49 protein-coding genes, 3 tRNA genes, 1 other RNA gene and 2 pseudogenes are annotated in these 57,671 nt (G+C 60.3%); 19 read left to right on the forward strand and 36 right to left on the reverse strand.

Annotated features, from left to right (window positions below; all coding sequences use genetic code 11):
* Positions 1-180 precede the first annotated feature (180 nt).
* Together cra and AD664_RS07330 are read left to right on the forward strand one after the other, a co-directional pair.
* A complete protein-coding gene (gene cra / locus AD664_RS07325; protein ID WP_053145609.1) occupies positions 181-1,176 on the forward strand; it encodes a catabolite repressor/activator in 996 nt (331 codons plus the stop codon).
* Positions 1,177-1,179: 3 nt separating this feature from the next.
* Entirely contained in the window at positions 1,180-1,956 is a 777-nt protein-coding gene (locus AD664_RS07330; RefSeq protein WP_053145610.1) for a TatD family hydrolase, read from the forward strand.
* 485 nt (positions 1,957-2,441) lie between these two features.
* Here AD664_RS07330 and AD664_RS28145 read toward each other — a convergent pair whose 3' ends face one another.
* The 5 genes and pseudogenes from AD664_RS28145 to AD664_RS07350 all read right to left on the reverse strand — a co-directional run bounded on the left by AD664_RS28145 (position 2,442) and on the right by AD664_RS07350 (position 8,409).
* A complete protein-coding gene (locus AD664_RS28145; protein ID WP_371260951.1) occupies positions 2,442-3,371 on the reverse strand; it encodes a methyl-accepting chemotaxis protein in 930 nt (309 codons plus the stop codon).
* Positions 3,348-4,538 (reverse strand): annotated as a pseudogene (locus AD664_RS28150) (methyl-accepting chemotaxis protein); the annotation flags it as partial. The pseudogene AD664_RS28150 and the gene AD664_RS28145, both read right to left, overlap by 24 nt.
* Before the next feature lie 205 nt (positions 4,539-4,743).
* A complete protein-coding gene (gene ampE / locus AD664_RS07340; RefSeq protein WP_053145615.1) occupies positions 4,744-5,580 on the reverse strand; it encodes a regulatory signaling modulator protein AmpE in 837 nt (278 codons plus the stop codon).
* Complete coding sequence (ampD, locus tag AD664_RS07345; RefSeq protein WP_042728713.1) at positions 5,577-6,137, reverse strand: 1,6-anhydro-N-acetylmuramyl-L-alanine amidase AmpD; 561 nt, start codon at positions 6,135-6,137, stop codon at positions 5,577-5,579. Before ampD ends, ampE begins: the two co-directional genes overlap by 4 nt.
* A gap of 64 nt (positions 6,138-6,201) precedes the next feature.
* On the reverse strand, positions 6,202-8,409 hold the full coding sequence (locus AD664_RS07350; RefSeq protein ID WP_042728712.1) for a DUF1631 domain-containing protein: 2,208 nt from the start codon (positions 8,407-8,409) through the stop codon (positions 6,202-6,204).
* Between the two features lie 269 nt (positions 8,410-8,678).
* On the opposite strand from AD664_RS07350, the gene nadC reads away from it, so the two are divergent.
* Positions 8,679-9,527: a carboxylating nicotinate-nucleotide diphosphorylase gene (gene nadC, locus AD664_RS07355; RefSeq protein ID WP_053145617.1), complete on the forward strand. Its 849-nt coding sequence runs from the start codon at positions 8,679-8,681 to the stop codon at positions 9,525-9,527.
* 68 nt (positions 9,528-9,595) lie between these two features.
* On the opposite strand, the gene AD664_RS07360 is transcribed toward nadC, so the two are convergent.
* Positions 9,596-9,901: a DUF6388 family protein gene (locus tag AD664_RS07360; RefSeq protein WP_042728710.1), complete on the reverse strand. Its 306-nt coding sequence runs from the start codon at positions 9,899-9,901 to the stop codon at positions 9,596-9,598.
* A 299-nt stretch (positions 9,902-10,200) separates the two neighbouring features.
* Between AD664_RS07360 and AD664_RS07365 the strand changes: the two genes are divergently transcribed.
* Positions 10,201-10,746: a hypothetical protein gene (locus AD664_RS07365; RefSeq protein ID WP_042728709.1), complete on the forward strand. Its 546-nt coding sequence runs from the start codon at positions 10,201-10,203 to the stop codon at positions 10,744-10,746.
* 12 nt (positions 10,747-10,758) lie between these two features.
* Here AD664_RS07365 and AD664_RS07370 read toward each other — a convergent pair.
* The 16 genes from AD664_RS07370 to rlmE all read right to left on the reverse strand — a co-directional run bounded on the left by AD664_RS07370 (position 10,759) and on the right by rlmE (position 26,277).
* A tRNA-Thr gene (locus AD664_RS07370) sits at positions 10,759-10,831 on the reverse strand.
* Positions 10,832-10,956: 125 nt separating this feature from the next.
* Positions 10,957-13,062 (reverse strand): polyribonucleotide nucleotidyltransferase, encoded by a 2,106-nt coding sequence (gene pnp / locus AD664_RS07375; RefSeq protein WP_042728708.1) that lies wholly within the window; start codon positions 13,060-13,062, stop codon positions 10,957-10,959.
* A 175-nt stretch (positions 13,063-13,237) separates the two neighbouring features.
* Entirely contained in the window at positions 13,238-13,507 is a 270-nt protein-coding gene (rpsO, locus tag AD664_RS07380) for a 30S ribosomal protein S15 (RefSeq protein ID WP_039592311.1), read from the reverse strand.
* A 142-nt stretch (positions 13,508-13,649) separates the two neighbouring features.
* Positions 13,650-14,567: a tRNA pseudouridine(55) synthase TruB gene (gene truB / locus AD664_RS07385; protein WP_024779941.1), complete on the reverse strand. Its 918-nt coding sequence runs from the start codon at positions 14,565-14,567 to the stop codon at positions 13,650-13,652.
* A 3-nt stretch (positions 14,568-14,570) separates the two neighbouring features.
* Entirely contained in the window at positions 14,571-14,966 is a 396-nt protein-coding gene (gene rbfA / locus AD664_RS07390; RefSeq protein WP_042728707.1) for a 30S ribosome-binding factor RbfA, read from the reverse strand.
* A 158-nt stretch (positions 14,967-15,124) separates the two neighbouring features.
* The gene (gene infB / locus AD664_RS07395) at positions 15,125-17,653 is read right to left on the reverse strand and encodes a translation initiation factor IF-2 (protein WP_053145619.1); all 2,529 of its coding nucleotides are present in this window, start codon (positions 17,651-17,653) and stop codon (positions 15,125-15,127) included.
* A gap of 26 nt (positions 17,654-17,679) precedes the next feature.
* Entirely contained in the window at positions 17,680-19,161 is a 1,482-nt protein-coding gene (nusA, locus tag AD664_RS07400) for a transcription termination factor NusA (protein ID WP_042728705.1), read from the reverse strand.
* A 59-nt stretch (positions 19,162-19,220) separates the two neighbouring features.
* Complete coding sequence (gene rimP, locus AD664_RS07405) at positions 19,221-19,679, reverse strand: ribosome maturation factor RimP (RefSeq protein WP_042728716.1); 459 nt, start codon at positions 19,677-19,679, stop codon at positions 19,221-19,223.
* A 140-nt stretch (positions 19,680-19,819) separates the two neighbouring features.
* Positions 19,820-19,896: transfer RNA gene (locus AD664_RS07410), tRNA-Met, on the reverse strand.
* A 97-nt stretch (positions 19,897-19,993) separates the two neighbouring features.
* Positions 19,994-20,079, reverse strand: a tRNA-Leu gene (locus tag AD664_RS07415).
* Positions 20,080-20,100: 21 nt separating this feature from the next.
* Positions 20,101-20,484: a preprotein translocase subunit SecG gene (gene secG, locus AD664_RS26910; protein ID WP_080964337.1), complete on the reverse strand. Its 384-nt coding sequence runs from the start codon at positions 20,482-20,484 to the stop codon at positions 20,101-20,103.
* A 4-nt stretch (positions 20,485-20,488) separates the two neighbouring features.
* Complete coding sequence (gene tpiA, locus AD664_RS07425; RefSeq protein WP_053145621.1) at positions 20,489-21,244, reverse strand: triose-phosphate isomerase; 756 nt, start codon at positions 21,242-21,244, stop codon at positions 20,489-20,491.
* A gap of 66 nt (positions 21,245-21,310) precedes the next feature.
* Entirely contained in the window at positions 21,311-22,648 is a 1,338-nt protein-coding gene (gene glmM, locus AD664_RS07430) for a phosphoglucosamine mutase (RefSeq protein WP_053145623.1), read from the reverse strand.
* Positions 22,649-22,664: 16 nt separating this feature from the next.
* The gene (gene folP / locus AD664_RS07435; RefSeq protein ID WP_053145625.1) at positions 22,665-23,516 is read right to left on the reverse strand and encodes a dihydropteroate synthase; all 852 of its coding nucleotides are present in this window, start codon (positions 23,514-23,516) and stop codon (positions 22,665-22,667) included.
* An 8-nt stretch (positions 23,517-23,524) separates the two neighbouring features.
* Positions 23,525-25,435 carry an ATP-dependent zinc metalloprotease FtsH gene (gene ftsH, locus AD664_RS07440; RefSeq protein ID WP_047738366.1) on the reverse strand — a complete coding sequence of 637 codons (1,911 nt, stop codon included), beginning with the start codon at positions 25,433-25,435 and terminating at the stop codon, positions 23,525-23,527.
* Between the two features lie 191 nt (positions 25,436-25,626).
* Positions 25,627-26,277 carry a 23S rRNA (uridine(2552)-2'-O)-methyltransferase RlmE gene (gene rlmE / locus AD664_RS07445; RefSeq protein WP_039592319.1) on the reverse strand — a complete coding sequence of 217 codons (651 nt, stop codon included), beginning with the start codon at positions 26,275-26,277 and terminating at the stop codon, positions 25,627-25,629.
* A gap of 107 nt (positions 26,278-26,384) precedes the next feature.
* On the opposite strand from rlmE, the gene AD664_RS07450 reads away from it, so the two are divergent.
* Entirely contained in the window at positions 26,385-26,693 is a 309-nt protein-coding gene (locus tag AD664_RS07450) for a YhbY family RNA-binding protein (RefSeq protein ID WP_003177852.1), read from the forward strand.
* 9 nt (positions 26,694-26,702) lie between these two features.
* Here the strand turns inward: AD664_RS07450 and AD664_RS07455 are convergent, their stop codons facing one another.
* The 8 genes from AD664_RS07455 to grpE all read right to left on the reverse strand — a co-directional run bounded on the left by AD664_RS07455 (position 26,703) and on the right by grpE (position 37,227).
* A complete protein-coding gene (locus AD664_RS07455) occupies positions 26,703-27,107 on the reverse strand; it encodes a hypothetical protein (protein WP_042728699.1) in 405 nt (134 codons plus the stop codon).
* 28 nt (positions 27,108-27,135) lie between these two features.
* A complete protein-coding gene (gene greA, locus AD664_RS07460) occupies positions 27,136-27,612 on the reverse strand; it encodes a transcription elongation factor GreA (RefSeq protein WP_042728715.1) in 477 nt (158 codons plus the stop codon).
* Positions 27,613-27,614: 2 nt separating this feature from the next.
* Positions 27,615-30,836 carry a carbamoyl-phosphate synthase large subunit gene (gene carB, locus AD664_RS07465; protein ID WP_042728698.1) on the reverse strand — a complete coding sequence of 1,074 codons (3,222 nt, stop codon included), beginning with the start codon at positions 30,834-30,836 and terminating at the stop codon, positions 27,615-27,617.
* Positions 30,837-30,941: 105 nt separating this feature from the next.
* On the reverse strand, positions 30,942-32,078 hold the full coding sequence (gene carA, locus AD664_RS07470) for a glutamine-hydrolyzing carbamoyl-phosphate synthase small subunit (protein WP_053145627.1): 1,137 nt from the start codon (positions 32,076-32,078) through the stop codon (positions 30,942-30,944).
* Between the two features lie 255 nt (positions 32,079-32,333).
* Positions 32,334-33,140 (reverse strand): 4-hydroxy-tetrahydrodipicolinate reductase, encoded by an 807-nt coding sequence (gene dapB / locus AD664_RS07475; protein WP_042728696.1) that lies wholly within the window; start codon positions 33,138-33,140, stop codon positions 32,334-32,336.
* 9 nt (positions 33,141-33,149) lie between these two features.
* Positions 33,150-34,274, reverse strand: a complete 1,125-nt coding sequence (dnaJ, locus tag AD664_RS07480; RefSeq protein WP_053145629.1) for a molecular chaperone DnaJ — start codon at positions 34,272-34,274, stop codon at positions 33,150-33,152.
* 368 nt (positions 34,275-34,642) lie between these two features.
* On the reverse strand, positions 34,643-36,595 hold the full coding sequence (gene dnaK, locus AD664_RS07485) for a molecular chaperone DnaK (protein WP_256207084.1): 1,953 nt from the start codon (positions 36,593-36,595) through the stop codon (positions 34,643-34,645).
* Positions 36,596-36,660: 65 nt separating this feature from the next.
* The gene (grpE, locus tag AD664_RS07490) at positions 36,661-37,227 is read right to left on the reverse strand and encodes a nucleotide exchange factor GrpE (RefSeq protein WP_042730874.1); all 567 of its coding nucleotides are present in this window, start codon (positions 37,225-37,227) and stop codon (positions 36,661-36,663) included.
* Between the two features lie 241 nt (positions 37,228-37,468).
* Between grpE and recN the strand changes: the two genes are divergently transcribed.
* The gene (gene recN / locus AD664_RS07495) at positions 37,469-39,142 is read left to right on the forward strand and encodes a DNA repair protein RecN (protein WP_042730875.1); all 1,674 of its coding nucleotides are present in this window, start codon (positions 37,469-37,471) and stop codon (positions 39,140-39,142) included.
* Between the two features lie 86 nt (positions 39,143-39,228).
* Here recN and fur read toward each other — a convergent pair whose 3' ends face one another.
* Positions 39,229-39,633, reverse strand: coding sequence for a ferric iron uptake transcriptional regulator (gene fur, locus AD664_RS07500; RefSeq protein WP_042730876.1), 405 nt, complete (start codon positions 39,631-39,633; stop codon positions 39,229-39,231).
* Positions 39,634-39,730: 97 nt separating this feature from the next.
* On the opposite strand from fur, the gene AD664_RS07505 reads away from it, so the two are divergent.
* Positions 39,731-40,258 carry an outer membrane protein assembly factor BamE gene (locus tag AD664_RS07505; RefSeq protein WP_042730877.1) on the forward strand — a complete coding sequence of 176 codons (528 nt, stop codon included), beginning with the start codon at positions 39,731-39,733 and terminating at the stop codon, positions 40,256-40,258.
* A 56-nt stretch (positions 40,259-40,314) separates the two neighbouring features.
* On the opposite strand, the gene AD664_RS07510 is transcribed toward AD664_RS07505, so the two are convergent.
* The 3 genes from AD664_RS07510 to AD664_RS07520 are packed head-to-tail and all read right to left on the reverse strand — an operon-like array spanning position 40,315 to position 42,468.
* The gene (locus AD664_RS07510; RefSeq protein WP_053145631.1) at positions 40,315-40,617 is read right to left on the reverse strand and encodes an RnfH family protein; all 303 of its coding nucleotides are present in this window, start codon (positions 40,615-40,617) and stop codon (positions 40,315-40,317) included.
* The gene (locus tag AD664_RS07515; protein ID WP_042730879.1) at positions 40,614-41,057 is read right to left on the reverse strand and encodes a type II toxin-antitoxin system RatA family toxin; all 444 of its coding nucleotides are present in this window, start codon (positions 41,055-41,057) and stop codon (positions 40,614-40,616) included. Before AD664_RS07515 ends, AD664_RS07510 begins: the two co-directional genes overlap by 4 nt.
* Positions 41,058-41,064: 7 nt before the next feature.
* Positions 41,065-42,468 carry a sodium-dependent transporter gene (locus AD664_RS07520; protein ID WP_053145731.1) on the reverse strand — a complete coding sequence of 468 codons (1,404 nt, stop codon included), beginning with the start codon at positions 42,466-42,468 and terminating at the stop codon, positions 41,065-41,067.
* A gap of 118 nt (positions 42,469-42,586) precedes the next feature.
* Here AD664_RS07520 and smpB point away from each other — a divergent pair, with 118 nt between their 5' ends.
* A complete protein-coding gene (gene smpB, locus AD664_RS07525) occupies positions 42,587-43,069 on the forward strand; it encodes an SsrA-binding protein SmpB (protein ID WP_042730880.1) in 483 nt (160 codons plus the stop codon).
* A 111-nt stretch (positions 43,070-43,180) separates the two neighbouring features.
* On the opposite strand, the gene AD664_RS07530 is transcribed toward smpB, so the two are convergent.
* A complete protein-coding gene (locus tag AD664_RS07530) occupies positions 43,181-43,948 on the reverse strand; it encodes an FCD domain-containing protein (protein ID WP_042730881.1) in 768 nt (255 codons plus the stop codon).
* Between the two features lie 263 nt (positions 43,949-44,211).
* Between AD664_RS07530 and AD664_RS07535 the strand changes: the two genes are divergently transcribed.
* The 11 genes and pseudogenes from AD664_RS07535 to AD664_RS26920 form a co-directional block, all read left to right on the forward strand.
* The gene (locus AD664_RS07535; RefSeq protein ID WP_047738373.1) at positions 44,212-45,906 is read left to right on the forward strand and encodes a lactate permease LctP family transporter; all 1,695 of its coding nucleotides are present in this window, start codon (positions 44,212-44,214) and stop codon (positions 45,904-45,906) included.
* Positions 45,907-46,056: 150 nt separating this feature from the next.
* Positions 46,057-46,881: a (Fe-S)-binding protein gene (locus AD664_RS07540; protein WP_053145633.1), complete on the forward strand. Its 825-nt coding sequence runs from the start codon at positions 46,057-46,059 to the stop codon at positions 46,879-46,881.
* On the forward strand, positions 46,878-48,335 hold the full coding sequence (locus AD664_RS07545; protein WP_042730884.1) for a LutB/LldF family L-lactate oxidation iron-sulfur protein: 1,458 nt from the start codon (positions 46,878-46,880) through the stop codon (positions 48,333-48,335). Before AD664_RS07540 ends, AD664_RS07545 begins: the two co-directional genes overlap by 4 nt.
* Positions 48,332-49,003, forward strand: coding sequence for a lactate utilization protein C (locus tag AD664_RS07550; protein ID WP_053145635.1), 672 nt, complete (start codon positions 48,332-48,334; stop codon positions 49,001-49,003). Before AD664_RS07545 ends, AD664_RS07550 begins: the two co-directional genes overlap by 4 nt.
* Positions 49,000-51,810 (forward strand): FAD-binding and (Fe-S)-binding domain-containing protein, encoded by a 2,811-nt coding sequence (locus AD664_RS07555; protein ID WP_053145637.1) that lies wholly within the window; start codon positions 49,000-49,002, stop codon positions 51,808-51,810. Before AD664_RS07550 ends, AD664_RS07555 begins: the two co-directional genes overlap by 4 nt.
* Before the next feature lie 127 nt (positions 51,811-51,937).
* Positions 51,938-52,219 (forward strand): hypothetical protein, encoded by a 282-nt coding sequence (locus tag AD664_RS07560; protein WP_042729997.1) that lies wholly within the window; start codon positions 51,938-51,940, stop codon positions 52,217-52,219.
* 97 nt (positions 52,220-52,316) lie between these two features.
* Positions 52,317-52,713: a transfer-messenger RNA gene (ssrA, locus tag AD664_RS26915) on the forward strand.
* Positions 52,714-52,900: 187 nt separating this feature from the next.
* Positions 52,901-54,157 carry an integrase domain-containing protein gene (locus AD664_RS07565; RefSeq protein WP_053145639.1) on the forward strand — a complete coding sequence of 419 codons (1,257 nt, stop codon included), beginning with the start codon at positions 52,901-52,903 and terminating at the stop codon, positions 54,155-54,157.
* A gap of 316 nt (positions 54,158-54,473) precedes the next feature.
* Complete coding sequence (locus tag AD664_RS07570) at positions 54,474-55,220, forward strand: hypothetical protein (protein WP_053145641.1); 747 nt, start codon at positions 54,474-54,476, stop codon at positions 55,218-55,220.
* A 12-nt stretch (positions 55,221-55,232) separates the two neighbouring features.
* Entirely contained in the window at positions 55,233-56,363 is a 1,131-nt protein-coding gene (locus AD664_RS07575; RefSeq protein ID WP_157061551.1) for a hypothetical protein, read from the forward strand.
* Positions 56,364-56,381: 18 nt separating this feature from the next.
* A pseudogene (locus tag AD664_RS26920) lies at positions 56,382-56,609 on the forward strand (integrase); the annotation flags it as partial.
* Positions 56,610-56,725: 116 nt separating this feature from the next.
* On the opposite strand, the gene AD664_RS07580 reads toward AD664_RS26920, so the two are convergent.
* Complete coding sequence (locus tag AD664_RS07580; protein ID WP_053145645.1) at positions 56,726-57,118, reverse strand: hypothetical protein; 393 nt, start codon at positions 57,116-57,118, stop codon at positions 56,726-56,728.
* Positions 57,119-57,671: the final 553 nt, after the last annotated feature.

The raw sequence follows: 57,671 nt of genomic DNA on the forward strand, positions 1-57,671 counted from the left end.
CTGCTAGCCTTGAAAATACGCTTGCTGAAACGTTTAATCTAGAAAGATTGGCACGTTACTCGATAATCTCTCATCCTTGAAGTGCAACTTGTCGTCAGCCATCGGCAGTGACCTTCGGCACGAATCGGGTAGGATGGCCCTCATTGTCGGGTCAAACCCGGAAAAACAAGGAAAAACCGGTTGAAACTCAGTGATATCGCCCAGTTGGCCGGTGTGTCCGTGACCACCGCCAGCTATGTCATCAACGGCAAGGCCGAGCAGCAACGCATCAGCAACGCGACCGTCGAGCGGGTGCGTGCAGTGGTCGAAGAACACGGCTTCACGCCAAACCCCCAGGCCGCCGGGCTGCGCAGCCGGCATACCCGCACGCTGGGCTTCATCCTGCCCGATCTGGAAAACCCCAGCTACGCACGCATCGCCAAGTTGCTGGAACAAGGCGCCCGGGCACGGGGCTACCAGTTGCTGATCGCCAGTTCCGACGACGCACCCGACAGTGAACGGCAATTGTTGCAGCTGTTCCGCGCCCGGCGCTGCGATGCGCTGATCGTCGCCAGTTGCCTGCCGGCCGGCGACGACAGCTACCAGCAGTTGCAGGCCAAGGGCATCCCGATCATCGCCATCGACCGGGTGATGGAGCCGACGCAGTTCTGCTCGGTCATCAGCGACGACCGCCAGGCCAGCCTGCACCTGACCCGCAGTTTGCTGGAAACGAACCCTCGGCAGATCGCCCTGATCAGCGCTCGCCCCGAACTGAGCATCAGCCAGGAACGGACCGCGGGTTTTCGCGATGCACTGGCCGGCTTCGAGGGCCAGGTGCTGATCGAACATGGCGAGTCTTTCAGCCGTGAATGCGGGCGCCAGTTGATGGATGAAATGCTCGCCCGCCTGGGCCACTTGCCCGACGCGCTGATCACCACGTCCTACGTGCTGCTGCAAGGGGTGTTCGACGCCCTGCATGATTTCCCGTTGAAGTCGCGTCCGCTGCGCCTGGGCACGTTCGGCGATACGCAGTTGCTGGATTTCCTGCCGCTGCCGGTCAACGCCATGTCCCAGCAGCACCCGTTGATCGCCGAAAAAGCCCTGGAGCTGGCACTGGCGGCCATCGAGAACAACGACTACCAACCTGGCGTGCAGGCCATTGCACGGACGTTCAAGCAGCGCATTCATCAGGGCTGAGGCATGCAGCTGATCGACACCCACACCCACCTCGACTTCCCCGACTTCGACGCCGACCGCCCGGCACTGCTCGCCGAAAGCCGCGCCCTGGGCGTGCGGCAAATGGTGGTGCTGGGGGTGTATCGGGACAACTGGCAGCGGGTCTGGGACCTGGTGCAGAGCGACCCCGACCTGCACGCCGCACTGGGCCTGCACCCGGTGTACCTCGAACAGCACGGCGCCGAGGATGTCCTGCACTTGCGCGACTGGCTGGCCCGCCTCGCCGGGCATCGACAATTGTGTGCGGTGGGCGAAATCGGCCTGGACTACTACCTTCAGGACCTGGACCGAGAGCGCCAGCAGGCGCTGTTCGAAGCGCAACTGAACCTGGCGGCAACCTTCGAACTGCCGGCGCTGATCCACGTACGCCGCAGCCACGCCGCCGTGATCGCCACGCTCAAGCGCCTGGCCAACCCACGGGCGGGGATCATCCACGCCTTCGCCGGCAGCCTCGAAGAGGCCCGCGAATACATCAAGCTCGGCTTCAAGCTCGGCCTGGGCGGCGCCGCAACCTGGCCCCAGGCCCTACGCATGCATCGGGTACTGGCCCAACTGCCGCTGGAAGCGGTCGTACTGGAAACCGACTCCCCCGACATGGCCCCGGCCATGTACCCCGGCCAACGCAACACCCCGGCACACCTGCCGGCCATCTGCCAAGCCCTGGCCGAAATCATGGCAGTGCCCCCTGAACAACTGGCCAAGGCCAGCACGACCAACGCCCGACAATTGTTCGGCTGGTGAACTGAGCGGCTCGTTGCCACAGGGGAATTGGGTGCTGCTGGGAGAGATTGGTCGGTTGCCAGGCCGCTTTCGCGGGCAAGCCCGCTCCCACAGGGGATTGAGGTATAGCCGCGAGAGTTAGGCCGCCTCGCGCAGGCTTTTGATCCTGCTTTTGATCTTGGGCCCCATTAACCACAAGGGCCGAACGCAGGCATTGCGTAGTGGGCATCCCGGCATGGAGGCCGGGATAGCCGCGCTGGGCCATGGAGGGCCCTTCGCGGCGGGCCCACGGAGCAATGCCGGAGCGAGGGGACACCGAGCCTTGGCGAGGTGCCCAGTGGTGGGGCCAAGCCTTTTTTGCTTACTTTTTTTGGCGTCTGAAAAAAAGTAAGCCGCCGTAAGGGCGGAACCCTAAGCAGCCGTTACCGCAGCAACGGATATGCACTCAATCAACAAAACCCACATCACAAGACCGTCATCGCGAGCAGGCTCACTCCCACAACCACCTACACCCGAAACGCATTGATCAACTGCTTGAGCTGCACCACCTGCGCAGACAACTCACGACTGGCATCTTCCGTCTGGTGCGCCCCTTCAGCGGTACGTTCACCCGCGCGGTTGATCTCGACAATGTTCTGGTCAATGTCATGGGCCACCGCCGTCTGTTGCTCCACGGCCGCGGCGATCTGTTGGTTCTGGTCGACGATCATGCCAACCGCTCCGAGGATATTCTCCAAGGCCTGCTGGACCTTTTCCGACTGACCGACCGTGCCGTTGGCCATCTCATGGCTGGTGCCCATCGCCTTCACCGCCGCCCCCACGCCACCATGCAGGCGGGTGATCATCGCTTCGATTTCCTCGGTCGATTGCTGGGTCCGCTTGGCCAGGGTCCGCACCTCGTCGGCCACCACCGCAAAGCCCCGGCCCTGTTCACCGGCCCGGGCCGCTTCGATGGCGGCGTTGAGCGCCAGCAGGTTGGTCTGCTCGGCAATGCTCTTGATCACATCCAACACCCGGCTGATGGCCTGGCTGTCGGTCGCCAGTTGGTTGATCACCTGCACCGACAGATCGATCTCGCTGGCCAACCGGGCAATGCTGCCCTGCTGGGATTCCACCAGGCCACGACCACTGAGGGTTTCATCGTTGACGCTGTGGGCGCTGCTGACCGCCGCCGCGGCACTGCGGGCCACTTCCTGGGCCGTGGCCGACATCTGGTTCATCGCCGTCGCGACCAGTTCGATCTGGCTGCGCTGTCCGGCAACGGCCTGGTTGCTCTGGGCCGAAACCGTTTCCACCTGTCCGGCCTGGCGCTCGACTTCGGCGACGGTGCGCCCGACCTGTTCGATCAAGTCATGGATTTTCGCCACGGTGCCGTTGAACACCTCGCCCAACTCGCCCAGCTCGTCCTTGCTGCGGGCGACGAAATTGACCGTCATGTCCCCGGCAGCCACCTTGTCCATCATCAGGCCCAGGTGCTGAAGGGTGGTGCGGGTCGAGGCGTAGAAACCGGCGTACAGGTAGAAGATCAGCAGGAACACCGCGGCCAATGCCACGGCTTGCAACACCATGTGGCTGCGGTTCTGCTCCAGGCGATGCTGCAACTGGACCCCGAGAAAGTCCTGGGTCGCCTCATTCAACCGGTACGTCTGCGCCATCAGGCCGCTGACTTGCTCGTAGAAGGCCGGCCACGGCGCATCGAGGGTATCGGCCATGACCACCTGTTCTTCGATCAGCTCACTGGCCTTCTTGAGGCTGGCCTTGCTGCCGTTGGCCTGTTCGGCCAAGGCTTGCCCGGCCGCCTGGCTGGCGCCCAGGGTGTCCTGCAGTTTCACCTCGTATTCACCCTGGAGCTTTTCGATCTGCGCCAGCAATTCATCGAAGCGGGTACTGGACGCCGAATTGAGAAACCCCAACCCCAGCGACGAAGCCCCCAGCGCCCGGCCTTCGCCGAGGATCTGGGTGACTTTCGGGGTCATGCCGACGATCAATTCGCTGAGCTGGCGAATGTCGCTCTGGTTGTCGCGGCTCAACCCCGCCTGGCTGGCAATGATCTGGCTGAACGTCTGCGCACTGTTGAGCAGCTTGCCGATCAGCGCACTCTTGCTCTGCAAGGAGCTTTCCGCCTGCTGGGCCTTGAATGCGGCAATCATTTCGTCGCGCTTGGCATCGAAGGCGTTGACCTGCTCGGGCTCGACCGCCATCGCAGTCATGCCTTGCAGCCGCGCGAGGACCTGTTGTTCGAGGGTGCCGATCTTCGCCTCCACGTCGCCGGCCTTGCCGGACTGCCCGAGGCTGGCGTTGATCTGCACCAGGTTGTTCAGGGTTTCCAGGTCTCGGCGCAGGGCCAGGCTGCTGGCCAACAGGTCGAGGCTTTGCAGCTCCACCTGGGTGCCCTGGAACTCCCGATAGGAATCGCGTACCAGAAAAAAGTTGGTCACCAGCATCGGCACCAGGAACAACACACTGATCAGGCTGAACTTCATGCCGAAGCTCAGGCGGTTCATCAGCGCGACAGCAGGCCAGAGCAAACTCTTCACAAGGAAGCCTCCCGGGAGTGTTCTTATTGTTATGGCTGGCGCACAGAGACAGCAGAAAGCCACCATTCGGGGCGCTGTCCCTATATAGCCTAAATCGGCGGGGAGATTTGTAACTTAAGGTTAACGAGTCACGGGTGACGCCGAGCACTGTGACGAGGGCGCTTGTTCCCGCTCGGACGCCAGGCGGACGTCTTGGGGGAGGTGCTTTGCACCTCAGCGGGAGCGAGCTCCCTCGCCACGAAAATCATGCACGCCGAATCATCTACTCAGGTCAGGCCAGCACCGTCCACAATGCGAACCCGGCATACCAGAGCAACGCCGCGCGCAGCAGCAATTCCCAGAGCCGATCCAGGCTGTTGATGCCGTCCGGCCCGGCCATGGGCTTGGGGATCTCGCCGGCCACCAGGCCGACCTTGTCGATCAGGTCGGCGGCGCTGATGTTCCAGTTCAACAGTTCGTGCAACATCACCCGGCTGACCGCGACGAAGTTGCCCACCAGGGCGAAACTCGCCGCGAGCAGGCGCACCGGCACCCAATCGAAGGCGTGGCGCAGTTGCCCGGCACGCTCGGCGACGCCGGCGTTGTGACTGTGTTCGGCGGCCAGTGCCAGCAGGCGGTAGCTGAGGGCCGCGACCGGACCCAGCAAGAAGTACCAGAAGATCACCGCGAAAAAGCTCTGGTAGGCCTGCCACAGCAGATGCCCCTGGACCCGCTCCAGCAGTTGATCACCGTCGTCGGCTTCAATGTCCAGGTCGCGCTTGGCCACATGGGTGGCCGCTTGCAGATCCTCGCGACGCCAGGCATCGCGAAACGGCCCGAGGTCGGCCAGCAGATCGCCGCGCCCCAGGCTGTAGATCACCACCAGCAAGTGCACCGGCAGCGCCAGCAAGCCATAGGCCACCGGCTCCAGCACCCACAGCAGCAATGCCAGCAACGCCACCGGCAGCAGCACCATCACGACCAACACCAACCACGGCCGATTGACCCAGCGCGGCCTTGCCTCAAGCTTGTTCAGCTCTTGCAGCCAACCGCCATCGCGCTGGACCCGCTGGCGCAGGGCCGAGAACTTCTCGATCCACACCGCCAGCAGCAACACCAGAAAACTCATTGTCCTTCCCCTTCTGTCAGGGCCGCACGATAGCGCGCCCAGTCGAATGCCGGTCCCGGATCGGTCTTGCGTCCCGGGGCAATGTCGCTATGTCCGCAGATGCGTTGCACCGTGATCGCACTGAAAGCCGCTTGCAACTGCCGGGTCAACGCCACCAGGGCCGCGTACTGCGCGTCGGTAAAGGGCAGATCATCGGTGCCCTCCAACTCGATGCCCAGGGAAAAATCATTACAGGTCTCTCGCCCCTCGAAGCACGAGACGCCCGCATGCCACGCCCGGTCCAGGCAAGAGACAAACTGGGTGACGGCGCCGTCACGTTCGATCAAAAAATGTGCAGAGACCCGCAGGTCGGCGATACCGGCAAAGTAAGGGTGCTCCGTGACATCCAGGCGATTCTGGAAGAATTGCTGCACCTTGCCCGTCGCGAATTGGGCCGGTGGCAAGCTGATGTTGTGGATCACCAGCAGGGAGATCTCGCCCTCGGGGCGCGCATTGAAGTTGGGCGAAGGGCAATGACGCACGCCCTCGCACCAACCGCTCGCGGAGTCCAACTGCATACAGGTTCCTTCGAAGACGACGGTGGATGCCGTCAGTATGCCGTGATCGGCCCGCGCTGCGCGATCACTTGCCGCGATTGAGCTGGCGCAGGTTGCCTAGCACCGATTCCAGCGCCCGGTCGAACAACAACGTGTCGTCCAACAGGCGCGCCGCCCCCCGACGAAACTCCAGGGCCAGGCTGGTGCGGCTGTGCTCCAGCACCTTGAGGCCGGTGCGGTTGACGAAGATGTACTGGCCGGTGGCCTCGATGATCGCCGCCAGCTTGCAGCGCAGGGTATTGTCATCCTCTTCCTGGAACTCGACCCAGCTGCCCAGGCGCAGTTGATCGACCTGGATCAGCCCCACGTCATCGGCTGGCAGGCGCACCGCCGCGCTGTCTACCGTGCCTTTATGGGCGGTGCGCAAGACGATTTTCTCCACCACCTCGACCATGACCGGCGAATCCGCCGACGAAGCCTGCGTCTGCGCTTGCCCCATCCGCTCAAGGGCCTGGACGTGCAAGACCTCCAGTTCGCTGAAAAACTCACTGGTGGCAAACGGGTCGAACGCCGAGCGGCTCAGCCCCTCGCGCAAGGCCTTGAGCAACTCCGGTACCATCGCCAGCAAACGCAGGCCGGCATCGGGTTCGTCGTGGGGTTGGACACTCCAGATCAACCGCTCCAGGGTCAGGACGTCGGCCTGCCACTCGGCCGAATACTTGCCATGCTTGAAACAAGTCAGCAGGAGCACCTGGCTCCAGGCCTGCAGAACGAACTCCACCACGGCCTGGGGCAAGACTTTGCCCAGCATCACCTGATTCAGCGCGCCCTCGACCCGCAAGCGTGCCAGCTCGGCCTTGGCGCGTCCTTCCTCGGCATCGCGGATGCGCTGTTCGAGCAGCTCGCTGCGGCGGCGCTCGTCACTGGTGAAAGCGAGGAAATCGGCAAGCAGTTCAGAAAAGATCGCCGGGTCGTCGACGTAATCGTTCAACAGGCGTTGCACCACCTGCTCGATACGCAGGTAGAGCGCGTCGCGCTGATGGTCGTCGCAATCGCCCCAACCCATGGCGGCGGCGGCAATTTCGTTGAGCAACCGCCGGGCAGGATGGTTGCCGCGGCTGAAGAAACTCTTGTCCTGCACCGCGACCTTGAGCATCGGGATCTGCAGGCGGCCGATCAAGGCCTTGAAGGAATCCGGCAGGTTGTGGTCGTCGAGGATGAACTCGAACATCATCGAGATCAGGTTGATGACGTCTTCATCCGCGTCTTCGACCACCCGGGACTTGCCGCTGCGGACACTGACCCGCGTCAGCAACTGCTCCAGCTGGCTGCGCAGGTCGAATTCGTCCTGGACGGTGGGCGCGTACTGCTGCAAATGGGACAGCAGTCGCAGCAGGTCGCGAGTGGAGATCGGCTGGGCCGGCGCGCTGGCTTCCAGGGTCGGCGCCACGCTGCCGCGCACCTGCATCAACAGCTTCTGCAACGCCGCGAACACCTCCTGCACACTGTCATCGACCTCGGCCGACCTGGGCTTGGCCATCGTATCGGCCTTGGGCCGTGGGGCCTCGTCGAGACGATCCGAAGCGCGCCGTGACGGCGCGGCCTTGAGCTCCGGCAGGATACCGGTGGCCGCCAGCAACTGGTTGGCTTCGGCGTAGAGCGGGTCGCACTCGCTGAGCACATAGCGTTCGAAAAGCTTGAGCAGGATCAGCTTGACCTTGATCCCCACGCCCAGGTTGCGCCCGGCTTGCAGGAAGTTCTCGCACAGCAGCGCGGGGCTCAGGGGGTTTTGCGGGTTGCCCAGCGGCCGGGCCAGCAACGCACTGAGCCGGGCGGTCAATTGTTCGAGCGCCAGGCCATCACGCTTGAGCACCCGGGTGACCATGGCCTCGACGGCCAGGTGTCGCTCCAATTCGTCTTGAGAAAGCTGGGGCGAGGCGCTGCAAGCCTGGATGGGCGCGAGGGTGGCCTGGGTGACGTCGTATTGGGCAAGGCTGACGAAGGCCTCGAAGAACTGCTCGATGAATTCACGTTCGATGCTTTTGCGCTTCAGGCGCAGGTCGCGCATGGCTTCGAAGAACAGGTTCTGCTCGATGTCGTCGCGTGCCCGGTCGGCCATTTCAAACAGGGTGTCGTCGGCGTTATCGAACAGCCCTTGCAGGCCCACGCGCAACTGCTGCGCGGCCTTGTCGCGAACCTGAAGCAGAATCACCGGCAGGCGCGGGAGCGGCGAACGATTCGCCTGATCGGCAGATACCTTGTGTAAAGGCACTACATTCCCGTCATTGTGCATCCTGGCCTCCTGGAACGGTGGTCTTCGGCTGGCGACGTCAAAGACATGACGTCAATCGAAAGGCGGATTATCGACCAAAAGAACGGTGTCGCACCAGAGGGTGCTGTGATCCCGCTCGAAATACCGCGCATCAAGTGACCCGAGAAATGCGTAAACGTTGCGAAGACGCGACCAAATGCAGGTTTGATTAGGCGCAGTCGCCTGCCAGCGCCTTGGGTTCGTTCATGGCCTGGCCCTATAATCGGACCACTTTGTTTGTGGAGCCTGTTATGCCGAATCTACGTCTCGCCGATCTGACCGTTGAAATCGAAGCCAATGTGCGCCGTGCGTTGCTCGAAGACATCGGCAGCGGCGACATCACCGCGCAACTGATCCCCGCCGAACGCCTGGCCAAGGCCACCATCATCACCCGCGACGCCGCCGTCATCAGCGGCACGGCCTGGGTCGATGCCGTGTTCCGGCAACTGGACCCGCGCGTCGCGGTGCATTGGCAGGTGCGCGACGGCGACCGGGTGAGCCCCGACCAGGCGCTGTTCCACCTCGAAGGCCCGGCGCGCTCGCTGCTGACCGGCGAGCGCAGCGCGCTGAACTTCCTGCAGATGCTCTCGGGCGTCGCCACGCGGGCCCGCTACCTGGCCGATTTTGTCGCCGACACCCAGGTCAAGCTGCTGGACACCCGCAAAACCCTGCCCGGGCTGCGCCTGGCGCAGAAGTACGCAGTCACCTGCGGCGGCTGCCACAACCACCGCATCGGCTTGTACGACGCCTTCCTGATCAAGGAAAACCACATCGCCGCCTGCGGCGGGATCGCACAGGCCATTGCGGCCGCCCACAAGATCGCCCCGGGCAAACCGGTGGAGGTCGAAGTGGAAAGCCTGGCGGAATTGAAGGAAGCGCTGGCGGCCAATGCCGACATCATCATGCTCGACGAACTGAGCCTGGACGACATGCGTGAAGCCGTGCGCCTGAACAGCGGCAAGGCGAAGCTGGAGGCCAGCGGCGGGATCAGCGAAAGCACATTGCGCCCGATTGCCGAGACCGGGGTGGACTACATCTCGATCGGAGCGATGACCAAGGATGTGAAGGCTGTGGACCTGTCGATGCGGCTCAGTCTCTGAGCAGCTTCAAGCCGCAAGCTACAAGCTGCAAGCTGTTCCGTGCTTGGCTTGTAGCTTGTTGCTTGTTGCTAAACGACTAGATTATTCATCTCGCAGTACTCATCCCACTCCACTCCCAACACCTCGGCCGCCTCCTTGTGCAATGCAAGGCGCTGCGCCTCGAATTCTTCAGGTGTGCTGGTGTACTTGAGCGTCAACTCCCAAGGTTGCAGCCCCTGGGCTTCGGCCTCGTCCTCGAACGCCCATTGGAGCTGGTCTTTCTGCTCGTCAGCGCTCAGGTTCTTGATTTCTTCCAGTAACTGAGGCGTGTCCAGGGCGTATTTGCGCAGTGCTTCTTCGTGTCTGGCTTCTTGCGTCAGTTCTTTAGCGGTCATGTCGTTCTCGTTGATCGGAGGAATGGAGGATGGATCTGGATCATCAAGGATCTCTCTGCCGCAGAAAACCGTTAGAAGCCCGGTTTACCTGGCCTTCAGAACCATTCGGGGATCATCTGAAAACTGCTGGGCGATCTTCGTGCCGGGACGAATATAGGACGTTTTGCCGACGATTTACACGGCTCTTTACATCTGCCCTACAAAACATAGGCCATAAACGCGGAGATAAGCTGGGAACAACCATCAGAATTTCCAGTCATAGCGATGTGCCATGTCGGCACCTCACAAGGAACCCAGTGATGCGCAGCTTTTGCATTTTGCCTTCATTTCACGTCGGCGTTGCCACCCTGTTGCTCGGCAATATGATCCTGGCAGGCACAGCCCAAGCAGCTGTCGAAACCGACTCTGGTTACACATTGCCCTCCGATACCATTCCAGCCCTGCGCAGCTCATTCAACAAGGACTTGCTCTTCAAGACCAATATCAGCGTCGGCGTTCTGGAAGAACTGCCAAAAAATGTAAAGGCCAACACCACTGAACTGGAGGAGCAGAAACGCACCCTCACCGAGCAAGCCCGCCAGATTGAAGAACTCAAGCGCAGCGGTGGCTCGAGCTCCAGTTCGAGCAACAAGGAAATCGAAGAACTCAAGCGTACCGTCAAGGAACAGGAGCAAGACCTGCGCGACCTTGGCAAGCAGGTGGAAGACCTCAAGCGCAACAGCGGTTCCAGTTCGAACTCGAACAGCAGTGAAATCTCGACGCTTAAACGGGAGTTGAGTGATCAGGATCGGGAAATGGACCAGCTCAAACGCACGGTCGAGGAACTGAGCAGGAAGGTGAAGTAGCGAGGGTAATCGTGCCCGAGACAGGAATCGAACCTGCGACCTTCGCGTTACGAGTGCGCTGCTCTACCGACTGAGCTACACGGGCGGTGGCTAAACCTAGCATCGTCCCCTGTAGCCAGGCAACCGGCGCCGGAAGATTTTTCGACCCACAGCAAAACGCCCCGAACCAGTCGGGGCGTTTGCTTGTTCAGCGGTCAGGCGTGGGGGTGATTAAACGCCCGATGCCTTGGCTGCTGCGACGTCCTTGATGGACAGCTTGATACGGCCGCGGTTGTCCACGTCCAGCACCAGCACTTCCACTTCCTGGCCTTCCTTGAGGATGTCGGTCACTTTCTCGACGCGAGCATCGCTCAGCATGGAGATGTGAACCAGACCGTCCTTGCCCGGCAGGATGTTGACGAAGGCGCCGAAGTCGACGATGCGCTCGACCTTGCCGACGTAGATCTTGCCGATCTCGGCTTCTGCGGTAATGCCCAGGACGCGCTGGCGAGCTGCTTCTGCCGCTTCCTTGGTTTCGCCGAAGATCTTGATCGAACCGTCGTCTTCGATGTCGATCGAAGCCTTGGTTTCTTCGCAGATCGCACGAATGGTCGCGCCGCCTTTACCGATAACATCACGGATTTTGTCGGTGTCGATCTTCATCGCGATCATGGTCGGAGCGTTTTCCGACAGCTCGGTACGGGACTGACCGATGATCTGGTTCATCTGACCGAGGATGTTCAGGCGAGCTTCCAGGGCCTGGCCCAGGGCGATCTCCATGATTTCTTCGGTGATGCCCTTGATCTTGATGTCCATCTGCAGTGCGGTGACGCCTTTGGCGGTACCGGCCACTTTGAAGTCCATGTCGCCCAGGTGGTCTTCGTCACCCAGGATGTCGGTCAGGACGGCAAACTTCTCGCCTTCTTTAACCAGACCCATGGCGATACCGGCAACCGGTGCCTTCATCGGCACACCGGCGTCCATCAGGGCCAGGGAAGCGCCGCAGACCGAAGCCATCGAGCTCGAACCGTTGGACTCGGTGATTTCCGATACCACGCGAATGGTGTACGGGAACACGTCGGCAGCCGGCAGCATGGCCTGGACCGAACGACGCGCCAGGCGACCGTGACCGATTTCGCGGCGACCGGCGCCACCCATGCGACCACACTCGCCGACCGAGAACGGTGGGAAGTTGTAGTGCAGCATGAACGGGTCTTTCTTTTCGCCTTCCAGGGTGTCCAGCAGTTGCGCGTCACGGGCGGTACCCAGTGTTGCAACGACCAGGGCCTGGGTTTCGCCACGGGTGAACAGCGCCGAACCGTGGGTCTTTGGCAGCACGCCGACTTCGATATTCAGCGGACGTACGGTGCGGGTGTCGCGACCGTCGATACGCGGCTTGCCGTTGACGATGTTTTCGCGAACGGTGCGGTACTCGATTTCACCGAAAGCGGCTTTGACTTCAGCGGCGGACGGCTGGCCTTCTTCACCGGACAGCTTGGCGACGACCTGGTCCTTCAGCTCGCCCAGGCGCGCGTAGCGGTCAGCCTTGACGGTGATGGTGTAGGCCTGGGAGATCGCGTCGCCGAACTCGGCACGGATCGCGCCCAGCAGCTCGGTGGCTTCGGCTTGCGGAGCCCAGCTCCAGGTTGGCTTGGCGGCTTCGGCGGCCAGTTCCTTGACGGCGTTGATCACCACCTGGAACTCGTCGTGGGCGAACAGGACAGCGCCCAGCATCTGGTCTTCGGTCAGTTCCTTGGCTTCGGATTCAACCATCAGCACGGCTTCGGAAGTACCGGCAACGACCATGTCCAGGCTCGAGGCCTGCAGTTGCTCGTAGGTTGGGTTCAGCAGGTAGCCGGTGCTTTCGTGGAACGCCACGCGGGCAGCGCCGATCGGGCCATCGAAAGGAATGCCGGAGATGGCCAGGGCAGCCGAGGTACCGATCATCGCAGCGATGTCCGGATCGGTCTTCTTGCTGGTGGACACGACGGTGCAGACAACCTGCACTTCGTTCATGAAGCCTTCTGGGAACAGCGGACGGATCGGGCGGTCGATCAGTCGGGAAGTCAGGGTTTCTTTCTCGGAAGGACGGCCTTCGCGCTTGAAGAAACCGCCAGGGATCTTACCGGCAGCGTAAGTCTTTTCCTGGTAGTGGACAGACAGAGGGAAGAAGCCCTTGCCTGGATCGGCTTGCTTGGCACCGACAACGGTCACCAATACGCTGACGTCGTCGTCAACGGTGACCAGCACTGCGCCGGAGGCCTGACGGGCGATACGGCCAGTCTCGAGGGTAACGGTCGACTGACCGAACTGGAATTTCTTGATTACCGGGTTCACGGTGTCCTACCTTCTTTGTGGCTCTTGGGGAACTTGTCTTCTTGCGAAATTCTTGGGCAGCGCGGGGAATCGGCCCAACCACTGTCCAGATAAAACTTGAGGCTGGAAGCCTGCCCATTGCCGACGCAAGGCGCGGGCAACCGACAGACAACCAACCTCATAGCGCAATCGCTGATTAGCGACGCAGGCCCAGGCGGCCGATCAAGGTGCTGTAACGATTAACGTCTTTGCCCTTGAGGTAGTCCAGCAGCTTACGACGCTGGTTTACCATGCGGATCAGACCACGACGGGAGTGGTGGTCTTTACCGTTGGCCTTGAAGTGACCTTGCAGTTTGTTGATGTTGGCGGTCAGCAGTGCAACTTGCACTTCTGGCGAACCAGTATCACCAACAGCCTGCTGGTAGTCGGTCACGATCTGAGCTTTTTCTTCAACGCTGAGTGCCATGTGGCTTTCCTCTTGTGAGGTACCGTTTCCAGGGAAACCGTACCAACAGGCCAGGGACAAATCCCTGTATCTATAAATGAGTCGTGACCGTGCCTGTTAACAGCCACACTCGCCCGCCTGCTGTTACCCAGGCGGGTTCCGGTCATTCCGACCGAATCAATCGACGCGGCGCAATGCGCCCGTCTTCGCTCACTTCACCGATACCGATGAAGCGACCGTTGTGATCCTGTACCCGGACCATGCCGAACTTCGGCGCATCCGGGGCACGTACTGGCTGGCCGTTGAGCCAGTAGAACGCACTGTGTTCCGAGAACTGCAGCAGCGGCCAATCCAGCAGACCGCTGTCCGATGGCATCAGGAAGCGGTCGACCGCTTCGTTGCCGCCTTCGGCATGCACGGCCTCTAGCTCTTCCAGCGTGACCGTCTGGGCCAGCGTGAAAGGACCGGCCTGGGTCCGTCGCAGCTCTGCCACGTACGCACCACAGCCCAACTGCTCGCCAATATCCTCGACCAGCGTGCGGATATAGGTGCCTTTGCTGCAATCCACGGCCAGCCGCGCAGTATTACCGTCGAAGGCCAGCAATTCCAAGCGCGCAATAGTAACAGAACGCGGTTCGCGCTCCACTACTTCGCCTGCACGGGCCAGTTTGTACAACGGCTGCCCATCACGCTTCAAGGCGGAGTACATCGGCGGTATCTGACTGATTTGCCCACGAAAACCTGGCAGCACAGCTTCGATATCAGCCTGACCAACGGTCACCGGACGCTCACGCAGAACCTCACCTTCGGCATCCGCCGTGGTGGTGGTCTTGCCCAACTGCGCCAGGGTTTCATAACCCTTGTCGGAATCGAGCAGGTACTGGGAGAACTTGGTCGCCTCGCCAAAGCACAGCGGCAGCACGCCGGTGGCCAGTGGGTCGAGGCTGCCGGTGTGCCCGGCCTTCTCGGCGTTGAGCAACCAGCGAACCTTCTGCAGTGCCGCATTGGAGGTAAACCCCAGCGGCTTGTCGAGCAGGATGATGCCGCTGACGTTGCGGCGGATACGTTTGACCTGGGCCACCGATTACTCCTTGGAGTCTTCGGGTTCAGCCGCGTGCTGGCTGTCTTCGGCCACCGCGCGTTCGATCAGCGCCGACAGGTGCGCGCCCCGCACGACGCTTTCGTCGTAGTGGAAGTGCAACTGTGGAACGCTGCGCAGCTTCATTTCACGGGCCAACTGCATGCGCAGGAAACCGGCGGCCGAGTTGAGCACCTTGATGCTCTGGGCGATTTCCTCGGCGCCGTCCTGGCCCATCACGGTAATGAAAATCTTCGCATGACCGACGTCACGGCTGACTTCCACAGCGGTAATGGTGACCAGGCCGACACGCGGGTCCTTGACTTCGCGGCGGATCAACTGGGCCAGCTCGCGCTGCATCTGATCGCCGATTCGTTGGGTACGGCTGTATTCTTTTGCCATGTCTTGTTACCTGTTACTGCCCTACGGGAAACCCGCAAGGTCTGAAAGCGGCAAACGCCCGGCCTGGCGAAAGCCGGACCGGGCGTTGCGTTTAGAGTCCGCCAGCGCGGCAGCGCATGTTCATGCGGCTGCCCGTTGCGGCTCTTGAAGTACGCGAGTCAGAGGCTGCGAGCAACCTGGACCTTCTCGAAGACTTCGATCTTGTCGCCGACCTTGACGTCGTTGTAGCTCTTGACGCCAATACCGCATTCCATGCCGGCACGGACTTCGGAAGCGTCATCCTTGAAGCGACGCAGCGATTCCAGCTCGCCTTCGAAGATCACGATGTCTTCACGCAGTACACGGATCGGACGGTTACGGTGAACGACACCCTCGATCACCATGCAACCGGCGATGGCACCAAACTTCGGCGAACGGAACACATCGCGAACTTCGGCCACGCCCAGGATGTTCTCCCGCACGTCGCTGCCCAGCATACCGGTCAGGGCTTTCTTGACGTCTTCGATGATGTCGTAGATCACGTTGTAGTAACGCATATCCAGACCTTCCTGCTCGACGATCTTGCGCGCGCCGGCATCGGCACGCACGTTGAAGCCGAACAGTACCGCGTTGGAAGCCAGGGCCAGGTTGGCATCGGACTCGGTGATACCACCGACACCGCCGCCGACCACGCGCACTTGCACTTCGTCGTTGCCCAGGCCGTTGAGAGCGCCTTGCAAGGCTTCCAGGGAACCACGGACGTCGGATTTGAGGACGATGTTGAGCGTCTTCTTCTCTTCCTGGCCCATGTTCTCGAAGATGTTTTCCAGCTTGCCGGCATGTGCGCGAGCCAGTTTGACTTCGCGGAACTTGCCTTGACGGAACAGCGCGACTTCACGGGCTTTCTTCTCGTCAGCCACAACGCTCATCTCGTCGCCAGCGTCCGGGGTGCCGTCCAGGCCGAGGATCTCGACCGGGATAGCCGGACCGGCTTCCTTGATGGGCTTGCCGTTCTCGTCGAGCATGGCGCGCACGCGGCCATAGTTCGAGCCGACCAGCACCATGTCGCCCTGACGCAGCGTACCGTCCTGAACCAGGACCGTCGCCACCGGGCCGCGGCCCTTGTCCAGGCGCGATTCAACCACCACACCACGGCCAGGGGCCGACGGAGTGGCGGTCAGTTCGAGCACTTCGGCCTGCAGCAATACCGCTTCGAGCAATTCGTCGACGCCGGTACCCATCTTCGCCGAAACCGGTACGAACGGGGTGTCGCCGCCCCAGTCTTCGGAGGTCACGCCGTGAGCCGACAATTCGCTGCGGATGCGATCCAGGTCAGCACCCGGCTTGTCGATCTTGTTCACCGCAACCACCAGTGGTACGCCAGCAGCCTGGGCATGCTGAACGGCTTCGATGGTTTGCGGCATCACGCCGTCGTCCGCCGCGACCACCAGGATCACGATGTCGGTCGCCTTGGCACCACGAGCACGCATTGCGGTAAACGCGGCGTGACCCGGGGTGTCGAGGAAGGTGACCATGCCGCGTTCGGTTTCAACGTGGTATGCACCGATGTGCTGGGTGATGCCGCCGGCTTCGCCCGCAGCTACCTTGGCACGACGGATGTAGTCGAGCAGCGAGGTCTTACCGTGGTCAACGTGACCCATGACGGTCACGACCGGCGCGCGTGGAACCGCTTCACCTTCGAACTTCAGGGACTCGGCCAGGGAATCTTCCAGGGCGGTGTCGCTGACCAGGGTCACTTTGTGGCCCAGTTCTTCGGCAACCAGTTGGGCAGTTTCCTGGTCCAGTACCTGGTTGATGGTGGCCGGGGTACCCAGCTTGAACATGAACTTGATGATTTCAGCAGCCTTGACCGACATCTGCTGGGCCAGGTCGCCCACGGTGATGGTCTCGCCGATCTTCACTTCACGCACGACAGGGCCGGTTGGGCTCTGGAAACCGTGGGCGTTGCGTTTCTTCAGCTTGGCCTTGCCGCGACCGCCGCGACGGAAGCCATCGCTTTCTTCGTCGGTGGTACGTGGCGCAACACGAGGTGCCGGCGCCTTTTCCTTGACCGAGGCACGGTGAGGCGCGTTCTTGCGCTCGCCATCACCACCGCCACCGCCACGACGGTTGTCGTCGGCACGTGGTTTGTCGGGACGACGCTGCTCGTCGCGCTTGCGGGTATCGGCCGCAGGTGCTGGAGCAGGCGCAACGACCGGCGCGCTTTCACGCACAGGCTCGGCCGCCGGGGCAGGTGCCGCAACAGCTTCGACCGGCTCGGGTTGCGCAGCAGCAGGCTGGCGACGCGCTTCTTCTTCGGCGCGACGCTTGGCTTCTTCTTCAGCCTTCTGGCGGGCAGCATTTTCTACTGCGCGACGTTCTTCAAGCTCGCGCTTGCGCTCGGCTTCGATTTCTTCCGGGCTACGCTGTACGAAGACTTTCTTCTTGCGTACTTCGACACTGATGCTTTTGCTACCGGCAACACGCAGGGTGCTGGTGGTCTTACGCTGCAGAGTGATCTTGCGTGGTTCTTCCACTTTAGCCTTGTGACTGCTCTTCAAGTGAGTCAGCAGGGATTGCTTCTCACTGTCGGTCACATGTTCCTCGGCGGCGGTGTGCGGCAGACCTGCCTCACGCATCTGCTGCAACAGGCGCTCTACCGGTGTTTTGACCTCATCGGCCAGTTGTTTCACCGTGACTTGCGTCATGCACTTCTCTCCTCAGGCCGCGCCTATTACTCGAACCAGTGGGCTCGGGCGGCCATGATCAACTTGCCGGCACGATCATCGTCAATGCCGTCGATGTCGAGCAGGTCGTCAATAGACTGCTCGGCCAGGTCTTCGCGGGTAATTACGCCGCGCACCGCCAGTTCCATCGCCAAATCCTTGTCCATGCCCTCAAGCGAGAGCAGGTCTTCGGCCGGATGGGCGTCTGCCAGCTTTTCCTCAGTAGCGATGGCTTTGGTCAACAAGCGATCCTTGGCCCGAGCGCGAAGCTCGTTGACGATTTCCTCGTCAAAGCCGTCGATGTTGAGCATCTCCTCCACCGGTACGTAGGCAATCTCTTCCAGGCTGGTAAAGCCTTCATCCACCAGCACCTGTGCCAGCTCTTCATCGACTTCAAGCTCTTCGATGAAGTTGCGCAGGATGTCGCCGGTTTCAGCTTGCTGCTTAGCCTGGATGTCCGATTCGGTCATCACGTTCAGGGTCCAGCCAGTCAACTGGCTCGCCAGACGCACGTTCTGACCGCCGCGACCAATGGCCTGAGCCAGGTTGTCTGCGCCAACGGCGATGTCCATGGCATGGGCATCTTCGTCGACGATAATTGCCGCCACTTCAGCAGGCGACATGGCATTGATCACGAACTGAGCCGGGTTGTCGTCCCACAGGACGATGTCCACACGCTCGCCGCCCAACTCGCCGGATACGGCCTGGACACGCGAACCGCGCATGCCGATACAGGCGCCTTGCGGGTCGATGCGCTTGTCCTTGGAGCGGACCGCGATCTTGGCACGCGAACCCGGATCACGGGAGGCAGCCATGACTTCGATCAGGCCTTCGGCAATTTCCGGCACTTCGATGCGGAACAACTCGATCAGCATTTCCGGCGCTGTACGCGACAGGATCAACTGCGGGCCGCGGTTCTCGGTGCGGATTTCCTTGAGCAGCGCACGCAGGCGCACGCCGACACGGAAAGTCTCGCGGGAAATGATGTCTTCACGGGCCAGCAACGCTTCGGCGTTGTTGCCCAGGTCGACGATCACGTTGTCGCGGGTAACTTTTTTCACGGTGCCGGAGATGATTTCCCCGAGGCGCTCGCGGTAGGCGTCGACCACTTGTGCACGCTCGGCCTCGCGAACTTTCTGCACGATGACCTGCTTGGCGGTCTGTGCAGCAATGCGGCCGAACTCGATGGACTCGATCTTCTCTTCGACGACATCACCGACCTTGGCGCCCGGATGCGTTTGCGCAACCTTGCTCGGCCAGGTTTCGATAGCCGGATCGTCCAGGTCAGCTTCCTCGACGACCGTCCAGCGACGGAATGTCTCGTAGGCACCCGTGTGGCGATTGATCTCCACACGCAAATCAACTTCGTCTTCAAACCGCTTCTTGGTAGCAGTGGCCAGGGCCAGCTCCAGCGCTTCAAAAATCACGTTAGCCGGTACGCCCTTTTCATTGGATACCGACTCAACAACCAGCAGTACTTCTTTGCTCATCGTACGCCTCGCCTTTCGCAAGCCATTGGATCCGCGGGATCCGCAGTATCTGGCACGTATCAGTCAAAACTGGGAATAATGTTGGCCTTGTCGATCATATCGATCGGCAACAGGAACTCATGGTCATCTACCTGCACCACGACATCCTGTTCTTCTATACCGCGCAGAAGGCCTTGGAAGTTGCGTCGACCTTCGAAAGGCGAACGCAGCCTGATCTTCACTTGTTCACCGGCAAACGAAGCAAACTGTTCAAGGGTGAACAGCGGGCGTTCCATGCCAGGCGAGGAAACTTCAAGGGTATATTCGGAGGCGATTGGATCTTCAACATCCAGTACACCGCTGATCTGACGGCTGACGATGGCGCAATCGTCCACCAACACGCCGCCTTCCTTATCGATATAAACGCGCAACAGTGAGTGGCGACCTTGAGCCGAAAACTCAATACCCCAGCATTCATAGCCAAGGGCCACGACCACCGGGGCCAACAAGGCCTGCAACTGTTCTAGCTTGCTCGACACCTGAACCCCCTCGTGCATGTTTGTGCATGCTGTGCAAATAAAAAAAAATGGGCGAATCGCCCATCCCTGAAACGCCGTCAAGCAACGGCGCTATAAAGTGTCCAGCTAACAAAAAGCCCCTTGGAAGGGGCCTCTGAAACTGGTTGCGGGAGCCGGATTTGAACCGACGACCTTCGGGTTATGAGCCCGACGAGCTACCAGACTGCTCCATCCCGCGACAAAGCTGGGGCGGAAGTATACGACCGATCCATTACAGGGTCAATGTAACCCTTCCACCTACAAGAAAGCCCGCAATTGCGGGCTCTCCTGATAATTGGTACCGAGAAGGGGACTCGAACCCCTACACCCTATGGGCACAACCACCTCAAGGTTGCGTGTCTACCAATTCCACCACCTCGGCAATACAGCGTTTGAAACCTTCTTACTTCTGCTCTTGAGCTGGAGGCACGTCAGTCGCCGGATTGGCCGACTTTTGCTCTTGAAGCACCGGGACATCATCAGAAGCCGGTTGTTGCTTAGGTGTCTCCAGTACCGCTGGGTTTGGCAAACCTACTTGAGTCAGCTCGTGAGCTTTCTCTTTAGCAAAGTAACCTAACCCCAAGCTGGTCATGAAGAAACCGGCGGCAAGTATAGCAGTAAACTTACTAAGAAAGGTAGAGGAACCTTGGCTTCCGAACACAGTATTTGAAGCACCTGCACCGAAAGACGCGCCAGCATCCGCACCTTTACCCTGCTGCAGCAATACGAGGGCTACTACACCCAGTGCACCCAGCAGATGAAAAACGACTACGACTGTTTCCAGCATTTTTTCAGTTTCCCGCGGCGCGACAGATCGCACCGAACTCATCTGCATTCAGGGACGCTCCACCAATGAGCCCCCCATCGATATCCGGCATGCCGAACAGTTCGACCGCATTGGCCGCCTTCACGCTGCCGCCGTATAGAAGTCGCGCACCTCGCGCCACTTCAGAATTCTCTGCCGCCAACTGCGCGCGGATGGCTGCGTGCACATCCTGTGCCTGTTGCGGCGAAGCCGTCAGCCCGGTGCCAATGGCCCAGACTGGCTCGTAAGCGATGACTGCCTTTGCAAAAGCGCCGACACCCAGGTCTTCGATGATACTGCCCAGCTGACGCCCGACAACTTCAAGGGTCTTGCCGGCTTCACGCTGCTCGAGGGTTTCCCCTACACACAACACCGGAGTCAGACCACACGCCTGGGCCGCTGCAAACTTGCGAATCAGGGTCTTGTCCTGCTCGCCCATGATCAGGCGACGCTCGGAGTGTCCGACCAGAACCAGGGTACAACCTGCATCCACCAGCTGACTCGGCGCAACCTCACCGGTCAACGCCCCTTGCATGGATTCCACCGCAGAGTTCTGCGCGCCGATCGAAATCGACTTGCCTTTCAAGCCATCAATCACTTGATTGATATACAAGCAAGGCGGGAATACCGCGACGTCAACACCGCTTGGCAAGGCCAGATGACGAAGGCCATTGATCAGCTCAGCGACGCTGGCGCGGGTACCGTGCATCTTCCAGTTACCAGCTACCATAGGGCGACGCATGCTGTACCTCGTCGGTCAAAGTGGGCGCAGATGTTACCCAACCGATTCATGGCTGGCAAGCCGAATTCAGGCAGAAACTTCAGTAACCAGTTTTGCCAGCTCTTCGGCGTAGCCTCGAACCTGTGCTTCGTCCTCGCCCTCGACCATGACACGCACCAAAGGCTCTGTACCGGACTTGCGCAGCAACACCCGCCCACGCCCCGCCATCGCCTGTGTCACGCGCTCGCTGGCCTGCTTGACCGTCGCGTGCTCGATCGGATTGACACCGCCACCGAAACGCACGTTGATCAGCACCTGCGGACACTTGCGCAACGCCTGGCGCGACTGTGCGAGCCCTTCATCCCGCGCCTTGAGTGCCATCAGCACCTGCAAGGCCGCGATGATCGCATCACCGGTGGTGGTGTGGTCGAAGCACACGATGTGCCCGGAATTCTCGCCACCGATCACCCAGTTGCGTTCCAGCAGCTCCGAGATCACATAGCGATCGCCCACGTTGGCCCGCACGAACGGGATATCCAGGTCCGCCAGCGCCAGTTCGAGGCCGAGATTGCTCATCAATGTACCGACGACGCCGCCTTGCAGCTTGCCGCGCCCGTGCAGGTCGCGGGCGATGATGAACAACAACTCGTCACCATCGACCACCGTTCCGGTGTGGTCGACCATCAGCACCCGATCACCATCGCCATCGAAGGCAATGCCGAGATCGGCCTGCTCGGCCAACACCGCAGCCTGCAACGCCTCGGTATGGGTGGAGCCACAGTTGTGGTTGATGTTCAGACCATTGGGCTGGGCGGACAACACCACCACTTCAGCACCCAATTCGCGGAATACGCTCGGCGCGACTTTATAGGTGGCCCCGTGGGCACAGTCGACGACGATTTTCAGGCCGGCGAAACTGGTGCCGGTCGGCACGCTGCCTTTACAGAACTCGATGTAGCGACCCGACGCGTCGTTGATTCGCGACACCTTGCCGATCTTGCTCGACTCAACCACCGTCATCGGTGTGTCCAGCAGCTCTTCGATCATCAGCTCGATGTCATCCGGCAACTTGGTGCCCTGGCCGGAGAAGAACTTGATGCCGTTATCGTCATGAGGGTTGTGCGAAGCACTGATCACGATCCCGGCCTGCGCCTGGAACGTACGCGTCAGGTAGGCGATGGCTGGCGTCGGCATCGGCCCCAGCAGCATCACATCGGCACCCGCCGAAGTCAGGCCAGCTTCGAGCGCCGATTCGAACATGTAGCCGGAAATACGCGTGTCCTTGCCAACCAACACCTTGCAGGCGCCCATCTTGCGGAACGCCATGCCGGCAGCCCAGCCGAGCTTGAGCATGAAATCCGGGGTAATCGGATATTCGCCGACCCGACCACGAATACCGTCGGTGCCAAAATATTTTTTGCTCATAAGTGCTCCGTCATTCTTATTCGGCTGAATCCACAGCTGCGATCATGCGTACAACATCCATCGTTTCGGCCACGTCATGGACGCGCAATATGCGCGCGCCCTTGGTCAGGGCCAAGGCAGCCAGTGCAAGACCGCCATACAGGCGCTCTCCCACCGGACGCCCCAATGCATTGCCTATCATGCTCTTTCGCGAAACCCCAACCAACAGGGGCCGCCCGAGCGCGTGCAATGCCTGCATATGCTTGAACAAGCTCAGATTGTGATCCAGTGTCTTGGCAAAGCCAAACCCGGGATCAAGGATGATTTTCTCGGCAGGGATGCCCACGGCGGCGCATTGACTCATGCGCTGGGCCAGGAACTCACTCACCTCGCGGGTCACATCATCATAATGCGGGTCGTTCTGCATGGTGCCGGGCTCGCCGAGCATATGCATCAGGCAAACCGGCAGGCCAGTGGCCGCCGCCGCATCCAGGGCGCCATCGCGCTGCAGCGACCGCACATCGTTGATCAGGCCAGCGCCCAACCGCGCCGTCTCACGCATGACCGCCGGCGTGGACGTATCGACCGAGATAATGACATCGAGCTCACGGTGGATGCGCTCGACAATCGGCGCCACTCGCTCCAGCTCCTCGGTAGGCGAGACAGCCCGCGCACCCGGCCGGGTCGATTCGCCGCCCACATCGATCAGCGTGGCGCCCGCAAGCACCATGGCCTCGGCATGGCGCAACGCAGCATCGAGCTGGCTGAATCGCCCACCATCGGAAAAGGAATCAGGGGTGACATTGAGGATGCCCATGACATGCGCCTGGGCCAAATCAAGAACCCGGTTGCCGCAAGGCAACCGGGTCGAGGACTGAACAGAAGTCATTTCACGCCTTATACATCAGCAGCCGGACCGCCAATCGGTGTTTCCGGACGCTCGCCCTGGACCGCCGGCGGCGTACCGGAAGTACCGGTGCCTCCCGACCAGTCTCGTGGCTCACGAGGCACGCGCCCCGCCATGATGTCATCGATCTGCTCGGCATCGATGGTTTCGTACTTCATCAGTGCATCGGCCATGGCGTCGAGCTTGTCACGGTTGTCCGTGAGAATCTGCTTGGCGGTGCCGTAGCACTGATCGATGATGCTGCGCACTTCGGAGTCGATCAGCTTGGCTGTCTCGCCGGAAAAGCTTGCATGCTGGCCACTGCCACCACGGCCGAGGAACACTTCGCCCTCTTCTTCAGCGTACATCAGCGGCCCCAGCTTCTCGGAAAGCCCCCACTTGGTCACCATGTTCCGGGCAATCTGGCTGGCACGCATGATGTCGTTGGAGGCGCCAGTGGTCACACCGTCAAAGCCCAATGTCATCTCTTCGGCGATACGACCGCCGTACAGCGAACAGATCTGGCTGATCAGCGCCCGCTTGGACAGGCTGTAACGATCTTCTTCCGGCAGGAACATGGTCACGCCCAAGGCACGACCACGGGGAATGATCGAGACCTTGTAGACCGGGTCATGCTCGGGCACCACACGACCGACGATGGCGTGACCCGCCTCGTGGTAGGCCGTGTTCTGCTTTTCCTTCTCGGACATGACCATGGATTTGCGCTCTGCGCCCATCATGATCTTGTCCTTGGCCAGTTCGAATTCCTTCATTTCCACCAGGCGCTTGCCGGAACGAGCGGCAAACAGTGACGCCTCGTTGACCAGGTTGGCCAGGTCGGCACCGGAGAAGCCAGGCGTACCACGGGCGATGACGGCCGGAGCGACGTCGTCACCCATCGGCACCTTGCGCATATGGACCTTGAGGATCTGCTCACGACCACGAATGTCCGGCAGCCCCACCACGACCTGACGGTCGAAGCGACCTGGACGCAACAGCGCAGGATCCAGCACGTCGGGACGGTTGGTGGCGGCAATCACGATGATGCCATCGTTCATTTCGAAACCGTCCATCTCCACCAGCAACTGGTTGAGGGTCTGTTCGCGCTCGTCGTGACCGCCGCCCATGCCGGCGCCACGATGGCGACCGACCGCGTCGATTTCGTCGATGAAGATGATGCACGGCGCATGCTTCTTGGCCTGCTCGAACATGTCACGGACACGGCTTGCACCGACACCCACGAACATTTCCACGAAGTCGGAACCGGAAATCGTGAAGAATGGCACCTTGGCTTCGCCGGCAATCGCTTTGGCGAGCAGGGTTTTACCGGTACCTGGCGGGCCTACCATCAGCACGCCACGTGGGATACGGCCGCCCAGGCGCTGGAACTTGCCCGGGTCGCGCAGGAATTCAACCAGCTCGCCAACCTCTTCCTTGGCTTCGTCGCAACCGGCGACGTCGGCCAGGGTGGTTTTCACCTGGTCTTCGGACAGCAGCCGGGCCTTGCTCTTGCCGAAGCTCATCGGCCCGCCCTTGCCACCGCCACCGCCCTGCATCTGGCGCATGAAGAACATGAACACAGCGATGATGACCAGGATCGGGAAGCTGGCCACCAGCAGCTGGGTCCAGATGCTTTGCTGTTCAGGCTGTTTGCCTTCGACCACGACATGGTTGTCCACCAGGTCGCCAATCAGGCCATTGTCCTGGATCGCCGGACGAATGGTCTTGAAGCTGTCGCCGTCGGTGCGCTTGCCGGTAATCACATAGCCATCAACGGCTACGCGCTCGACCTTGCCATCCTTGACCTGCTGGATGAAGTCGGAATAGTTGAGGGTCTGCGGCTCGTTAGGGCTGGAGAAGTTGTTCATCACGGTCACAAGGACAGCGGCGATGATCAACCACAGGATCAGATTCTTTGCCATATCGTTCAATTAACTACCCTCTGAAGCAAGCTCCGCTACTGGCGCGCGCTTCGCATGATATTCACCGGCCTAACTTACTACATTACCTACGACTCTGGCAGGCGCCGTCTGTAACCCTTTGTGAAACTTTGACCGCATCATTTTCGTTACGCGGCGTTTTCAACGCGAGACAAAAAAATCTATCGCCCCAGTCAGAGACGCTCATCACTGGCAGCGCCTTCGATACCACGAAACCCCCGCGCCAGCAGGTACTGCTCGCGAGAACGGTCACGGGACGACAATGGTTTGCGCATTTGCACCTTGTCGAACAACTTGCGTATGCCCTTGTGGTATTCGTCGAAGCCTTCACCCTGGAAGACCTTGATCAAAAAATCACCACCCGGACGCAGAACCCGCCCGGCAAGATCCAGGGCCAGCTCGCTGAGGAACATTGCACGAGGCATGTCGACAGCCGCCAATCCACTCATATTGGGGGCCATATCGGAAATCACAAGGTCAACTTCGGTATTTCCGACGGCCTCCAGGATTTTTGCCAATACGGCGTCTTCGGTAAAATCGCCCTGAATGAAGGTCACGTCAGGGATGCCGTCCATTTCCAGGATGTCGGAGGCGATCAACCGTCCCTGGCCACCAATCAGACGACTGGTCACCTGGGACCAGCCGCCCGGCGCCGCGCCGAGGTCGATCACGGTCATGCCGGGACGGATCAGGCGATCCTTTTCCTGGATCTCCAGCAATTTATAGCTGGCACGAGAGCGATAGCCGTCCTTTTGCGCCATTTTGACGTACGGATCGTTGAAATGCTCTTTGAGCCAGTTCTGGCTAGTCTTGGAACGGGCCACGGGCCACCTCTAAAAATAAAACGGGTCGTGATTAAGTGGGCGGTCCCGGACTCGCTCGGGTAAACTGGCCGCCGCTTTTTTACAAGATCAGACGCAGGGGTCAGATTATGCCGCTCACTCAAGAGCAGAAGAAACAATACAAATCCATTGGCCACCATCTGAAACCGGTTTTGACTGTGGCTGACAACGGTTTGACTGAAGGTGTACTCGCCGAACTGGAACGTGCACTGGGTGATCATGAGCTGATCAAGATCAAGCTCAATATCCTCGACCGCGAAGCCCGCCTGGCTGCCGTTGCTGAACTGTGCAAGACCGGCAAGGCCGACCTGGTGCAGGTCATCGGCAAGATGGCACTGATTTATCGCAAGAACTTCAGCGTCAACAAGCAACTGTCGAACGTTCACCGCTTCAAGTGATGCCAAGGCTCAAGGGTGTGCTTCGCGCACCCTGCCGCTCCACCCGGGAACCGGTTGCAGCACCAGCACCAAACCGGAAAACCCCAGCACCAGGTAACTGAAGACCTGCCACTGGCTTGCATCCGGCCAGCCAAGCCGCACGGCAAAGAACATCCCGCACGCGTACAAGGCCATGAGCAGCAATTGCCCACGAATGTCGCGCCATAGACTGGCAAGGCCCTCGGCCTGAACCAGCACCAAAGCCTGAACCGTCACGCACACTGCACAAAAACCCACCAGCAGTGCCGTCAGCATACTCGCGATTTCATCGATGAGCAGCGGTGCCAGGCCGATTCGGCCCAGCACCGGCAGCAAACCGATGTGCAACAACCACACGCCGCCCACCCACAACATCTGGGCAAGCTGCCAGATCATGGCGCCGGCACGTAGCGGGCGCCTTCGCTCAGACGTGACGGACTTCGACAATCTCATACTCGATGACACCGCCAGGTGTCTTCACCGCCACCACATCGCCCTCTTCCTTGGCAATCAAGGCGCGGGCAATAGGCGAACCGACAGAGATCTTGCCGAGTTTGATGTCAGCCTCATCCTCACCCACGATCTGGTAGGTGACGCTTTCATCCGTCTCGACGTTGGCGATTTCCACGGTGGTGCCGAAGATCACCTTGCCGGTGTGGGGAATGGTCGTGACGTCGATGATCACCGCGTTTTGCAGGCGACCCTCGATATCGCGAACCCGCGCCTCGACCATGCCCTGCTCTTCACGGGCGGCATGGTACTCGGCGTTTTCCTTCAGATCCCCCAGCTCACGCGCTTCACCAATGGCCTGGCTCAAGCGCGGGCGCTCGACCTTGGTCAGGTGAGCGTGTTCTTCTTCCAGGGCCTTGGCGCCCTGAACGGTCATCGGGTACTTGGTTATGCTCATGCCTTCAATCCTGCATGTAGATCCTGCAAGCGGCGCACGGTCTTCTCGGGACCGAACTTGAGCGCTTCGCAGATCGCTTCGCCCGCAGCAATGGTCGTGGTGCAGTAGATCTTGTGCTGCAGGGCGTTGCGACGAATGGAGTAGGAATCGGCGATCGACTGGCGACCCTCGGTGGTGTTGATGATCAGCGTGACTTCGTCATTCTTGATCATGTCGACCACGTGCGGACGGCCCTCGGTCACCTTGTTCACGCGGCGCACTTTCAGGCCTGCCGCCTCGATCAGCTTGGCAGTACCGGCAGTGGCGACCACTTCGAAGCCCAAGTTGATCAGATCACGGGCCACGCCTGCAACCAGTGGCTTGTCGTCATCACGCACGCTGATGAACGCCGTACCACCGGTTGGCAGCACTTCGCTGGCGCCCATCTGGGCCTTGGCGAAGGCTTCGCCGAAGGTGTCACCGACGCCCATCACTTCACCGGTGGATTTCATTTCCGGGCCGAGGATCGGGTCGACGCCTGGGAACTTGGCGAACGGGAACACCGCCTCTTTCACGCTGTAGAAATTCGGGATGATTTCCTTGGTGAAGCCCAGTTCCTTCAGGGTTTTGCCGGCCATGACGCGCGCGGCGATCATGGCCAGGGAAACGCCGATGCACTTGGAGACGAACGGCACGGTACGCGAAGCGCGCGGGTTGACCTCGATGACGTAGATGTCTTCGCCCTGAAGCGCCAACTGCACGTTCATCAGGCCAACAACACCCAGTTCCAGGGCCATTTTCTTGACCTGCTCGCGCATCTCGTCCTGGATGTGGGCCGGCAGCGAGTAAGGCGGCAGCGAGCACGCGGAGTCACCGGAGTGAACACCGGCCTGCTCGATGTGCTGCATGATCGCGCCAATCACCACGTCCTTGCCGTCGCAGACCGCATCCACGTCCATTTCGATGGCGCAGTTGAGGAAGTGGTCCAGCAGCACCGGGCTGTCGTTGGACACCTGGACCGCTTCGCGCAGGTAGCGCTTGAGTTCTTCTTCCTGGTAGACGATTTCCATCGCACGGCCGCCCAATACGTAGGACGGACGCACCACCAGCGGGTAGCCGATCTTGGCGGCGGCACGAATCGCTTCGTCTTCGCTGCGCACGGTGGCGTTTGGCGGCTGGCGCAGGTTCAGGCGCTCGACCATTTGCTGGAAGCGCTCGCGGTCTTCGGCGCGGTCGATGGCATCCGGGCTGGTGCCGATGATCGGTACGCCGGCGGCTTCCAGGGCACGCGCCAGTTTCAGCGGGGTCTGGCCGCCGTACTGGACGATGACGCCCTTGGGCTTCTCGACGCGGACGATTTCCAGCACGTCTTCCAGGGTCACTGGCTCGAAGTACAGGCGGTCGGAGGTATCGTAGTCGGTGGAGACGGTTTCCGGGTTGCAGTTGACCATGATGGTCTCGTACCCGTCATCGCGCAGGGCCAGTGCAGCGTGCACGCAGCAATAGTCGAACTCGATGCCCTGGCCGATCCGGTTAGGGCCACCGCCCAGGATCATGATCTTGTCGCGGGTCGAAGGCGCGGCTTCGCACTCTTCTTCGTACGTGGAGTACAGGTACGCGGTATCGGTGGCGAACTCGGCCGCGCAGGTGTCGACGCGCTTGTAGACCGGGAACACTTCCAGCTTGTGGCGATGGGCGCGCAGGCTCTTCTCGGTCACGCCGAGCAGCTTGGCCAGGCGCTGGTCCGAGAAGCCCTTGCGCTTGAGGCGGAACATCATGTCGCGGTCGATGCTGGACATGCCCAGGGTCTTGACCTTTTCTTCGTCCTTGATCAGGTCTTCGATCTGCACCAGGAACCAAGGGTCGATCATGTTCATGCCGAAGATCTGCTCGACGGTCATGCCGGCACGGAAGGCATCGGCCACGTACCAGATGCGCTCGGCGCCTGGCACGGTCAGCTCGCGCTTGAGCTCGCTCATGCTGTCCGGATGGCTCAGGTCCAGCTTCGGATCGAGGCCGCAGACACCGACTTCCAGGCCGCGAAGGGCTTTCTGCAGGGATTCCTGGAAGGTCCGGCCAATCGCCATGACTTCACCGACCGACTTCATCTGGGTGGTCAGGCGGGCATCGGCCTTGGCGAACTTCTCGAAGGCAAAGCGCGGCAGCTTGGTGACGACGTAGTCGATGGACGGCTCGAAGGACGCCGGGGTCTTGCCACCAGTGATGTCGTTCGACAGTTCGTCGAGGGTGTAGCCCACGGCCAGCTTGGCCGCGACCTTGGCGATCGGGAAACCCGTGGCTTTCGAGGCCAGGGCCGACGAGCGGGATACCCGCGGGTTCATTTCGATGACCACCATGCGGCCGGTGTCCGGGCAGATGCCGAACTGGACGTTGGAGCCGCCGGTTTCCACGCCGATCTCACGCAGCACCGCCAGGGAGGCGTTACGCAGGATCTGGTATTCCTTGTCCGTCAGGGTCTGGGCCGGCGCGACGGTGATCGAGTCACCGGTGTGCACGCCCATCGGATCGAAGTTCTCGATGGAGCAGACGATGATGCAGTTGTCCTTTTTGTCGCGGACCACTTCCATCTCGTACTCTTTCCAGCCGATCAGCGATTCGTCGATCAGCAGTTCCTTGGTCGGCGACAAGTCCAGGCCACGGGCGCAGATTTCTTCGAACTCTTCACGGTTGTAGGCGATACCGCCACCGGTGCCGCCCATGGTGAAGGACGGACGGATGATGCAGGGGAAGCCGAGCTTCTCGAGGACCGCGTTGGCCTCTTCCATGCTGTGGGCGATGCCCGAACGCGGGCATTCCAGGCCGATGGCCTTCATTGCCTTGTCGAAGCGCGAACGGTCCTCGGCCTTGTCGATGGTGTCGGCGTTGGCACCGATCATTTCCACACCGAATTTTTCCAGGACGCCTTCGCGCTCCAGGTCCAGGGCGCAGTTCAGTGCGGTCTGGCCACCCATGGTCGGCAACAGGGCGTCAGGACGCTCTTTCTCGATGATCTTGGCGACGGTCTGCCATTTGATCGGCTCGATGTAGGTGGCGTCGGCCATGGCCGGGTCGGTCATGATGGTGGCCGGGTTGGAGTTCACCAGGATGACGCGGTAGCCCTCTTCGCGCAGGGCCTTGCAGGCCTGGGCGCCGGAGTAGTCGAACTCGCAGGCCTGGCCGATCACGATCGGGCCAGCGCCGAGAATCAGGATGCTTTTTATGTCTGTACGTTTTGGCATGGGTTTGTCACTCAAATCCGCAGGTCAGTCGGCTAGGCCGTCGAACAATCTTTGAAGCGCCCGAGGGGGCCGCCGCGCTCGGGGCCGCCCTCAGGCTTCGCGCGGTCAGCGTCGCTTGGCCATCTCGTTGATGAAGCGATCGAACAGCGGAGCCACGTCGTTCGGGCCCGGGCTCGCTTCAGGGTGGCCCTGGAAGCTGAACGCGCTCTTGTCGGTACGCTCGATGCCTTGCAGCGTGCCGTCGAACAGCGACTTGTGAATCGCCCGCACGTTGGCCGGCAGGGTCGCTTCGTCCACGGCGAAACCGTGGTTCTGGCTGGTGATCATAACGACACCGGTATCCAGGTCCTGCACCGGGTGGTTGGCACCGTGGTGACCATGACCCATCTTCACGGTCTTGGCGCCCGAGGCGAGGGCCAGCAGTTGATGGCCCAGGCAGATGCCGAATACCGGGATCTCGGTTTCCAGCACCTGCCGGATCGCCTGGATCGCGTAGTCGCAAGGCTCGGGGTCGCCCGGGCCGTTGGACAGGAACACGCCGTCGGGCTTGAGGGCCAGGACGTCGGCGGCCGGGGTTTGTGCCGGCACCACGGTCACGCGGCAACCGCGCTCGACCAGCATGCGCAGGATGTTCACCTTGACGCCGTAGTCGTAGGCCACCACGTGATATGGCAGCTCGGACGCTTCGATCGTTGGGTGGCTGTCGGTCTTCAGGCTCCAGACCGAGGAACGCCACTCGTACTGCGTCTTGGTGCTGACGACTTTCGCCAGGTCCATGCCCTTGAGGCCCGGGAACCCTTGGGCGGCAGCGATGGCGGCTTCTTCGGAGATGTTGTCGCCGGCCATGATGCAGCCGTTCTGTGCGCCCTTCTCCCGCAGGATGCGGGTCAGACGGCGAGTGTCGATACCGGCGATCGCCACGACGTTGTTGGCTTTCAGGTAATCGGACAGGGACATCGTGTTACGCCAGTTGCTCGCTACCAGCGGCAGGTCACGGATGACCAGGCCGGCGGACCAGACACGATCGGACTCGGCATCTTCCGGCGTGGTACCGGTGTTGCCGATGTGCGGGTAAGTCAGGGTAACGATTTGCTGGGCGTAGGAAGGATCGGTAAGAATTTCCTGATAGCCGGTCATTGCGGTGTTAAACACCACCTCACCAACGGTCTGACCGTCGGCTCCAATGGCTTCGCCGCGAAAAATGCTGCCATCAGCAAGGGCGAGTATGGCTGGCTTAGTCAAGAAGACCTCCCGTAAATAAAGCCTGAAAGGGCGATCGCAGGTTGTAAAAAAGCGGAGTGACGTATGGACACGTCACCCCGCTTCTTCACTGAATTATTCTGCGCGCTTTTAGTGGACACACTAAAGCTGTAGCTTACAGAAAAAGGCTTTTTTGGTCCACCGCTAATGAGCCTTAAAGGCAGGGGAATGCGACAGGTCGTCGCGAAGCGGTGCAAAACGGGGCTCAGTATAACGTGAACCCCGCTTCCTTTGGCATCAACGCAGGTCGAGAACGTCCTGCATATCGTACAAACCAGGCTCGCGACCATCCAGCCACAGCGCGGCACGTACGGCACCCTTGGCAAAGGTCATCCGGCTCGAAGCCTTGTGGGTGATTTCCAGGCGCTCGCCCTCGGTGGCGAACAGCACGGTGTGATCACCCACCACATCACCACCACGCACCGTGGCAAAACCAATGGTGTCGCGCTGACGAGCACCGGTATGCCCTTCGCGTCCGTACACGGCCACCTGCTGCAGATCGCGACCCAACGCATCGGCGATCACTTCACCCATGCGCAAGGCCGTTCCCGAAGGCGCGTCGATCTTGTGCCGGTGATGCGCCTCGATGATTTCGATATCCGCATCGTCACCCAGGACCCGAGCCGCCATGTCCAGCAGCTTGAGCGACAGGTTCACGCCCACGCTGAAGTTCGCCGCGAACACGATCGCAATATCCTTGCCCGCCTCGGCCAGCAACTGCTTTTGCGCAGCGTCCAGCCCGGTGGTGCCGATCACCATGGCCTTGCCGTGCTTACGGCAGATGGCCAGGTTCTTCAGCATCACATCTGGCAGCGTGAAGTCGATCAGCACATCGAACTCGTCGAGCACCTTTTCCAGGCCGCCCGACATCGGCACGCCAATGCGCCCAAGCGAAGCCAGCTCACCCGCGTCCGCGCCCACCAGCGTGCTGTCGGGCCGCACGATGGCCGCCGTCAGGCCGGAGAGCGGCGAGCGCTGCTGCACCGCTTCGACCAACGCCTTGCCCATGCGCCCCGCAGCGCCCATCACAGCTATACGTCGCATGCGACCTCCTTACAGATCGCCGAAGAAGCGCTTCACGCCTTCGAACCAACCGGTGGTTTTCGGGGAGTGGCTGTTGTCACCCTCCAGCGAACTGCGGAACTCTTCCAGCAACTCACGCTGGCGCCGACTCAGGTTGACCGGCGTCTCCACCACGACGCGGCACATCAGGTCGCCAGCGCCACCGCCGCGCACGGGCGCAACACCTTTGCCGCGGATCCGGAATTGCTTGCCGGTTTGCGTACCCTCGGGAATCTTCAACTTGACGCGACCGTCGAGGGTCGGGATCTCGAGCTCGCCACCCAAGGCTGCATCGACGAAGCTGATAGGCACTTCGCAGAACAGATGCTTGCCGTCGCGCTGGAAGATCGCGTGCTCGCGCACATTGATCACCACGTACAGGTCGCCGGTCGGGCCGCCCTGGGCACCCGCCTCGCCTTCGCCGGACAGACGAATGCGGTCACCGGTATCGACACCGGCCGGCACCTTGACCGACAGCGTCTTGTACTCTTCGACACGCCCTTCGCCGTGGCAGGAGTCGCACGGATCGGAAATGATCTTGCCCTGGCCATGGCAGCGCGGGCAGGTCTGCTGCACCGAGAAGAAGCCCTGTTGCATGCGAACCTGGCCAATGCCGCCGCAGGTCGGGCACGTGACGGGCGAGGAACCTTTCTTGGCACCCGAGCCGTCGCACGGCTTGCAATTGACCAGCGTCGGCACGCGGATATTGACGGTGGTACCGCGCACCGCTTCTTCCAGGTTCAGCTCCAGGGTGTAGCGCAGATCGCTGCCACGCTGGGCGCCGCCACGGGCACCGCCGCGACCGCCACCAAAGAAGTCACTGAACACGTCGCCGAAAATGTCGGAGAAGTTCTGGCCGCCAAACCCGGCACCGCCGCCACCCATGCTCGGGTCGACACCGGCATGACCGTACTGGTCGTAGGCCGCGCGCTTGCTGGAATCGGACAGGACTTCGTAAGCCTCGTTGGCTTCCTTGAACAGTTCCTCGGACGCCTTGTCATCGGGATTACGATCCGGGTGGTGCTTCATCGCCAGACGACGATAGGCCTTTTTCAGCTCTGCCTCGCTGGCCCCCCGCTCAACACCCAATATTTCGTAATAGTCACGCTTTGCCATTAGTCTTTGCACTCTTATAGGACGTTCGGCAAACCTCTCCTGAACCTTGCCAAACTCGTTGAGCCCTCCCCGCAAAGGCCCAGGCCCAACCACGTCAATTCAACGATCCTGGTCTCAGGCTCTGCATGAAAAGCGCCTGCGCAACCCTTCATGCAAACCCACATCTTTCAGCCAGGGAACCGGCCAAAACGCGGTGTCACTTGCCCGGAAAGCAGGAGCATTCCCGTTCACACCGCCAGCGTCCGAGCACTGTCGCACGCTGTAAAAATTCATTGGCTCCAGACACGCCAACGCGGGAGCAAGCCCCCGCGCGGCGACATCCTACCAGCCACCGCACAAATGCAGTCAACCGGCCGACCAACAAGCGATTACTTGTGGTCTTTCACTTCTTCGAACTCGGCGTCCACGACGTCGTCGGCTTTTTCGGCCGATTCGCCCTGTGCCGCCGCGCCTTCGGCAGGTTGAGCCTGCTCGGCGTACATCTTCTGGGCCACTGGCGCGGAGACCTTGGACAGCTCTTCGATCTTCGCTTCGATGGCCGCCTTGTCGTCGCCTTTCACAGCGGCTTCCAGGGCAACCACGGCAGCTTCGATCGCAGTCTTCTCTTCCGCGGTCACTTTGTCACCGGCGTCAGCGATCATCTTGCGAGTCGAGTGCACCAGGGCATCACCCTGGTTACGGGCGCTGGCCAGCTCTTCGAACTTGCGGTCTTCCTCGGCGTTGACTTCAGCATCGCGAACCATCTGCTGAATTTCTTCCTCGGACAGGCCGGAGTTGGCCTTGATCACGATGGACTGGGTCTTGCCGGTGGCCTTGTCTTTCGCGCCGACGTGCAGGATGCCGTTGGCGTCGATGTCGAAGGTCACTTCGATTTGTGGCACGCCACGTGGTGCTGGTGGAATCTCGGCCAGGTCGAACTTGCCCAGGGACTTGTTCTGGGCGGCTTGCTTGCGCTCACCTTGCAGCACGTGAATGGTCACGGCGCTCTGGTTGTCGTCGGCCGTCGAGAACACCTGGGATTTCTTGGTAGGAATCGTGGTGTTCTTCTCGATCAGCGCAGTCATCACGCCACCCATGGTTTCGATACCCAGGGTCAGCGGGCTGACGTCGAGCAGCAGGACGTCCTTCACGTCACCGGCCAGAACGGCGCCCTGGATCGCAGCACCCATGGCAACGGCTTCGTCCGGGTTCACGTCTTTACGTGCTTCCTTGCCGAAGAAATCGGTCACCAGCTTCTGGACCAGTGGCATACGGGTCTGACCGCCCACCAGGATCACGTCGTTGATCGAGCCGACGTCGATACCGGCATCTTTCATGGCGATGCGGCAAGGTTCGATGGTGCGTTGAACCAGGTCTTCCACCAGCGCTTCGAGCTTGGCGCGGGAGATCTTCACGTTCAAGTGCTTAGGACCGGTGGCATCTGCGGTGATGTACGGCAGGTTCACGTCGGTCGACTGGCTCGAGGACAGTTCGATCTTGGCTTTTTCAGCGGCTTCTTTCAGACGCTGCATCGCCAGCGGGTCACCCTTGAGGTTCATGCCGCTTTCTTTCTTGAACTCGTCGACGAGGTAGTCGATCAGGCGGATGTCGAAGTCTTCACCACCCAGGAACGTGTCACCGTTGGTTGCCAGTACTTCGAACTGGTGCTCGCCATCGACTTCGGCGATTTCGATCACGGAAACGTCGAAAGTACCACCACCCAGGTCATAGACGATCACGGTGTGGTCGCCCTTGGCCTTGTCCATGCCGTAGGCCAGCGCCGCAGCGGTCGGTTCGTTGATGATACGTTTTACATCCAGGCCCGCGATGCGGCCGGCGTCCTTGGTGGCCTGACGCTGGCTGTCGTTGAAGTAGGCAGGCACGGTAATAACGGCTTCGGTCACCGCTTCGCCGAGGTAGTCTTCGGCGGTTTTCTTCATCTTCTTCAGGATTTCAGCCGAAATCTGTGGCGGTGCCATTTTCTGGCCGTTCACTTCGACCCAGGCGTCGCCATTGTCAGCCTTGGCGATTTTGTAAGGCACCATCTTGATGTCTTTCTGAACAACTTCTTCGTCGAACTTGCGACCGATCAGACGCTTCACCGCGTACAGGGTGTTATGCGGATTGGTCACGGCCTGACGCTTGGCCGACTGGCCAACCAGAATTTCGCCATCGTTGGCGTACGCGATGATCGACGGCGTGGTACGCGCGCCTTCGGCGTTCTCAATCACCTTGGCCTTGCCGTTTTCCAGCACGGAGACGCACGAGTTGGTGGTCCCCAGGTCGATACCGATAATCTTGCCCATGTTAACTCTCCCGGAACTTGGATTTGGTTGCCGCAGCAGTGGTGGCTAACTGCGGTAGCACTTAAACGCTTGACTTATAGATGGGGCCGTTACGACCGTTTTCAAGCCTGCTCATCAATAGAAGGCGAAACCGGAGCTGGCGCCTTGCTGACCACGACCATGGCCGGGCGCAGCAGGCGACCGTTGAGCAGATAGCCCTTCTGGAACACCTTCAGGACACTGTTTGGCTCGACGTCGGCACTTTCCTGCATCGCCATGGCCTGGTGATGCTCGGCGTTGAAGGGTTCGCCGTGCGGGTCGATGGCTTCCAGCTGATAACGCTTGAGGGTGTCCTGGAACATTTTCAGGGTCAGCTCGATGCCTTCGCGCATCGGACGGATGTTTTCGTCGTCCGGGCTGGACAGCTCCAGGCCGCGCTCCAGGCTGTCGATGATCGGCAGCAGGTCGCCGGCGAAACGCTCCAGGGCGAATTTGTGGGCTTTTTCCACATCCTGCTCGGCGCGACGGCGGACATTCTGCAGGTCGGCTGCCACACGCAACGCCTGATCCTGCGCGCCGGCCAGTTGCTCTTCGAGCACTTGTACACGTGCTGCCAGATCATCACCCGAATCCTGGGGAGCCTGATTGGCGTCTAGATTTTGCGTATCCTGCGTCTGTTCGTCAGCCATAGATTTCTCCTTTCAATTTCGTCCGCGAGCTCGACTCGCGCTTCTGCCCCGGTATATGGGGCCAGGTTTTTCAGCTTCAAGGGCTTGCCGACGAATTAACCTTACAAAAAACAGCTGCATATCCATTCCAGCCAGCGCTAAGAATTGCTTCCACTCAAGCAAATCGAGCTAAGCGAAGGCATTGTCAGGTCAAAACAAAACACTGTATAAATAACCAGACCTAAAGCCTGGGAGCGGCCTTATGCTGGTGCACCTGTCCGTACACAACTACGCCATCGTCGAACACCTCGACCTCGAACTCGATCGAGGCATGAGCGTGATCACCGGTGAAACCGGTGCCGGCAAATCGATCATGCTCGACGCCCTGGGCCTGACACTGGGCGATCGCGCCGACAACGGCGTGGTGCGTCCCGGCGCGGACAAGGCCGACATCCTGGCGACCTTCGACCTGGTAGACATCCCCGAAGCCAGTGCCTGGCTGGCCGAGCGCGACCTGGACACCGACGGCCTGTGCATCTTGCGCCGGGTCATCACGGCGGAAGGCCGCTCGCGAGGCTACATCAACGGCACGCCCTGCCCACTGGGCGACCTCAAGGCCCTGGGCGAACTGCTGATCGACATCCATAGCCAGCACGAACACCAATCCCTGCTCAAGACCGACACCCATCGACGCCTGCTCGACGAGTACGCCGGTGCCACCGACCTGGCGCGCCAGGTTCAACTGGCGGCCCAGCGCTGGCGACAAACGCGCCAGGAACTGGACCGACTGTCCAACTCCGGCGACGAACAACGGGCGCGCCACCAACTGCTGAGCTATCAGCTCGAGGAGCTGGAAAACCTGGCCCTGGGCGAAAATGAACTGGAAGAGCTGGAGCAGGAACACAAGAACCTGACCAACGCCGAAGCCCTGCTGGGCATCTGCCGCCAGGTCGTGGAGCAGTGCAGCGAAAGCGATTCGGGAAACGTGCTCAATGCGCTGACCGCCAGCCTGAATCGACTCACCAGCGTGAACAACTCGGTCGGAGCCCTGAACGAAGCGACCAACCTGCTGACGAGTGCACAAATCCAGGTCGAGGAAGCCGTCGGGGAACTGAACCGCTTCCTCGACCACTTCGATGCCGACCCAGCACGCCTGCAATACCTGGAAGAGCGGCTGGATACCATCTATACCCTGGCACGCAAGCATCGCGTCCAGCCGACCGACGTCGTCGAACTTCAGCAACGCCTGCTGGAGGAACTGGAAACCCTGAACGCCAACGATGAGTCCATCGAGCGCCTGGGGGAAGAACTGGCATCCTACGCCCGTCATTACCAGGAAAAGGCCAAGGAGCTGAGCGCACTTCGGCAGCAGGCCGCCACCGGGCTGGCCAGCGCCGTGGAACAGGAAATCCAGCGCCTGGGCATGCCCGGGGGCCGCTTCACCATCGAGCTGAAACCCAACGCCAGCGATGAACTCCAGCCCAACGGATTGGAGCAAGTGGAATTGCTGGTCAGCGCCAACCCCGGGCAACCGCTCAAGGCCCTGGCAAAAGTCGCCTCGGGCGGTGAGTTGTCACGGATCAGCCTGGCCATCCAGGTCATCACGGCGCAGACCTCGCGCGTGCCGACACTGGTCTTCGACGAAGTGGACGTGGGCATCGGCGGCCCGACGGCGGAGATTGTCGGCCAGTTGCTGCGCCGACTGGGGGAGCGCGGTCAGGTGCTGACCGTCACTCACTTGCCCCAAGTGGCCGCCCAAGGGCACCAGCATCTATTTGTGCATAAGGTGCGCGGCGAGGATGCCACCCGAACGGCCGTGTCCAAGCTCAACAAGAGCGAGCGCGTGGAGGAAGTGGCTCGAATGCTGGGAGGGATCGACCTCACCAAGGAATCCCTGGCCCACGCGAAAAAAATGGTCATCGCCGCAAAAACCTGACATACGACCGATAAAAGCCACAAAGCAAGAAGGCGACCCTGGGGTCGCCTTCTATCGTTTTGGGAGCCGTGGCTCACGCAACGTGCTTACTTCTTTTTGCGCACGTGCAGGACGAGATGGTGGTCGATCAACTCGAAGCCATACTCCTCAGCAATTGCCTTTTGCAGCTTTTCGATTTCCGGGCTGACGAATTCGATGACCTCACGGGTTTCCACGTTCACCATGTGATCGTGATGCTCCCCGTCAGCCAATTCGAAGACCGCATGACCGCCATCGAAATTGTGACGAGCCACAAGACCCGCTGCCTCGAATTGAGTCAGGACACGGTAAACCGTGGCCAGACCAACGTCCTCGCCAGCTTCCATAAGCGCCTTGTAGACGTCTTCGGCACTCATGTGGCGTTGCTCGGCAGAATCGAGCATTTGTAGAATCTTGACCCGTGGCAGGGTCACTTTGAGGCCGGCTTTGCGTAGTTCGCTATTTTCAACCATGGTCAGCTTTCTCGCGATGCTGCTTCGCAGCTTCTCTTAATGCGGGTATGATCGGCGTTTACGTTGTCCCAGCCAAGATAGTGGAAGTCGCCCACCGATGCAAAACACCAAGCTCTTGCTAACCAGTTTCACCTTCGTGGGACTGCTCGCACTCGCCGGTTGTTCATTCCCCGGGGTTTACAAAATCGACATCCAGCAGGGCAATGTCGTCACGCAGGACATGATAGACCAGTTACGCCCGGGAATGACCCGCCGGCAAGTACGGTTTATCATGGGCAACCCCCTGCTCGCCGACACGTTCCATGCCGATCGCTGGGATTATCTGTACAGCTTGCAGCCAGGTGGCGGTGAGCGCCAACAGGAACGCATCAGCGTTATCTTCAATGGCAATGACCAGCTCGTCAGCCTGTCGGGCGACTTCATGCCCGGTGTGAGCCGCGACGAGGCCATCATGGGCAAGGACAGCGGTACGACCGTTACCGATCCGACCCAGAACGCCGAAAAGCCGAAACCGGAAAAACCGGCCAAGCCAGGATCGCTGCTGGACCAGATCCAGAAGGATGTGGACAACGTCGAGACCGTACCCGTCCCGACGCCAGAACCGCTGGACACCTCGCCGCAATAATCGGCGACATGAAAAAACCCGGCATGCCGGGTTTTTTATTGCCTCGATTCGACGGACTACTGCTCGGACTGGCGCGCTTGCGCTGCCTTGAGGGCACGCAGGCGACGAATCTCCTTCGGATCCGCCAGCAGCGGCCGGTAGATTTCCAGGCGATCGGCGGCTTGCACCTGCTGGTTCTCGGGATCGACAACCACCTTGCCAAAGATCCCGACCGGGCAGGTCGCCAGATCGAGTTCAGGGAAGGCTTCGGCAACCCCGGAGGCCGTCAACGCCGCGCGCACGCTCGTCCCTTCCGGCACCGCGAATGCGCGCAAGAACTGGCGCTCCACGCACGCGTACACCACTTCGATTTCAATCAACGCTTGAGCTCTGCGTTCTGCTTGGCACGCTGGCAGAACGCATCGACCAGGGTGTTGGCCGCCTGGTTGAACAGCGGCCCCAGCGTCGCCCGCACCAATGGACCGGCGTAATCGAAGGACAAGTCCAGGCTGATCTTGCAGGCCTTGTCGCCCAGAGGCTTGAACACCCAGACACCGTGGAGCTGGTTGAACGGCCCCTCCTCCAGGTTCATCTCGATGGACTGCCCCGGCACCAGGGTATTGCGCGTAACGAAGCGCTGGCTCAACCCACCCTTGGCAATATCGAGACTGGCGCGCATGTGGGTGTCGGAGCTTTCCAGTACCTCGGCGGACGAGCACCACGGCAGGAACTGTGGATAACTGGCCACATCGTTGACCAGGTCGTACAGCGCCTGCGCCGGGTAAGGCAGCAAGGCCGAGCGTTGAATATGTGTCGTCATGTAAGCGTCACTTCCACAGCTGGGCGGCAAACACTACGAGAATGCCGATGGGCGCCACGTAGCGCATCAAGAACAGGCTCAAGGCAAACAATACAGGGCTGCGCAGCGACAATTCATCACGCACCGCCTCACGCCCCATGACCCATCCTGCAAACACCACGAAACACAACCCGCCCAATGGCAGCATGATCCGTGATGTGAAGAAATCAATCACGCCGAAGAAATCCAGGCCTCCGGTTGCTCCCCACTGGTAGAGGTGGAACAAGCCGTCTTCGTTCACGAAAAACTTCGCCTGCTTCCATATATTGAAGGAAAACACCGTGCCCAGGCCTACGAACCAGCAGGTGAAAGCCAGCCAGAACGTGACCCAGGCGCGACCGATCCGGGTCCGTTCCACGAGGTAAGCCACCATGGGTTCCAGCAGGGAAATCGCCGAACTCCAGGCCGCAATAGCCACCAGCACGAAAAACACCACGCCCATGACTTGGCCGAACGCCATGCTACCGAAGGCAAAGGGCAGGCTGACGAACATCAACCCCGGTCCTTCGCTGGGGTTGAGCCCGGCGGCGAACACAATCGGAAACAAAGCCACACCCGCCATCAGCGACACGAAGCTGTCCAGCAGCGCGACACCGACGACGGTGCGGGTAAGCGAAGCGTTCTTGGGCATGTAGGCGCCGTAGATCATGATCGAGCCGACCCCCACGCTCAGCGAGAAGAACGCGTGCCCCATGGCCGGCAGCAAGCCATCCAGGACTTTCTCCGGCTTGAAATCGAACATGAAGTGCAGGCCCTCCATGAAGTGCCCGGTGGTCATGCTGTAACCCAGCAGCACTAGGATCATCACGAACAGCAGCGGCATCATGATTCGCAAGCTGCGCTCAAGCCCGGCCACCACGCCTTTGGCGATCACCACCGCCGACAGCACCATGAAGATCGTATGCCAGAGGGTCAACCGCCAGGGATCATCGATGACCTTGCCGAAATACGCTCCGACCTGGTCAGGCGCGACGCCCTGGAAATCGCCGCGGCCCATGTCGATGATGTAGTCCAGCGACCAGCCGCCGACCACGCTATAGAAAGACAGGATCAACAAGGCCGTGATCATTCCGGCGAAGGCGCCCCACGACCACTTGGTCGAGTGCCCGGCTTCCACCGCGAGCACCTTCAAGGCATTGGCCGGACTTTGCCGGGCGCGGCGACCGATCAGGGTCTCGGCGAGCATGACCGGCGCGCCGATGAGTGCGATGCACGCCAGGAACATCAATACGAAGGCGCCGCCACCGTAGACCCCGACCATGTACGGAAACTTCCAGATACTACCCAGCCCCACCGCAGAACCGGTCGCAGCGAGTATGAAGACCCAGCGGCTAGCCCAACTGCCGTGGACAGAAACCTTGTCTGTCGACATCGTGATCACGCCCAAGCGTTCAAAAAAGAGGCCGCATTGTCCGGGATTCACTCAAGGTGCTCAAGCATGCAGGTTCACCGTAGCCGACACGCACGCAACTGCCTATAATGCCGCCCCTATGGCTAAACAGAAGAAACACCCCACAGGGACCATCGCGCAAAATAAAAAGGCGCGACACGACTACTTCATCGAACAACGTTTCGAGGCTGGCATGGTCCTGGCCGGCTGGGAAGTAAAGAGCCTGCGCGCCGGCAAGGCGCAGTTGGTGGACAGCTACGTGCTGCTCAAGGACGGCGAAGCCTGGCTGCTGGGCAGTCACATCACCCCGCTGACCACGGCCAGCACCCACGTGATCGCCGACCCGGTACGCTCGCGCAAGCTGCTGCTCAACAAGCGCGAGCTGGAAAAGCTCTTCGCCTCCGTGCAGCAGAAAGGCTACACCTGCGTCTGTACGTCGCTGTACTGGAGCAAGCACCTGATCAAGTGCGAGATTGCGCTGGGCAAGGGCAAGAAGGAATACGACAAGCGCGATACCGAACGCGAGCGCGACGCCGGTCGTGAACTGCAGCGTGCGGTGCGCAACAAGGGCAAGGAAGACTAGCCCTCGGAAAATCGAATGTGGGAGCTTGCTCGCGATAACGGCGGGTCAGTCAACATCGATGTTGACTGACAGTACGCCATCGCGAGCAAGCTCGCTCCCACAGGATCGAATCTAAATCCCCTTGCGCCGCTCTGCCCGCGCCACTCGCTGCACTTCCTGGCGCACCTCTTCCAAGACTTCCTGCACGTACAGAATATGCCGGCTGGACACTTCCCGCGCCTGCTCGGCGTGCCCGTCCATGATTGCCTGGTACAGCTCGCGGTGCTGGCTGATCAGCATGTCGCGGGTTTCGCTGCGCTGCTTGTACATGCCGCCGATGTTGGTCACCACATTGCGCTTGAGCAGGTCGAACAAGCCACGGATGGTGTGCAGCAAGACCGCGTTATGGCTGGCTTCGGCGATCGCCAGGTGGAAGCGCGCATCCGCCGCCCCCTCCTCCGCCCGACTCACCTCTTCGTGCCGCGAATAACAATCCTGCAATTCTTCGAAGGCTGCCGTCAGGCGTTCGCGATCGACATCCGTGGCCCGCTGTGCGGCGTAATAGGCACAGGACGCTTCCAGGGTGTGACGAAATTCCAGCAGGTCCCGCTGCGCATCGGGGTTGCTTTCCAACAATTGCAACAACGGGTCACTGAACGTCGAGCCCAGTGACTCCACGACGTAGTTACCGCCCCCCTGGCGACTGACCAGCAAGCCCTTGGCCGCCAGCTTCTGGATCGCCTCGCGCAACGAAGGCCGTGACACACCGAACTGTTCGGCCAGGGTCCGCTCGGCCGGCAGCCGCTCGCCAGACTTCAACGTGCCCTCAAGGATCATGCCTTCAAGCCGCTCGACAATATCGTCAGACAAACGGCGCTGACGAATCTGATCAAACCCCATAACTCCACTCTCCACGATCCCGACCGCTCGCCGGGCTCTCTATTCTGGCCCATCCGGGCCACGGCCACACCCACCAGACGCCATTTGCACACGCAGATCAGATGCGATCTGCACTGCTTATTCGACGAAAGTTTCCAAGCGGCAAATTGACACACGACAACCAAGGCTTTTACCCTAGCCGACAGCGCTTGTAAATTGGTATTACCAATTATCCACTTTCGCTGATCAGTGCCTGACCAACAACAATTAGGGGCCCACCCACTATGCAAACCTGGCAACAGCTCTACAGCCCGCTCGGCAGCCTCGGCTTGTCCGCACTCGCGGCCGTCATTCCCATCGTGTTTTTCTTCCTGGCCCTGGCGGTGTTTCGCCTCAAGGGGCACGTGGCCGGCAGCATCACCCTGGCCCTGGCGATTGCCGTGGCGATATTTGCCTTCAACATGCCCGCCGACATGGCCTTCGCCGCCGCCGGATATGGCTTTGCCTACGGCCTGTGGCCCATCGCCTGGATCATCGTGGCCGCCGTGTTCCTGTACAAATTGACGGTCAAGAGCGGTCAGTTCGAGGTCATCCGCAGCTCGGTGCTGTCGATTACCGACGACCAACGCCTGCAAGTGCTGCTGATCGGTTTCTGCTTCGGAGCCTTCCTGGAAGGCGCCGCCGGTTTCGGCGCACCCGTCGCGATTACCGCCGCGCTGCTGGTCGGCCTGGGGTTCAATCCGCTGTACGCCGCCGGCCTGTGCTTGATCGCCAACACCGCCCCGGTCGCGTTTGGCGCGCTGGGTATTCCGATCATCGTGGCCGGTCAGGTCACCGGGATCGACGCCTTCAAGATCGGCGCCATGACCGGTCGCCAACTGCCGTTGTTGTCGCTGTTCGTGCCGTTCTGGCTGGTGTTCATGATGGACGGCCTGCGCGGCGTGCGGGAAACCTGGCCAGCCGCACTGGTGGCCGGCCTGAGCTTTGCCGTCACCCAGTACTTCACCTCCAACTTCATTGGCCCGGAACTGCCGGACATCACTTCGGCCCTCGCCAGCCTGATCGCCCTGACCCTGTTCCTGAAGGTCTGGCAGCCCAAGCGCACCGCGGGCGCCCAGATTGCCGGCGCCACGTCTGGCGCAACGGTCACCGCCAGCGTGGGTGGTTTCGGCCAACCGCGCAGCACCGTGGCTTCGCCCTACAGCCTGGGGGAAATCATCAAGGCCTGGTCGCCCTTCCTGATCCTCACCGTGCTGGTCACGATCTGGACCCTGAAACCGTTCAAGGCGATGTTCGCCGCGGGCGGCTCGATGTACGGCTGGGTGTTCAACTTTGCCATCCCGCACCTGGACCAGATGGTGATCAAGGTCGCGCCGATCGTGATCAACCCCACCGCCATTCCGGCCGTGTTCAAACTCGACCCGATTTCCGCCACCGGCACGGCGATTTTCTTCTCCGCGCTGATCTCGATGCTGGTGTTGAAAATCAACCTCAAAACTGGTCTTACCACTTTTAAAGAGACCCTTTTCGAGCTGCGCTGGCCGATCCTGTCCATCGGTATGGTCCTGGCGTTTGCCTTCGTCACCAACTATTCGGGCATGTCGTCGACCATGGCCCTGGTACTGGCCGGCACAGGCGCGGCGTTCCCGTTCTTCTCGCCGTTCCTCGGATGGCTGGGGGTGTTCCTGACCGGCTCCGACACCTCGTCCAACGCGCTGTTCAGCTCTCTGCAAGCCACCACCGCGCACCAACTCGGCGTCAACGACACCTTGCTGGTGGCCGCCAACACCAGCGGCGGCGTGACCGGCAAGATGATCTCGCCGCAATCGATCGCCGTGGCCTGTGCCGCGACCGGGCTGGTGGGCAAGGAATCGGATCTGTTCCGGTTCACCCTCAAACACAGCCTATTCTTTGCAACGATCGTCGGCCTGATCACCTTGGCCCAGGCCTATTGGTTTACCGGCATGCTGGTGCACTGAGTACCACACGCCGCAGAGAAAAAACCGACGCCGGAATAGCCGCCGGCGTTCGCTATTGATCACCGGGTCTGCAAGGCTGCTGAAAGATTTGCTCTCTATATTCAGCAGCCTCAGCGGACGGATAACCGGGACCACCCGGAGACACGCCTGATGAGCGAGCTTTTTTACAACGCTGTGCCGAACGCGACCCGTGTCGCCCCGCCACTGCCTGAACCGCGGCAATACCCCAGCGTGAAACCGCAACGGGTCTACCTGTTCGGCACCTGCGTGGTGGACCTGTTCTACCCCGAAGCCGGGATGGATGCGATCCACCTGCTGGAACGCGAAGGGATCCGGGTGGAATACCCGCAAGGACAGAGTTGCTGCGGGCAACCGGCCTACACCTCGGGTTACACCGAGCAGGCACGCACCGTGGCGCGGGCACAACTGGCGCTGTTTGCCGAAGATTATCCGGTGGTCGTGCCGTCGGGCTCCTGCGCGGGCATGTTGCGCGAGCACTACAGCGACCTGTTCAAGGACGAACCCGACACGCTTGAACAAGTCCGGGCCTTGGCCGCCCGGACCTACGAGTTGGCCGAGTTCCTGTTGTTCGTCTGTCAGGTGCAGTTGAAGGATGGCGGCGAGCCGGTGAAGGTGGCGCTGCACACTTCGTGCTCGGCGCGGCGGGAAATGAACACCCACCTGCACGGCCGCGCCCTGTTGGCGCAGCTGCACAACGTGGAACGCGTGGAACACAGTCACGAAAGTGAATGCTGCGGGTTCGGTGGGACATTCAGCGTGCGCCTGCCGGATATTTCCGGCGCGATGGTGGCCGACAAGACCCGGGCGCTGAAGGAATCCGGCGCACATAAGGTCGTCAGTGCCGATTGCGGCTGCTTGATGAACATCAACGGTGCGTTGGAAAAGCAGCAGGAGGCGCTACGCGGGCAGCATCTGGCGAGTTTCCTCTGGCAGCGAACCGGAGGTGCCGCATGAGCACGCCGACGCTGATCCCCACTGTAGAGGTGCAGGAAGATTTTCGCGCCCGAGCCCACAAGGCGCTGGGCGACACGCAACTGCGAAACAACTTTCGCAGCGCGATGGATTCACTGATGACCAAGCGGGCAACGTCCTTCAGCGATGCCCACGAAAGAGAACACCTGCGGGTGCTGGGCAATGCCGTCCGCGCCCGTGCGTTATCCAAGTTGCCCGACCTGCTCGAACAACTTGAAACCAACCTGACCCGCAACGGTGTGAACGTGCACTGGGCGGAAACGGTGGACGAAGCCAACGGCATCGTCCTCTCGATCATCCGCGCTCACGAGGCGCGGCAAGTGATCAAGGGCAAATCGATGGTCAGCGAAGAGATGGAAATGAACCATGTCCTCGCGGCTCAAGGCATTGAATGCCTGGAATCGGACATGGGCGAGTTCATCGTCCAGCTCGATCACGAGAAGCCTTCACACATCATTATGCCGGCGATCCACAAGAATGCCGGTCAGGTCGCGTCCTTGTTCCACGACAAACTCGGCGTGGAGTACACCAAGGACGTCGACCAACTCATTCAGATCGGTCGCAAGGTGTTGCGGCAGAAATTCTTCGAAGCCGATATCGGCGTGTCGGGCGTCAACTTCGCCGTCGCCGAAACCGGCACGCTGCTGCTGGTGGAAAACGAAGGAAACGGACGGATGTCCACCACCGTGCCACCGGTGCACATCGCCGTGACCGGCATCGAAAAAGTGGTGGAGAACCTGCGCGATGTCGTGCCATTGCTCTCGCTGCTGACTCGCTCGGCCCTCGGCCAACCGATCACCACCTACGTCAACATGATCTCCGGCCCACGCAAGGCCGAGGAACTGGACGGCCCCCAGGAAGTTCACCTGGTGCTGCTGGACAACGGTCGCAGCCAGGCCTTTGCCGACAGTGAATTGCGCCAGACCCTGAACTGCATCCGCTGCGGCGCCTGTATGAATCATTGCCCGGTGTACACCCGAATCGGCGGCCACGCCTATGGGGAGGTTTACCCGGGGCCTATCGGAAAAATCATCACGCCACACATGGTCGGCCTGGCCAAGGTGCCCGATCACCCCAGCGCCTCATCACTCTGCGGTGCCTGTGGAGAAGTGTGCCCGGTGAAGATTCCGATCCCGGCCCTGCTGCGGCGCCTGCGCGAAGAAAACGTCAAGGCACCGGACAGCCCGCATCAAGTGATGCGTGGCCAGGGCAGCAAATACTCGCCCAAGGAACGCTTCATCTGGAATGCCTGGGCGTGGCTCAACAGCTCGCCGCGCCTGTATCGGCTGTTCGGTTTCCTCGCCACGCGCCTGCGCGCCCTCACGCCGCGCAACGTCGGCCCCTGGACGCAAAACCACAGCGCCCCCCAACCCGCCGCCCGCTCATTGCATGACCTGGCCCGCGAACACCTGAACCGCCCGGGAGACCGTCGATGAGCGCCAAGGAAAACATCCTCGCCAAGTTGCGTAAAAGCCTGACCGGCACCACGTCCGTGGCCGACAACTTCGATGTCGACCTGGTGACGCAGACCTACCGCTATGCGTCCGAAGAACGCATCCCGCAGTTGCGCAAGTTGATGGAAGCGGTGCACACCGAAATCCACCTGACCCGTGCCGAGGACTGGCCGGCGTTGCTCGCCCAACTGCTGCGCGACCGCCAACTGCCAAGCCTGCTGATTGCCCCGACGACACCCCACGGGAAAAAAATCACGCAGTACTGGGCGAATCATCCGGACCTGCCGACGCTCAAGGCCTACGACCGGCCGATAGAAGAATGGAAAGCCGAGCTGTTCAACGAGACGCCCGCCAGCCTGACCGGAACCCTCGGCGCCATCGCCGCCACCGGCAGCCTGATCCTTTGGCCAACACGGGAAGAGCCACGCCTGATGAGCCTGGTGCCACCGGTGCATTTCGCCTTGCTCAAGGCCAGCGAGATCCACAACAACTTCTATGAAGTGCAGCAGGCATTCGAATGGGCCCAAGGCATGCCCACCAATGCCCTGCTGGTGTCGGGCCCATCGAAAACCGCCGACATCGAACAGGTGCTGGCCTACGGCGCCCACGGTCCGAAGGACCTGGTGGTCTTGATCCTGGAGGACCAATGACGCTTCCGGCTGCTTTCCTACACGACGTCCACCAACTGATCCCAGCCAAGCGCCGATTCGACGACCCGCTGTCGACCCTGGCCTTCGGCACCGACGCCAGTTTCTACCGGCTGATTCCGAAACTGGTGGTGCGGGTCGAAACCGAAGATGAAGTGGTCGCCCTGCTGCAACTGGCCCAGCGCGACCAGGTTCCGGTCACCTTCCGCGCGGCTGGCACCAGCTTGTCCGGCCAGGCCATCAGCGACTCGGTGCTGATCGTGCTGGGGGATAACTGGAACGCCCGGGAGATTCGCGGGCAAGGCACGCAGATCCGCTTGCAACCGGGCGTGATTGGCGCCCAGGCCAACGCCTGGCTGGCACCGTTCGGGCGCAAGATCGGCCCCGATCCGGCCTCGATCAACGCCTGCAAGATTGGCGGCATCGTCGCCAACAACGCCAGCGGCATGTGCTGCGGCACGGCGCAAAACACCTATCACACCCTGGCCGGCATTCGCCTGGTACTGGCCGATGGTACCCGCCTCGACACCGAGGACGCCGCCAGCGTCGCGGCGTTTCGCAACAGCCACGCAGACCTGTTGGAGCGCCTGGCTACCCTGGGCCGCGAGACCCGCGACAACAGTGAACTGGCTGCCCGAATTCGCCACAAGTACCGTCTGAAAAATACCACCGGGCTGTCGCTCAACGCGCTGGTGGATTTTGACGAGCCTGTGGATATCTTGAGCCACCTGCTGGTGGGCTCGGAAGGCACCCTGGGTTTCATCAGCGCGGTGACCTACAACACCGTGATCGACCATCCGCACAAAGCCTCGGCGCTGATTGTGTTCCCTGACGTGGAAACCTGCTGCAACGCCGTCACCGTGCTGAAAAGCCAGCCGGTGTCGGCCGTGGAACTGCTCGACCGCCGCAGCCTGCGCTCGGTGCAGGACAAGCCGGGCATGCCGGATTTCGTACAGTATCTGTCGACGAATGCCTGCGCCCTGTTGATCGAATCCCGCGCGGCATCTTCATCCTTGCTGCAAGAGCAACTCGCCCGGATCATGGCCTCGTTGGCCGGCTTCCCGGTGGAAAAACAAGTCGACTTTACCGAAGACCCACGGGAAAACGCCCGGCTCTGGGCCATCCGCAAAGACACCTTCCCGGCGGTGGGCGCAGTCCGCAAGACCGGCACCACGGTGATCATCGAAGACGTGACCTTCCCGGTGGAGCAACTCGCCATCGGTGTGAACCGCCTGATCGAACTCTTCGACAAACATCACTACGACGAAGCGATCCTTTTCGGACATGCACTGGAAGGCAATCTGCACTTCGTCTTCACCCAAGGCTTCAACAGCGCCGACGAAATCGCACGCTACCAGGCGTTCATGGACGACGTCGCGCAACTGGTGGCCGTGGAGTTCGGCGGTTCGCTGAAAGCCGAACACGGCACCGGCCGCAACATGGCGCCCTTCGTCGAGCTGGAATGGGGCAGCGATGCCTATCAACTGATGTGGCAGCTCAAGCGCCTGCTCGACCCCCAGGGGATTCTCAACCCGGACGTGGTGCTCAGCGAAGACCCACAGATCCATCTCAAGCACCTCAAACCGCTGCCCGCCGCCGACGAGATCGTGGACAAGTGCATCGAGTGCGGCTTCTGTGAACCGGTCTGCCCCTCCAAAGACCTGACCTTGAGCCCGCGCCAACGCATCGTGATCTGGCGCGACATCCAGGCCAAACAACGGGCCGGCACCGACACCACCGAGCTGGAACAGGCCTATCAATACCAGGGCATCGACACCTGCGCGGCCACCGGCTTGTGTGCTCAACGCTGCCCCGTAGGCATCAACACCGGTGAGCTGGTGAAAAAGCTGCGCAGCCGAGAAGCCACGCGCACGAAAACCGCCAACTGGATCGAAGGAAACTTCGCCACCACACTGCAAGGCCTGCGCTTCACCCTGCACGTCGCCAACGGCGCACGCATGCTGCTGGGGGCGCCGCGCCTGGCGAAACTCTCGGCAACGGTGTCACGGCTGTCCAAGGGCCAGGTGCCGCAGTGGACCAACGCCATGCCCCAGCCGGAAAAAGCCATCCGCTTCAGCCCTGCCGTGGCGGACGAACGCCCGCGCGTGGTCTACCTGGCGGCCTGCGTGTCACGCGTCATGGGCCCGGCGGCAGGGGACAAAGAACAGGCCTCGCTGTACGACAAGACCCGCAGCCTGCTGGAAAAAGCCGGCTATCAAGTCGTCATTCCCGACAATCAGGACAACCTGTGCTGCGGCCAACCCTTTGCCTCCAAAGGCTACGCCGAACAAGCCGACCACAAGCGCCAGGAACTGATCGCCGCCCTGCTGCACGCCAGCCGCGGCGGGCTCGACCCCATCTACTGCGACACCAGCCCCTGCACCTTGCGGTTGGTCCAGGACCTTGGCGAAACACGCCTGGACCTGTACGACCCGGTACGCTTCATCCGCACGCACTTGATGGATCGCCTGGACTTCACCCCACAAGAAGCCCCCATCGCGGTACACGTTACCTGCAGCACCCAGCACCTGGGCGAAAGCCAGGCACTGATCGACCTGGCGCGCAAATGCAGCAAACACGTGGTCGTTCCCGAAGGCATTCATTGTTGCGGCTTTGCCGGCGACAAAGGCTTCACCACACCGGAACTCAACGCCCACTCACTGCGCACACTCAAGGACGCCGTCCAGCATTGCAGCGAAGGCATCTCCACCAGCCGCACCTGCGAGATCGGCCTGACACAACACGGCACCATCGACTACCACGGACTGGTCTACCTGGTGGATCGGGTGACTCAAGCCAGGGCTACCTGAAGAAAAATAGAACCCTTCAGCGCGACGGTAGTCCACAGAACAAGCCCCAAACGTTGGGGCTTTTCCTACATTCGGTTGTCCGTCTGACGGCCAGCGAAGTCTGGATCCTCAGTTCAAGGAGATACATATGAAACGTTCTGCGCTGTTAGGTCTATTCATTACTGCCTCGATGATGGCCTCCGCTTCGTTCGCCGCCGATAAGCCGGACAGCCTGTGCGAAGCCAATATCCAAACCATCAACAATGCCAAGACACAGTACCAATCCTCGGCCGATCTCAATGACCGTGTGACACGCAGCGTAACAAGGGCACAAGAGCTCAAAGCGCAAGGCAAAATTGACGAATGCGTTGCTGAAACCCAGCAAACCATCCTGGAAATCAGACAAGCCTCCGACGGCACCAACAAGTGATCGGTGGGCAAGGCCAACCTCCGGGTTGGCCTCAGCCCCAGATTGGCGTACACTGCAAACGCCTGTCGCTTCAGCAGTTTCACGAAGCGACAGGTTCGGGGCCGTTTAGGATTCGACGCCGGTTGCGAAACTTTAGGTGCATGCCGAGTTGGTAACAGAACTCGTAAATCCACTGTTGCAACTTCTATAGTTGCCAATGACGAAAACTACGGCCAGGAATTCGCTATCGCTGCGTAAGCAGCCTTAGATCCTGAGCTTCTGGTACCTTCGGGTCCAGCAATCATTAGGGGATGTCTGTAAACCCAAAGTGATTGTCATATAGAACAGAATCGCCGTGCAGTACGTTGTGGACGAAGCGGCTAAAACTTACACAACTCGCCCAAAGCACCCTGCCCGTCGGGTCGCTGAGGGTTAACTTAATAGACACGGCTACGCATGTAGTACCGACAGCGGAGTACTGGCGGACGGGGGTTCAAATCCCCCCGGCTCCACCACTTCAACATCTAAAGACGTCCACGGACGTCTTTTTTTGTGCCTGAAACCCAGTAAACACGCGGCTTCCAGCGCTTTTGCGGTCTTCTGAGATTTTCTGAGTTCCAGCCATTCGGGTATTCCAAACGGTATTCCAGGCAATCCGGTGCTAATCTTTGGAATACCAAATCAGAGCCTGAGGAAAATCTCATGCCTGCTCAAACCCTCCGCCTCTCCGATCGGCAGCTCAAGGGAGTCAAACCCGCGTCCAAGGATTATGTCCTCACCGACGGTGACGGTTTGCAGCTCCGTGTACGCAGCAATGGCTCTCTGCTGTGGAATTTCAATTACCGTGAACCGGTGACCAAGAACCGCATCAACATGGGCTTGGGCACCTACCCCGAACTGTCACTGGCGAACGCCCGAAAGATGGCGGTCGAAGCACGCGAGCTGCTCGCCCAAGGCATCGATCCGAAGGTGCAGCGCGATGCGCTGAGTGAGGCCAAGCGCGCAGAAACGGAACACACCTTCGAGAACGTGGCCACCGCCTGGTTCGAGCTTAAGAAAGACTCGGTCACGCCGGCCTACGCCGAGGACATTTGGCGGTCGCTCACGCTGCATGTATTTCCAGACCTGAAAACAACGCCGCTTTCAAAAATCAGCGCACCAATGGTCATCGAACTGCTTCGCCCAATCGAGGCCAAAGGCAGCCTCGAGACAGTAAAGCGATTGAGCCAACGGCTCAACGAAATCATGACCTATGGGGTCAATTCAGGACTGATCTTTGCGAACCCCCTCAGTGGCATTCGCGCAATATTCAAGAAACCCAAGAAACAGAACATGGCCGCGCTACGACCCGATGAGCTTTCCGAGCTCATGATCGAAATCGCAAACGCCAGCATCAAGCGGATCACCCGCTGCCTGATCGAATGGCAACTGCACACCATGACCCGTCCTGCCGAGGCCGCGACCACTCGCTGGGCAGACATCGACTTTGAGAGGCGTGTGTGGACCATCCCTCCGGAGCGGATGAAGAAGCGCCGCCCACACAGCATCCCGCTGACCGAACAGGCACTCGCGTTACTGGAGACGCTCAAGCCCCACAGCGGCCATAGGGAATACGTGTTCCCGGCAGATAGAAATCCGCGCACCCACGCCAACAGCCAGACCGCCAACATGGCGTTGAAACGCATGGGCTTCCAGGACCGGTTGGTCAGCCACGGCATGCGTTCCATGGCCAGCACCATCCTGAACGAGCATGGGTGGGATCCGGAGCTGATAGAGGTCGCACTGGCGCATGTCGACAAGGACGAAGTCCGAAGCGCTTACAACCGAGCGGACTACATCGAGCGCCGGCGTCCGATGATGGCTTGGTGGAGTGAGCACATCCAGAAAGCGGCCACTGGCAGCCTGTCGGTAGCTGCCATCAATGACACTAGGAACCGCAATGTCGTGCCGATACGGTGAGCGGTCACCTGTTGGCGACAGCGGCGGCGACTCGCGTAATCCGTGGCGCGCAGCATGGCGACAGACATGGCGACTGTCGCCAAGTACACCGCTGCTCTTACCCCAAAATCAAAGGCTTGAAATACCGGTAGTTGCAGAGGTGCTTAAGACTTGTTTAGTCAGGCCGATAAGCAAAGAAATTGAAGCCTCGCGGCAGAGCTTCACGCGTCGCGACCACTTCGGCTTAACTGTGAAAATGATCGATTGAAATTCATTTTAATCAGATAGTTATGTGCCTGCAGAGTTTTCAGGGCCAACACAAAAGAGGTAATAGCTCGTGGCGTATGAAGAAGACGTGGTCAATGGTGATAAGGATTTGCTGACGCTTTTGCAGGCGGCAGATGCTGCAGATGTAGGTTCACTCGTGGACTTTCTTACCGACTCTGGTGACGGGCGCCTGGCAATGGCTGCCGATGTCAGTAAAGCGCTGGTAGCCGCGAAGCAGAAGAACAAATACTCACGCGATACGCTGTTGCTTCTGATCCGCGAACTCCAGCTCTTTGGAGGAAACAGCATTGCTAACTTAATCCGCCGGACTGGCGTCCCGTACGCAGAAATTGTGAGGGATGTCCTGAAATACGTCGGTGGCAGCGTAACGGGGAATGAGTCAATCGAGGCGCTTGAATTGAAGGTTTTGGAGAAGCTCGTAACCAAGGTCTGGGAGAAGATGAGCGCACATGAACGTGCTGACTTTGCGCGGAAATTCCATGACGCCAATGGCGCGATTGATATAGGGCTAGCGGCAATACTCGCTGCAATACGCGGTGGAGGGCTCGGTGCAGCCAAAGCGGGTTTTGTAGGAGTAAGTGGCATTGGCGCCTTGTTAGCTGAAGGCGCTTTCTCAGTAGGAGTGACTACGGTTGTTGGACGAGTAGCGACTGGGTTATTGGGCCCGGTCGGCGTTGCGCTGGCGGGGGCTGCTGGTGTACATATTGCGGCCAAAGAGGCGTACAGAGTCACATTGCCATGTGTCGCGCAAATTGCGTACATTCGACAAAAGCACGCGGGCGCGTCCGCAGGGTAAGGGAAGGTAGACATGAGGTCAGTAAACGAATCCCCGCACTGCTCATTTGCAACCGATGTGGTAATCATCGGTGTGGATGGGGACAAGCCTTTGGTGACCCTGAGGTCATTGGATGCCGTACCCAAAGGATCTAAATGCATCGATAGATCCTCACTAGGCATCGATAAACTTTCGCCGCTATTGCAGGCTATCCCCAGTGCAGCGGTAGCTACAGAAGTTGCACAGTCGCGTCTGATGGAGGTTGTAATTGACGGCCCGCTTGCAAAGGTGGCCAACGGAGAGGGCTTCCGCGCTTTTACAATCGAGGGCGGCAAGATCAAAGAACATGCGAGCTTATTCGAGCCGGAGCGTCTTCAAAATCTGGTCAATTCCGCCGCGCTATTTCAAATCGCTTCGGTGGTCGTGGCGCAGAAGCACCTTGCAGATATCAGCGCCAAGCTCGACGAAATAAAAGCCGGCATCGATTCCATTTCATCTTTTCTTGCAGATCAACGTAAATCCGAAATCACTGGATCGTTGAAGTATCTTCAGCAGGTCGCAGCCATGCTTCAACATGGGGAACGGGATGACGCTGCTCGTGCTCAGTTGGAGGCGATTGAGCTTAAGCTCAGCGGTATCAATGATCATCTCAGCCTTGAACTGCTCGGACTCAAGAGGAAGGTGGTCGAGTTTGATTCTCCAGGGCTGTTTGACACGTCATCTGGCTTAACGGCCAAATTGGCAGCTGAACAAGAAAAGGCCGAACGACTCGTCGAGGAATGGAAGCTGTGTATGAGCGGTCGATGGGTCGCTTGTAGCCTTCTTGGGAAGATCACGGGCAAGACCTCACTGTTAGCTAAACGTCAGCAGGATCTCGAAGCAGAGGTGCAGACTTTTTTCGACTCTAACGGCCCCTTGGAAACGTTCAAGGACGCCGTGGACAAGCGTATCGATACGCTGAGTGCTGTCTGGGAATGGCAGTCCACACTCCAGCTCAAACGCATCGAGTTGCGTCAATGGAAAGAGGAAAGGTTGCCTGAGCTGAAGAGTAGCGCCCAGACTGAGATCCATAGAGCCCAGCAACTGCTGCTTGAAAGAGAAGCAAAGGTCACGCTCACCATCGAAATGCTTGATGGTCAATGCGTGGGGGCTTATCAGCTTTGATTCACGGCTCTGGCAGGCAGCACCATCTTGAATGAGCATGAGTGCGATCCGGAGCTGATTGAAATCGCGCTAGCGCATGTCGACAAGGATGACGTTCGGAGCGCCTACAACTGAGCGGATTACATCGAACGTCGGCGTCCGATGATGGCCTGGTGGAGTGAGCATATCCAGAAGGCGGCCACCGGCAGCCTGTTAGCATCTGCGATCAATCAAACCAAGAACCACAACGTCGTGCCGATACACTAAAGGCCTCCCGAATAGCGCCGGTATGGGGATGCCACCCAGCATGATCAGCGGCAGGCTCATCCATTGATTCAGAAATGAAAAAAACCGCCGGGGCGGGTTTGATTGACTAAATAGGATCACCTGTCGAGTTGCGCTTGGGCCTCCTGCTCTTGATCGATGCAACCTGACAATATTTGGTAACTCCCGCCTACTGCTTTCGCTACTCGATCACAGTAAGCCAGTATCTTTGGCGAAGCGTTCTTGGCCGGGATCTCAGCCCGGGCATCTGCTTCTTGCTCTCGACAGCCGAGCTCAATCTGAGCACTACCGCCCACTGCATCCGAAACTTTTCCACAGTATTTTTTTATATCGTAATCAGCGGCTTGAGAGAGAGCAGGCAAGCAGCTAAGGCACAAAATCAGGGAAACTTTGCGGTACACAGTTGGAATCCTTTCGTTGGTGAGGTCAGACAGTGCCATCATTCGGCTGGGCATTTCAATGACCAGCTTAAGACTGCACAGAAAATGCATTACGCCGGCATCGTGCCCGCGAAACGAAGACCTCCCGCGCGGTCAAGTTATCCTCTAGTGGCTGGCTGTAATCAAGGCCGTCCAACCTTGATGGCATCCCCCTGGCCGCTGATGGTGTCGGCTGCCTTGCTCCAATGGGTCATCTTGACTCTCTCACCTCCAGACAGCCTGATGACCATTTCGCCCAGAAAAGAGTTGCCAGCTTGATCCAGCGCCCCGGCATGCAAAACTAGCCGCAAATGACGCCCCAGATGCTATGGCAGTTCTGTTGGCGACAGCGGCGACACCGGCGACAACCCGCGTAATACCTGGCCTGCAGCGTGGCGACAGAGGTGGCGACTGTCGCCGCCGCAAGCCTCGCCCTTGGGGCTTTCTCGGCCAAGCCCACGCGAGCGGGAAGGCTCCGCATTCCCACTCGCATGGGCTCACATTAAAAACCGACGAACGACCACCCGGCCATGGAAAACCACCGGCCGCCAAGGTCTTCCAGCGCTACCAATGGGCGCAAGAGTCACCCCCAAAATACGGTTGACCGCCAGCAGTACGAGCGCTA

It is taken from the genome of Pseudomonas sp. P97.38 (assembly GCF_001269745.1).
Classification (GTDB): Bacteria; Pseudomonadota; Gammaproteobacteria; order Pseudomonadales; family Pseudomonadaceae; genus Aquipseudomonas; species Aquipseudomonas chlororaphis_E.

Bases quoted from the DNA above. Each gene is read 5' to 3' on its own strand.
- AD664_RS07330 (WP_053145610.1), top strand. From the start codon at position 1,180: ATGCAGCTGATCGACACCCACACCCACCTCGACTTCCCCGACTTCGAC.
- AD664_RS28145 (WP_371260951.1), bottom strand. From the start codon at position 3,371: ATGACGGTCAATTTCGTCGCCCGCAGCAAGGACGAGCTGGGCGAGTTG.
- ampE (WP_053145615.1), bottom strand. From the start codon at position 5,580: ATGAGTTTTCTGGTGTTGCTGCTGGCGGTGTGGATCGAGAAGTTCTCG.
- ampD (WP_042728713.1), bottom strand. From the start codon at position 6,137: ATGCAGTTGGACTCCGCGAGCGGTTGGTGCGAGGGCGTGCGTCATTGC.
- AD664_RS07350 (WP_042728712.1), bottom strand. From the start codon at position 8,409: ATGCACAATGACGGGAATGTAGTGCCTTTACACAAGGTATCTGCCGAT.
- nadC (WP_053145617.1), top strand. From the start codon at position 8,679: ATGCCGAATCTACGTCTCGCCGATCTGACCGTTGAAATCGAAGCCAAT.
- AD664_RS07360 (WP_042728710.1), bottom strand. From the start codon at position 9,901: ATGACCGCTAAAGAACTGACGCAAGAAGCCAGACACGAAGAAGCACTG.
- AD664_RS07365 (WP_042728709.1), top strand. From the start codon at position 10,201: ATGCGCAGCTTTTGCATTTTGCCTTCATTTCACGTCGGCGTTGCCACC.
- rpsO (WP_039592311.1), bottom strand. From the start codon at position 13,507: ATGGCACTCAGCGTTGAAGAAAAAGCTCAGATCGTGACCGACTACCAG.
- rbfA (WP_042728707.1), bottom strand. From the start codon at position 14,966: ATGGCAAAAGAATACAGCCGTACCCAACGAATCGGCGATCAGATGCAG.
- infB (WP_053145619.1), bottom strand. From the start codon at position 17,653: ATGACGCAAGTCACGGTGAAACAACTGGCCGATGAGGTCAAAACACCG.
- nusA (WP_042728705.1), bottom strand. From the start codon at position 19,161: ATGAGCAAAGAAGTACTGCTGGTTGTTGAGTCGGTATCCAATGAAAAG.
- secG (WP_080964337.1), bottom strand. From the start codon at position 20,484: ATGCTGGAAACAGTCGTAGTCGTTTTTCATCTGCTGGGTGCACTGGGT.
- tpiA (WP_053145621.1), bottom strand. From the start codon at position 21,244: ATGCGTCGCCCTATGGTAGCTGGTAACTGGAAGATGCACGGTACCCGC.
- glmM (WP_053145623.1), bottom strand. From the start codon at position 22,648: ATGAGCAAAAAATATTTTGGCACCGACGGTATTCGTGGTCGGGTCGGC.
- folP (WP_053145625.1), bottom strand. From the start codon at position 23,516: ATGACTTCTGTTCAGTCCTCGACCCGGTTGCCTTGCGGCAACCGGGTT.
- ftsH (WP_047738366.1), bottom strand. From the start codon at position 25,435: ATGGCAAAGAATCTGATCCTGTGGTTGATCATCGCCGCTGTCCTTGTG.
- AD664_RS07450 (WP_003177852.1), top strand. From the start codon at position 26,385: ATGCCGCTCACTCAAGAGCAGAAGAAACAATACAAATCCATTGGCCAC.
- AD664_RS07455 (WP_042728699.1), bottom strand. From the start codon at position 27,107: ATGATCTGGCAGCTTGCCCAGATGTTGTGGGTGGGCGGCGTGTGGTTG.
- carB (WP_042728698.1), bottom strand. From the start codon at position 30,836: ATGCCAAAACGTACAGACATAAAAAGCATCCTGATTCTCGGCGCTGGC.
- dapB (WP_042728696.1), bottom strand. From the start codon at position 33,140: ATGCGACGTATAGCTGTGATGGGCGCTGCGGGGCGCATGGGCAAGGCG.
- dnaJ (WP_053145629.1), bottom strand. From the start codon at position 34,274: ATGGCAAAGCGTGACTATTACGAAATATTGGGTGTTGAGCGGGGGGCC.
- grpE (WP_042730874.1), bottom strand. From the start codon at position 37,227: ATGGCTGACGAACAGACGCAGGATACGCAAAATCTAGACGCCAATCAG.
- recN (WP_042730875.1), top strand. From the start codon at position 37,469: ATGCTGGTGCACCTGTCCGTACACAACTACGCCATCGTCGAACACCTC.
- fur (WP_042730876.1), bottom strand. From the start codon at position 39,633: ATGGTTGAAAATAGCGAACTACGCAAAGCCGGCCTCAAAGTGACCCTG.
- AD664_RS07505 (WP_042730877.1), top strand. From the start codon at position 39,731: ATGCAAAACACCAAGCTCTTGCTAACCAGTTTCACCTTCGTGGGACTG.
- AD664_RS07515 (WP_042730879.1), bottom strand. From the start codon at position 41,057: ATGACGACACATATTCAACGCTCGGCCTTGCTGCCTTACCCGGCGCAG.
- AD664_RS07520 (WP_053145731.1), bottom strand. From the start codon at position 42,468: ATGTCGACAGACAAGGTTTCTGTCCACGGCAGTTGGGCTAGCCGCTGG.
- smpB (WP_042730880.1), top strand. From the start codon at position 42,587: ATGGCTAAACAGAAGAAACACCCCACAGGGACCATCGCGCAAAATAAA.
- AD664_RS07530 (WP_042730881.1), bottom strand. From the start codon at position 43,948: ATGGGGTTTGATCAGATTCGTCAGCGCCGTTTGTCTGACGATATTGTC.
- AD664_RS07535 (WP_047738373.1), top strand. From the start codon at position 44,212: ATGCAAACCTGGCAACAGCTCTACAGCCCGCTCGGCAGCCTCGGCTTG.
- AD664_RS07540 (WP_053145633.1), top strand. From the start codon at position 46,057: ATGAGCGAGCTTTTTTACAACGCTGTGCCGAACGCGACCCGTGTCGCC.
- AD664_RS07545 (WP_042730884.1), top strand. From the start codon at position 46,878: ATGAGCACGCCGACGCTGATCCCCACTGTAGAGGTGCAGGAAGATTTT.
- AD664_RS07550 (WP_053145635.1), top strand. From the start codon at position 48,332: ATGAGCGCCAAGGAAAACATCCTCGCCAAGTTGCGTAAAAGCCTGACC.
- AD664_RS07555 (WP_053145637.1), top strand. From the start codon at position 49,000: ATGACGCTTCCGGCTGCTTTCCTACACGACGTCCACCAACTGATCCCA.
- AD664_RS07560 (WP_042729997.1), top strand. From the start codon at position 51,938: ATGAAACGTTCTGCGCTGTTAGGTCTATTCATTACTGCCTCGATGATG.
- AD664_RS07565 (WP_053145639.1), top strand. From the start codon at position 52,901: ATGCCTGCTCAAACCCTCCGCCTCTCCGATCGGCAGCTCAAGGGAGTC.
- AD664_RS07575 (WP_157061551.1), top strand. From the start codon at position 55,233: ATGAGGTCAGTAAACGAATCCCCGCACTGCTCATTTGCAACCGATGTG.
- AD664_RS07580 (WP_053145645.1), bottom strand. From the start codon at position 57,118: ATGCATTTTCTGTGCAGTCTTAAGCTGGTCATTGAAATGCCCAGCCGA.